This is a genomic window from Stenotrophomonas sp. Steno-C18 (genome assembly GCF_056393195.1).
Window position 1 is genome coordinate 225,720 of sequence record NZ_JBWJOX010000002.1, and the last position, 56,235, is coordinate 281,954.

Consider the following 56,235-nt stretch of genomic DNA (forward strand, 5'->3'; position numbering starts at 1 on the left):
GCCCACCTGGATCTCGGTCGAACGCACCGAGATGCGGCGGATGTCGCCCTCCTGGTCGCCGATCTTCACCCAGTCGCCGATCTTGACCGGGCGCTCGGCCAACAGGATCAGGCCGGACACGAAGTTCTGGGTGATCGCCTGCAGGCCGAAGCCGATGCCCACCGACAGGGCGCTGGCCAGCAGCGCCAGTTTCTCGAAGCCGATGCCCAGCGTCGCCAGTGCCCACAAGGCCGCCAGCACGATGCCGGTGTAATGGGCCACGGTGCTGATCGAGTTGCGCGCGCCGGTGTCCAGGTCGGTCTTGGGCAGGTAGGTCTCGGTCAGCCAGCGCTGCACCACGCGCATCAGCGCCAGCCCGCACAACAGCACCACGATCGCCCAGAACACCGACGACGGCCGCAGCACGCTGCCGCCGATCCGGACCCCGCCGGCCAGCGCCTGCACCCAGTCGTACAGCACGCTGACATTGCCGAACGGCGCCACCACGGCGGTGATGCCGACGATCACCAGCACCACCCGCAGCGTCGCCGACACCAGCACCCCGCCCTGCTCCAGCCGTCCCGGCGGCAGGCCGGTGGACAGCCGCAGCGTGCGCCCGATGGCGCTCTCCGGCGCCAGCAGCCACAGCGCGAAGTCATCGGCGAACTTCATCAGCAACTGCGTGGCCAGCACCACCACGGTCACCCACACCATCTGCTGCGCGGTGAACATGGCGAAGTTCAGGTAACCCAGCAAGGTGGCGATCAACGCGCCGAACACGGCCAGGTGGCCACCCAGCCGCGCCACCACCAGCCAGCCGCTGCGCGACCCGCGCGTGGCGTGCGGCTTGCCCGCCGCCTCGGCCTCCTGCTCGGCCTGCGCGGCCTCGGCCGACCGGCGCCGGTGCAGGGCGGCAAGCGTGGCCAGCATGCTCATGATCAGGCCGACGTAGGTCAGCGCGATCAGCCCGTCCAGGGTGATCGTGCCCACGTTCGAGGTCAGTGCCGCGCGGCTGACCGCGCGCATCAGCATGGTCAACCAGGTCAGCCAGGCCGCGCCCCAGGCGAAGCGGCGCAGGCGCACCGCCGCCAGGTCATCGATGTCCAGCAACCGCCAAGATGGTCGGGTCGGCACCAGCAGGCACGCGGCCAGCGCAGCGATGAAGGCAGCGATGAAGGTGGCCACCACGAAGGTGTCGGCCACCGACACCAGCCGTGGCGCGATCGCCGAGATCGCATCCAGGCTGCCGACCAGCAGCTTGGCCGCCAGTCCCGGCAGCAGCGTGCCGACCAGCAGCAGCCACACCGCCAGACCGGTGCGACGCACCCGCCCTGCCGGCGCACGCTCGGATGCGGCGTAGCGCCGCCCCAGGTGGCGCAGCCACAAGCGCAGCGGGAACACCATCAACAGGGCCATCACCGCACCGGCCAGCGGCACGGTCCAGCCGTGTTTCGCGGTTGCCCTGGACAGGCCGTCGCGCGCCTGCTGGCCCAGCGACTGCAGCCGCGACAGGTCATCGGGCAGGTGCTGGGCGAACTCGCGCCACAGCGTCGGCGACAACGGCGATGCCACCTTGCGGCCCAACTGCTCGCCCAGCAGCTGGGCGCGCATCTTCTCGATCGATTCGCTCTGCTGGCGTGCGTCCTCGGCCAGCAGCTTGCCACGCGCGATGTCGCTGTTGAGGTCGCTGCGCTGCTTGTCCAGCGCCTTACGCTGGCGGGCGATGTCCTGGTCCTCGCCGCCTTCGGGCACCGGCCCGAGCAGCGCGATGCGCGCGTCCAGCGCCTCCAGGTCCGGCTGCAGCGCCTGCACGCTGGCCTCGGCGTCACGCTGGGCCTGGCTGGCCTGGTCGACGAGGGTCTTCAGCGTTTCCTGTGCATCGGCGTCATTGACCGCACGCTTGACCGCATCCAGCGCACGCGAGGCCTTCTCGATGCGGGCCTGCGGCGTCAGCGTGGCGGCGCTGCCCGCATCGGGCGCGGCCCAGGCAATGCCGGCCGGTACGCCGGCGCCGATCAGGACAGTGGCAAGCATGGCCGCACGCAACGGCTGCAACAGGCAGGACAGGAACAAGGGCACGCACCGGAACGCGCGGACCACCGCGCATGGCGCGACTATAGAACAGGCCACGTCCAGATCATGCGAACCATCCGCTGCTTCGCGCCGGCACGCCTCAATACATCGCGCGCAGCTCGGCGATATGCGGCGCGTTGAGCGCGTAGATCTCCTGGAATTCCTCCTCGGTCAACTCGTCCGGCGCGTACACCGCCACCGGGTCGAATTCCGGTCCATCGGACGGGGGTTGGTGCGGCCCGGCGCGCAGCGAGAAGCCGTGCCCTTCGTACTCCACCCGCGCCGGCAGTGATTCCCAGCGCTCGCGCGCGAAACGGTTCTGGCCCTTGAGCAGTATCACTGCGTACATGGATTTCTCCCGCTGACGGATGGCACCAGCCTAAGCCCGCCAGGTTCAAGCCCGGGTTAACGGCGCCACGCACCGGCATGGCCGCTGCGCACGGCACGCCAAGCTTGCCGAAAAGGGGTATGCCGGCCACAACCCCTTCACCGCTGCTGGCCTATAGCTGGACTCCCGAGGCCCGACCGCCGTTGCACCATGCGCAAGCTTCCGCCCCTGCCCACCGTGTCGTCGCTGGAGCTCCAGCGCTACCTGGGCACGTGGTACGAAATCGACCGGTTGCCGCTGCAGCACGAACCCCGGGATGCCACCGACGTCAGCGCCTTCTACTCGCTCAACGACGACGGCAGCCTGCGCGTGCAGAACCGCTGCCTGCACCATGGCGAGCTGGAGGAAGCGATCGGCCAGGCGTGGCCGGTGGATGGCAACAACAGCAGGCTGGAAGTGAGCTTCCCCACCCACGACGCACGCGCGGCGCCCTGGGGCGTGGGCGACTACTGGGTGATCCAGCTGGACCGCAGCTATTCCACCGCGCTGGTCGGCAGCCCCGACCGGCACTCGCTGTGGCTGCTGGCGCGCCAGCCGGAGATGGACGAGACCACCCGCCGCCACTACATCGCCTACGCCCGCCAGAACGGCTTCGACGTGGACGAACTGATCCACACCCCGCACACCGGGCACCGCACGGCATGAACCGGCACCGGCGGCCATGGACCTGAAAAGCGGCTATCCGTTCTGGGCGATCCGCAATGGCCTGATGCAGGCGTTCCCGCGGCTGGAGCGCGACCTGCACTGCGAGGTGGTGGTCATCGGCGGCGGCATCACCGGCGCGCTGATCGGCGAGCGGCTGGGCCGCCACGGCCATGAGGTCGTGGTGGTGGAACAACGCGACATCGGCTGGGGCTCCACCGCGGCCAGCACCGCCCTGCTGCAGTACGAGATCGACACGCCGATGTCCGAACTGGCCCGCCGCTTCGGGCTGGAGGCCGCGCTGCAGGCGTACCGGGCCTGCGCCGAGGCCGTCGGCGAACTGGGCGAACTCGCCGGGCAGGTCCGCAACGTGGATTTCCAGCGCGCCGGCAGCCTGTACTACGCCAGCCGGCGCAGGGACCTGGGCCCCTTGATCGACGAGTTCGAACTGCGCCAACGGCACGGCCTGGCCGTGCACTGGCTGGATGCGGCGGGCGTGCGGGAGCGCTTCGGCTTCACGGCCCCCGGGGCCATCCTCAGCGACGTGGCCGCGCGCATCGACCCCTACCGCATGACCTACCGGCTGCTGCGGCGGCTGCAACGCGCCGGTGGGCGGGTGCATGACCGCACCCGCATCGACGGCATCGAGGTACACCCGCGCAGCGTCCTGCTCCGTACCAGCGACGGCGTCAGCGTACGTTGCCGGCAAGTGGTCGTCGCCGCCGGCTACGCCAGCCAGCACTGGCTGACGCACAAGGTGGCCAGCAACCGCAGCAGCTATGCCTACGTCACCGACCCGTTGCCACGGGACATGCTCGGTCCGCTCGCCTCCACCCTGGTGTGGGAAACCGCGCGCCCGTACCTGTACCTGCGCAGCACCGCGGACCAGCGCCTGCTGGTCGGCGGCGACGACGACGCGGTCGACATCCCGGCCCGGCGCGATGCCCGCGTCGATCGCAAGGCACGCGGCCTGGCCGGCAAGGTCGCCGCGTTGTTCCCGCACCTGCAGGCGCCCCCTGCCTTCGCCTGGGCCGGCACCTTCGCCGAAACCGACGACGGCCTGCCCTTCTTCGGCCCGCACCCGCAATGGGGCCCGCGGGTCCATTTCGCGATGGCCTACGGCGGCAACGGCATCACCTACTCGATGACCGGCGCGGCCATCGTGCAGGCCGCGATCGAGCGCCGGAAGCATCCACTGGCGGCGCTGTACGCGTTCCAGCGGCGCGAACGTGGCCGGGGTGGCTGAACCTGGCAGGGGATGACAGGCATCATTCAAGCCGATTCTGGTAGCGTTCGGATGGCCCGTCATCCGCGGCGCGGCCTGCACCTGGAGTGATTCCCGTGATCCGATCCCCGCTGCTCCTCGCCCTGCTGCTGGCCCCGGTCGTTGCCCTGGCCAACGACCCAACCCCCGAATCACTGGACCTGAGCGTGCCGCAGGCGCCGATGCGCTACCTGGGCGACCCGTCCTACCAGCGCGATGCCCCTGGCACCTACTACGGCGACCACAGCGGGCGCGGCCTGCCGCGCAAGGCGGACCCGGATGCCCCCACCGTGGTGGACGACACGCTGCAGGTGCACGGCGCGGTAAGTACCGGCATCGGCTATTCCAAGGCCTACGGCAACAGCCACTGGAGCGCGGTGGACCTGAACCTGGGCAAGAACTACACCAACGACGACGGCAAGACCCGGCGCATGGATGTGAACATCCACCTCAGCAAGGGCGAGGGCGGCGGTCCGTTCGGTTACTACGGCCCCGGCCCCTGGGGCGGCTGGTAAGCACTCAGCTGCTGCAGCGCATCCACACGCAGTCGATGGCATCCAGCGCGATGTGCACCAGCAACCCTATGCCGAACAGGCGGGTGCGCCGCGGCACCGTCAGGCCCGCGTAGACGGCCACCGCCGGCGCGGTATGCAGCGGGTGGAAGCCCACGCTGCAGCGGTCCGGCGCGTAGATCGGGTCGGCCAGCAGGTGGTCCAGGTCGATCACCCAGCCCAGCAGCAGCAACAGCCACGCCTTGCCGAACTGCGGACGCCAGAACAGCCACGCCAGCAGGGCCGGCACCGCCACGTGCAGGCACAGGTGGATGGTCGCGCGCAGGCTCATCGCAAGCGGACCGGCCTCAGCCGGCCGTCTCCTGCAGGCTGCGCATGTCGATGACGAAGCGGTACTTCACGTCGGCGCGCTCCATGCGTTCGAAGGCCGCGTCGATGTCCTGCATCCGGATCTGCTCGCAGTCGGGGTAGATGCCGTTCTCGGCGCAGAAGGCGAGCAGCTCGGCGGTCTCGGCGATGCCACCGATCAGCGAACCACCCACCTGCTTGCGTCCGCGCACCAGCAAGCCGGCATCCAGGGGCGGCATCTCTTCCAGCGCACCGACGATCACCAGCCGTCCGCCCACGTCCAGCAACTTCACGTAGGGCTTGAGGTCATGCGACACCGGCACCGTGTCCAGGATCAGGTCCATCGACGCGGTGGCGGCCTTCATCGCCTCGGCATCGCGCGATACCAGCACGTGGTGGGCGCCAAGCGCGCGCGCATCCTCGGCCTTGCCAGCGCTGCCGGTGACCAGGGTGACCTCGCAGCCCAGCGCCACGCCCAGCTTGACCGCCATGTGGCCCAACCCGCCCAGGCCGATCACGCCCAGCCGGGTACCCAGGCCGGCGCCATGGCGACGCAGCGGCGACCAGCTGGTGATGCCGGCACACAGCAGCGGCGCGGCGCGGGCCAGGTCCAGCGCCGGCGGCAACGCGATGGCGAAGGCCTCGCGCACCACCATCGCCCGCGAATAGCCGCCCTGGGTGATCTCCCCGCTGACCCGGTCGCGGCCGTTGTAGGTCATGGTCACGCCGTGCCGGCAGAACTGTTCCTCGCCGTGGTGGCACTGGTCGCAATCCTGGCAACTGTCGACCATGCAGCCCACGCCGACCGCGTCGCCGACCTTGAGCCCCTTCACCGCCGGGCCGACCGCGCTGACGCGGCCGATGATCTCGTGCCCGGGCACCATCGGGTAGCGCGCCGAGCCCCAGTCATTGCGGGCCTGGTGCAGGTCGGAGTGGCACACCCCGCAGTACAGGATGTCGATGGCCACGTCGTCGGCGCGCAGCGCGCGGCGGTCGATCGCCAGCGGTTGCAGGGGCGTGCCGGAGGAAAGGGCGGCGTAGGCAAGCGTGCGCATGGGGCGGTATTCCAGCTGAATCGCCGGCAATTGTAGACGGCCCGGCCGGGGGCCGGCGTTACACTATGCAGCCGCCGGACGGTCCCGCGCGGCCGTTCCGGAGTGGCAATGATCAACAACGACGTACTGCGCAGCATCCGCTACATGCTCGACCTGAGCGATGCCATGGTGGTGGACACCATCCTGCTGGCCGACCCCGGTTTCGCGGTGGACCAGGCCCAGGTGCATGACTTCCTGCGCAAGGATGACGAGCCCCTGTTCGAGACCTGCCCGGACGCGGTGCTGGCGCGCTTCCTCGATGGCCTGATCTACCACTACCGTGGCCGCGACGAATCGCAGCCGCAGCGCCCGCCGGAAAAGCGCGTCACCAACAACATCGTGCTGAAGAAGCTGCGCGTGGCCTTCGAGCTGAAGGACGTGGACATGCATGCGATCTTCGAAGCCGCCGGCTTCCCGATGTCCAAGCCGGAACTGTCGGCGCTGTTCCGCCAGCCGGACCACAAGAACTACCGCGAATGCGGCGACCAGGCCCTGCGCAACTTCCTCAAGGGCCTGACCCAGCGGGTACGCCCGTAGGAGCGGCCTTGGCCGCGAAGCACGTGATGCCCCAACGATGCCGGCCTGGCCACTGGAGTCGCGCCTGCCGGCGGTGCCGGGTTCAACGGATGCGGTAGACGCGCGCCTTGGGCAGGTCCTCGTCGACCTGCAGGAACCAGCGGCCGGCGATGCCCGGCACCACCTGGATCTCCGGCGACTGCAGGGTCTGGCGCAGGCGCATCTGGCCCTTGAGCACCCGCCATTGCTGGCCGTTGTCCAGCATGAACACCGTGCCCGGCTCCCAGCCTTCCACCGCGCCCTGCACCCTGGCCTGCACCGGGCCTTCTTCCAGGCCGATCTGCATCGGTGCCGGCACCGGCAGCGCCGTCGTTGCCGCCGGCGCCGCGGCGTCGGCCTCGCCCAGCATGCGGTTGAGCAACTGCAGTTGCTGCGCGCTCAGCCCGACCTCACGCAGCTGCTCGGCACTGAGCCGCTGTTCCAGCGGGACGTAGTCGCGCTGGGCCCAGGCCAGCGGCGTGGTCAGCAACAGCAAGGCGGCAAGCAGCAGGCGGGTCTTCATGGCAGCGATTGTTTGGGATCGCCGTGCACGATGCTGCAGTTTGGTTACCGTTGGATTACAAGGGCGGATTGCCCTCACCCCAACCCCTCTCCCGCCTGCGGGAGAGGGGCTCAGCCCAGCGCGTGTTGAGGCGAGTCTGCGCCGCTGCAGCGTTTGAAGCCCCTCTCCCGCCAGCGGGAGAGGGGTTGGGGTGAGGGCCGCCCTTCAATCAAGCAAAAAAAGAAAGGCCCGGCAATGCCGGGCCTTTCTCTGTGCAACAGGTACGAACGTCTTACCAGCTGAAGCGCGGGCCGACGGTCCATTCCTTGTCGCCGTGGCGGTTCATCTTGATGTCGCCGTTGATGCCCCAGTTCTGGTTCAACTTCACCTGGCCACCCAGGCGGCCGTAGAACTGGCCACCGTCCAGCGGCTCCACGCCGTGCTTCTTGTCGAAGTCTTCGTAGCCAGCCAGAGCATAGACTTCGGCGTGCTGGCCGAACGCGGTGCGGATGCCGGCTTCAGCGCTGTAGCCGTTGAAGTCCAGGTCGGCGTAACGCAGGTCCAGCTTCTGGTAGGCCGCGCGCGCAACGAAGTCGGTGCTGTTGGCGATTTCCTTGTTGAAGCCAACGCCGACGCGCCACTGGTTGAAGCGGGCGTTGGTGTGGTCGATTTCCTGACGGTCGAAATCACCGAACACGTGGAAGTTCTGGTGGAACGCCCAGGAGCCCTTCACGCCCCAACCATCGGCCTTGCCGCCATCGATGTCGGTCTTGGCGTAGTCCGCTTCAGCGTAGTTGTAGGACAGGCCTTCGGCGGCCGAAGCAGCGAACGGGAGAGCGGCTGCCAGGGCCAGAGCGATCAACGAAGTCTTCATGGGTACACCTTATTCGTATGGGGATTACAGACTTGATGGCACGCAGCGATGAGGGCTGCTGCGTACGTCCGGATGTAATTTTTCCGTTAGTCACCCCAACCCATCCTGAAACCATGGGCCACGAAGAACACGTTTTTTAGGCTTCCATTCAGGCGTTTTCTGCCACGCGCGCACCGCGCGCCGCATTTCATTCAGCCATGCATCCGCTGCATGAAGAATCAATGCCCGTGCGCGCCACCGACTTTGCCGAATGTGGTGGGAAGCGGTGTTTCCAGCAATGGCACGCCGGTCTCGATGTCACGCAGGATCGGGCAGTCGGGGCGCTCGTCGCCTGCGCAGCAGTCGGCCAGCGCCTGCACGGTGCGCACCATCTCCTGCAATTCGGTGATGCGCTGCTGCAGTACCTGCACGTGCTCCAGCGCCATGCGCTTGACGTCGGCGCTGTGGCGCGAGCGGTCCTGCCACAGCTGCAGCAGCTCGGCGATGCGTTCGACGCTGAAGCCCATGTCACGCGAACGCTTGATGAAGCCCAGCGTGTGGATGTCGCGCGGGCCGTACATGCGGTAGCCCGACTCGGTGCGGGCCACCGGCCCGATCAGGCCGGTGTCCTCGTAGTAGCGGATCATCTTGGCGGAGATGCCGCTGGCTTTGGCCGCCTGGCCGATGTTAATGCTTGCTTCCATCCTCGTCTCCCTCAACCCTTGGTCGGCTGGAAGCGCTTGAGCCGCAGCGCATTGCCCAGCACGAACACCGAGGACAACGCCATCGCGCCGGCGGCGAACACCGGCGAGAGCAGGACGCCCCAGTGCGGATACAACGCGCCCGCGGCCACCGGGATGAGCGCGATGTTGTAGGCGAACGCCCAGAACAGGTTCTGGCCGATGTTGCCCATTGTCGCCTTGCTCAGCGCGATGGCGTTGGGCACGCCCTGCAGGCTGCCGGACATCAGCACCACGTCGGCGGCCTCGATGGCCACGTCGGTACCGGTGCCGATCGCCATGCCGACGTCGGCCTCGGCCAGCGCCGGCGCGTCGTTGATGCCATCGCCCACGTAGGCCAGGCGGCCATGCGCGGCCTTGAGCCGGCGCACCGCCTCGACCTTGCCGTCCGGCAGCACCTCGGCCACCACTTCGTCGATGCCCAGCTCGCGTGCGATGGCTTCGGCGGTGCGGCGGTTGTCGCCGGTGATCATCGCCACCTTCAGGCCCAGCGCATGCAGGCTGGCGATGGCGGCGCGGGTGTCGTGCTTGATCGGGTCGGAGACGGCGATGATCGCCGCCAGGCGGCCATCGATGGCGGCGTACAGCGGGCTCTTGCCCTCCTCGCCCAGGCGCTTGGCGTCCTGGCCGAATACCGCCACGTCCAGCCCCAGGGTCTGCATGAAGCGGTCCGCGCCCACTTCCACGCGCATGCCGCCGGCCTGGGCGCGCACGCCGTAGCCGGTGACCGATTCGAATGCCTCCACCGCCGGCAACTGCAGCCCTTCCTGCTGGGCCGCACCGACGATGGCACGAGCGATGGGGTGTTCGGAGCGGTCTTCCACCGCGGCGACGCGGGCCAGCACGTCGGCGCGTGCAAAGCCGTCGGCCAGCTGCAGGTCGGTCAGCACCGGACGGCCTTCGGTCAGCGTGCCGGTCTTGTCCACCGCCACCACCTGCGCTTCCTTCAACAGCTGCAGCGCTTCACCCTTGCGGAACAGCACGCCCAGCTCCGCGCCACGGCCGGTGCCGACCATGATCGAGGTCGGCGTGGCCAGGCCCATCGCACACGGGCAGGCGATGATCAGCACCGCCACCGCGTTGACCAGGCCGAAGGTCAGCGCCGGCTGCGGGCCGAACAGCAACCACACCACGAAGGTGAGCAGCGCCAGGCCCATCACCGCCGGCACGAACCACAGGGTGATGCGATCCACCAGCGTCTGGATCGGCAACTTGGCGGTCTGCGCCTGCTCGACCATGCGGATGATCTGCGCCAGCACCGTGGCACCGCCCACCGCCGTGGCACGCACGCCGAGCGTGCCGGTCTGGTTGACGGTGCCGCCGATGACGGTGCCGCCCGGTGCCTTGCGCACCGGCACCGGCTCGCCGCTGATCATCGATTCGTCGATGTAGCTCTCGCCGTCGATCACCTCGCCATCCACCGCGATGCGTTCGCCCGGGCGCACATCGATGACGTCACCGCTGGCGATCTGTTCCAGCGGCAGCTCGACCACGCTGCCGTCGCGGCGTACGCGGGCGGTCTTGGCCTGCAGCGTCAGCAGACGCTTGATGGCCTCGGAGGTACGTCCCTTGGCCTTGGCCTCGAGCATGCGGCCGAGCAGGATCAGGGTGACGATCACCGCCGCTGCTTCGTAGTAGACGTTGACCGTGCCGGCCGGCAACAGGCGCGGCGCGAACGTGGCCACCAGCGAGAACCCGTAGGCTGCCAGCGTGCCCACCGCGACCAGCGAGTTCATGTCCGGGGCGGCGCGCAGCAGCGCCGGGATGCCCTTCTGGTAGAAGCGACGGCCCGGCAGCACCAGCACCAGCGTGGTCAGCACGAACTGCAGCAACCAGCTGTTCTGCGTGCCCAGCGTGCCGGCGATGAAGTGGTGGAAGGCCGGCACCAGGTGCCCGCCCATTTCCAACGCGAACACCGGCAGGGTCAACACCGCGGCCAGCAGCAGGTCGCGCTTGAGCACGCGCAGTTCATCGGCATGCCGCTGTGCCTGGGCATCCTCGCTGGCACCGGCCGGGTCGACGCGGCTGGCGGTGTAGCCGGCCCTGGCGACGGCGGCGATCAGCGCACCGGCGTCCAGCGCCGCATCACCCTGAACGCTGGCGCGTTCGGTGGCCAGGTTGACGCTGGCCGACTGCACGCCCGGCACCGCCTTCAGCGCGCGCTCCACGCGGCCCACGCACGAGGCGCAGGTCATGCCTTCGATCACCAGTTCCACCGGCGCCGGCGCGCTCACCTCGTAGCCCACCTTGCGCACCGCCTGCACCAGCACCTGGCGCTCGACGCTGCCATCGGTCTGCACGCTGGCGCGTTCGGTGGCCAGGTTGACGCTGGCCTGTCGCACGCCGGGCACCGCCTTGAGCGCGCGCTCTACCCGGCCCACGCAGGAAGCGCAGGTCATGCCTTCGATCATCAGGTCCTGGTGGCCGGGCTGGCCGGCGTTTGCCGTGGTCATCGGCGTGTCTCCATGGGTGGTCGGCTGCACCTTAAAGGTTCCCATGATGGGAAGGTCAAGCAGCCTGAAGGCCGGGCCAACCGCCGCCATTCATGGGCCGATGGCGCTTGACCTTGCCACCGTGGCAAGGCGCATCCTTGCCGCCCATCCACAGGAGCTCCCCATGAAACTGCATATCGAAAGCATGACCTGCGGCGGCTGCGCGCGCAGCGTGACCGCCACGGTGAAGGACATCGATCCGGCCGCGACGGTGGACATCGACCTGCCCACCAAGACCGTGCAGATCCAGTCGGCGCAGCCGCTGGCGCGTTTCACCCAGGCCCTGGATGAAGCAGGTTTCCCGCCGCAGGTAGAGGGCTGACCCCCGAACGCACCGCCCTGCCCCCTCCCTTTGCGCAGCAAGGGGAGGGTTGGGGAGGGGTGCTGTTTTGCGTTTGCTTCGGGCGCTGCCGGTTTCCCGCCGAGGCCGCGCCTACGGCTGTGCGGGGGCGCGCTTCCAGACTTCGCGCTCGACCCGGCGCTGCCCTTCCCAGCGTTCCAGCGTCCACACATCGCCTTCCAGCGTGTAGCGGAAGGTGTAGGTACCTCCATTTTCCAGCGGGTAGGACGCCATCAGCGGGGTTTCCACGTACTGGCCCGCCTCGGCCTGCCAACGGCCCGAGCCGCCCGCCCAGAACGTGCCGGCGCGGGTCGTGGTGAAGGCGAAGCGGCCATCGGCCAGCAGCTTGGTGCCGGCCAGCTTCAGGCTGGCGTAGTCGACCACCGCGCCTTCGGCATTGATGGACTCACCGGACTGCAACTCCCACGCGCCATCCAGGCGGGCGTCGTTGGCCGAAGCCGCCCACGCCACCAGCAGCAGTGGCACTGCAAGACAGGAACGCAACGGCATCGGTCACTCCGGTGGATGAACAGGCCCGAATTGTGCGCAACCCGATGCGCTCCAGGCCAACATCGGTGCATCGGTAACCGTTGTCCCCGGGCGGTATCATGGGCACATCCCTGAAAATGGCGAATGTCCACGTGCAGACCCTGCTGACCCCGGTATCGATTGGCGAACTGATCGACAAGATCACCATCCTGGAGATCAAGGCCGAGCGCATCACCGAGGCCGGCAAGCTGGCCAACGTGCGCACCGAACTGGATGGCCTGTGGCCGCTGTGGCTGGAACAGCAGGCCGCGCGCCCGGCGCTGGCGGCATTGAAGGACCAGCTCAAGGCCATCAACGAGCGCATGTGGGACATCCAGGACGCCCTGCGCGCCAAGGAATCGCAGCAGGATTTCGGTGCCGAGTTCATCACCCTGGCGCGTGGCGTCTACGGCACCAACGGCGAGCGCATCGTGGTCAAGAACGAGATCAACCGCGTCGCCGGCTCGGCGCTGGTGGAAGAAAAGCAGTACCAGGGCGAATAAGCCCCCGCCACGCGGGCATGCCCTTCCCCGCCCCTGCGCCGACGGCACAGGGGCGCGGTTCGGCTAGAACGCCAGCTGCGCCCACAGGCCGGCTTCGTGGCTTTCCAGCGTGCGGCCGGTGGTGCGCTGCTCCACGCGCTTGCCGACCATCGCCAGGCGCAGGTGGCCGTTGGGCTTCCACTCCACGCCCAACTGGTCATAGCGCTCGCGCGTGCGCGGGTCGATGTCCAGGCTCATGCGGGTTTGCTCGTGGCGGGCGAACAGCGCGTAGGCGGGCGTCAACCGGTAGCTCGCCCAGGCCGACCAGCCACGCTGGTCGTCGCTGCCGGGCCGGGTGATTCGGTTCCAGTCCTGTGCGTGGAAATACTGCGCGCCAACGCGGCCGCGCTCGCCCACCCAACTGGCCATCGCGTTCCAGCGCTGCGCAGTATGTTCGCGCGGGCGGTTGCCGGCATCCTGCGCACGGGTGCCACGGTACCCGCCTGCCGCCAGCTCGACGCCCTTGGCCGGCATCCATCCGACCCGCGCCTCGACATCCGCGCGCCGGCCCAGGCGCGGCTTCTGGTAACCGCCGCCGGTCACCACCGAGGCGGCGTACACCAGGTCCCCGCGGCTGTACTGGCCGTGCACGCCGTAATCGGCCGTGCTCCCCATCCGGGTCCGCGCGATCAGGCCGGCGTCGACGTAGCGAAACCCCTCGCGCGCCGACTCCTGCTGGATCCACGGCAACGGCGCATTGCCCAGCCGCAGCCAGCTGCCCTTGCCGAAACTGCGCTGCAGGTAGGCGTGGCGCAGCCACAGGTCGCTGGCCTGGCTGTTGCGCAGCCACTGCAGGTCGGTGGTGACCTGCATGGACCAACGCTCGTTGAAACGGTGGTCCACGTTGATGAAGGTGCGCTTGAGGTCGACGGCCAGGCCTTCGTCGTCACGGGTGACACCATCACGGTCGAGCTGGCTGGCGTTGACGAAGATCTGGGTGGAAACGCGGGTGGCCGGGGCGGTGTCCTGTGCCAGCGCGGCCATCGGCATGCACAGGGCGGCCAGGGCCAGCGCGGCGCGGTGGGGGAGGTGCATCGTCGTTCCTTGCAGGAGCGCGCGCCATGCGGGCCGGGCGCCGGGTCGGGTTGGGGGCATCCGGCGGCAGTGGGCGACCGGGCCGGACAGGGCATCCCCCCATAGCGGCAGGCGTGGACGTTCATTGAGCGGACCCGCCCGCCCCGGGGGGGGACGGGGGAATTGTCCGCAGCCGCTGCGCCGGCCAGGCTGACAAAGATCAACCCCGTGCCGATCCGGCCGCGGCAGGCCCGCCCCGTTTGCGCGGGCGCAACATCCGCCGGCGCATACTCGGGCCACCGTCCGATGTCCCCCGCAGGAGGTGCCCCATGTCCTACGTCGATGGTTTCCTGGCCGCCGTGCCGCAGGCCAACAAGGACCGCTTCATCGCCCATGCCAAGCTCGCCGATGCGCTGTTCATCGAGTACGGTGCGCTGCGCGTGACCGAGTGCTGGGCCGACGACGTGCCGCATGGCCAGCTCACCGATTTCCACCGCGCCGTGCAGGCCGGCGCGGATGAGGCCGTGGTGTTCTCGTGGATCGAATGGCCGGACAAGGAGACCCGCGATGCCGGCATGCGCAGGATGATGGAGGACCCGCGCATGGATCCGGCCAACAACCCGATGCCGTTCGATGGCAAGCGCGTGGTGTACGGCGGGTTCCTGCCGGTGCTGCACATGGGCCAGTGACGGCCACCAGGCAGCGCCCATGAAAAAGGCCAGGCGTCAGCCTGGCCTTGGACCTCGTGGCGGGCGGGTCAGGCCCCGGCGTTGGCGCGGGACTGCTGGCTGGCCTGCAGTGCTACGGTCTTGATCGAAAGGCACTCCGGGCAGACCCGTTCCAGCACCTTGATCACCGGCGCGTACACCGCCTTGCACTTCATGCACTGGACCCTTCCAGTCGTGTTGGCTTCCATGAGCCTCCCTCTTTCTCGTTTCAACTGACCCGATATGGGGGATGCCGCACGGGATTTCAAGCCCCCGCGCCGTCGCTGGCCGTCATTGCTGCATGCCGAGCACGTAGACCACCACCAGCAACACCGCCAGCGCCGCCACCACCGCGAAGAAGATCTTCCATGCGCTGTAGGGGCGTTCACCGGCGATCTGCCCGGTATAGCCATTGCCCAGCACCTGGAAGCTGCGCGAGCCGTAGGTGTAGCTGACCAGCCACACCGGCACCAGGATGTGCTTGAAGGTGCGGTTGCTGTAGTCGGCGCGCACCTGCAGGTTGCGGTGGGTATCGCCGGGCACCTGTTCGGCGCACAACGCGCGGGTCTGCTCCTGCATCTGTGCCTGCCCGCGCTGCGCGGCCTGGCGCAGGTCCACCTGGTAACGCTCCACCGTCCAGCCGCGCACGAACTCCGGCGTGTACGGCTTCAGGTCGGTAGTCGTCGGGAACTGGCCGATCTTCTGCAGCAACGCCGGGTGCACGCCCACGGTGCCGGGCACCAGTTCGTCGTCGAAGAAATGCTGCAGCGAACCGGCGGCCGGCTCCCAGCGGGTGCGCTGCTCCTGGCGGGTCTGGGTGTTGCCCTGCGAGTCGCGGTAGCTGACGGTCACGTAGTAGTGGTAGCCGGCCTCGGCCGTCCACTGCGCGGCCACGTGTGCGTCGAAGGTCCAGTACGGCAGGTACATGCCCTTGAGCGTATCGGTCAGCGCGGCGGTCTTGAGCCGGTTGGGCGCGAACCAGCGCGTGCCGTACCACGCGCGGATCGCATCACGCACCTGGCCGTCGCTGATGCGGAACGGCAGCACGCTCTGCGGGGTGATCGCATCGCCGAGCGTTTCGTGGGCGATGATCTGCGGCGAGCCGCAGAACTCGCAGCGGTCGGCGACCTTGCCATCGACGAACACCGAGATCGCATGGCAGCTCTGGCATTGCACCTCGCGCGGCTGCGTACCGTAACCACGCTGCGCCGGTGGCGTGGCGGCCATGCTCTGCAGCATGCCGAGCACGCCCCCAGGGCCCTTGCCGTCCTGCGGCAGCGGTGGCGGCTGCGTGGCGGCATCGGCCTGCATCCGCGCCAGGGCCTGGAGCAGGTCCAGCTCGACCACGCCGGCGCTGCCATCGCCATCACCCTGCGCGGCCTCGGACAGCGGCACGACGGTGCCGCAGTACGGGCAGACCAGCGCCTGCTTGGCGGCATTCCATTGCAGATCCCCGCCGCATTCCGGGCAGGGATGTTTGCCCACCGTTGCGTTGTTCATCAGCCGCGCAGGAACTCTTCCAGTGCCGAACGCGCGATGCGGGTGGCGTTGCCGATCCTGCGCGCCTTCAGGTCACCGGCGGCGATGGCGGCCATCACGTCCTCCACCGACACCGACAACGCCTGCGCGGCCTGTTCCGGGGTCAGCACGTCCAGCGCCGGGGCGCCGGCATCGGCCGCCGGCAACGGCGGTGGTACCGCGGCGCCCGCCGCGGGCGCGGCCGGCGACTGCATGCCGCGCATCATTTCCTGCGCGATGCCGAAACCCACCGCCATCTGCGCCGGCACCGCGGCCGAGGCGTCGCCGCCGGACCCCATCGCGCTGCCCATCTGGAACTTGACGTAATCGTTGAGGTTGCCGACCACGCCCATGCTCGAGCGCGCATCGATGGCCTTCTCCACCTCCGGCGGCACCGACACGTTCTCCAGCACGAAGCTGGTGATCTCGATGCCGTACTTGCCGGTCATGGCCGGGTTGATGATCGGCAGCAGCGCGTCGCCCAGCTCGCTGTAGCGCGAGGCCACGTCCAGCGCCGGCACCTTGGCCGTGGCCAGTGCCTCGGTGAACACGCTGACGATGCGCGAACGCATGGTGTCGGCGAACTCGTCCAGGCGGAAATTCTGGTCGGTGCCGGCCACTTCCTTGAGGAATTTTGGCGGGTCGACGATACGGAAGTCGTAGGTGCCGAACGCGCGCAGGCGCACCACGCCGAAGTCGGCGTCGCGCATCATCACCGGGTTGGCGGTGCCCCACTTGTTGCCGGTGAACAGGCGTGTGTTGAGGTAGTAGACGTCGCACTTGAACGGCGACTCGAAGCCGTACTTCCAGCCCAGGATGGTGGACAGCACCGGGATGTTCTGGGTGCTCAGGGTGTGCTTGCCGGGGCCGAACAGATCGGCGTACTGGCCGGCGGCCACGAACTGCACCATCTGCGATTCGCGCACGATCAGCTGCGCGCCGTTCTTGATCTGGCGGTCGTCATCGGGCCAGCGGTAGGACAGCGTGTCACGCGAGTCATCGGTCCATTCGATGATCTCGATCAGTTCCTTCTTGATGAAGTCCAGAATGCTCATGGCGGTTCCCCGGTCGACGAAGGCTCGATTCTACGGCCAGCACGGACAAACCAACATGACGCCATGCAGACATCCCGCGGCGCACCATGGCACCACTCTCCCGGCCGCCGGAACCTGCCATGCGGATCCTCACGCTGTTGCTGACCACCCTGTTCGGACTGGCACTGGCCATCGGCGGTGCCTGGCTGCTGTCCCTGCGCGGCAGCCCGTTCTACCTGTTCAGTGGCTTGGTGCTGCTAGGCGTGGCCTGGGGCCTGTGGCGGCACCGCCGCTGGGCGAGCTGGCTGTACGCCGGTTGGCTGCTGGTGCTGCTGGCCTGGTCGCTGTGGGAGGCCGGGCTGTACTGGTGGCCGTTGGCCACCCGGCTCGGCGTGCCGGCCCTGCTCGGGCTGCTGATCGCGCTGCCGGCGGCCCGCCGGTCCAGCCCGCACGGCTATACCGGGCCGTCCGGCGCGCCGGTGCTACTGGCGGCGTTGCTGGTGGCCGCGGTCGCCTTCGCCGGCATCCCCCGTCACCTGCACGAGACACGCGGCACGCTGCCGATGGCCATCGTCAACGCGGACGCCGCGCTCGGCGATGCCCCGCAACCGGACGGTGAGTGGCAGGCCTACGGGCGCAGCGGCTACGGCCAGCGGTTCTCGCCGCTGACGCAGATCACCCCGGCAAACGTCGGCCAGCTGCAGCTGGCCTGGCAGATGCGCACCGGCGACCTCCGCGGCCCCGACGACGTGGGTGAAACCACGTATGAAGTCACGCCGCTGAAGATCGGCGACACGCTGTACCTGTGCACGCCGCACAGCCTGGCCATCGCACTGGACGCCGATACCGGCAAGGAACGCTGGCGCTTCGATCCGGGGGCGGGCATGGAACCACAGCGCCAGCACCAGACCTGCCGCGGCCTGTCCTATTTCGTCGACCCGCCCGCGCCCGGCGCCACCGCGGCCACCGCCTGCGCCGCGCGCGTGTTCCTGCCCAGCGCCGATGCCAAGCTGCATGCCCTCGATGCCCGCACCGGCCAGCACTGCAGCGACTTCGCCGACAACGGCGTGCTCGACCTTACCCACAACATGCCGTTCAAGCAGGCCGGCTATTACTACTCGACCTCGCCACCGCTGATTGCCGGCGGCAAGGTGATCGTCGCCGGCGCGGTCAACGACGACTATGCGGTGAACTCGCCTTCCGGCGTGATCCGCGCCTACGACGTGCACAGCGGCCAGCTGCAGTGGAACTGGGACTCCGGCAACCCGGAGCAGACCGCCCCGCTCGACCCCAACGATCCCGCACAGGTCTACCATCCCAGCTCGCCGAACAGCTGGGCGGTGGCCAGCGCCGACGAGGCGCTGGGGCTGGCCTATTTCCCGATGGGCAACCGCACGCCCGACCAGTTGGGCATGTACCGCACCCCGGCCGAGGAAAAGTACGCCTCCTCGGTGGTGGCGCTGGACATCGCCACCGGCCAGGCGCGCTGGGTGCACCAGTTCGTGCACCACGACCTGTGGGACATGGATACCCCGGCACAACCGGTGCTGCTGGACCTGGACCTGCCACAGGGGCGCACGCCGGCGCTGGTGCAGCCGACCAAGCAGGGTGACGTATACGTGCTGGACCGCCGCGACGGCAGCGCGCTGCTGCCGGTCGGACAGCGCCCGGCATCGCGCCATGTGGACATCCCCGGGCAGACCACCGCGCCGACCCAGCCCTACTCCAGCCTGAGCTTCGAGCCGCCGGCGCTGCGCGAAGCGGACATGTGGGGCGCCAGCCTGATCGACCAGATGCTGTGCCGCATCCAGTTCCGCTCGTTGCGCTACGACGGCCGCTACACCCCGCCGACGCTGCAGGGCAGCCTGATCTACCCGGGCAACTTCGGCACCTTCAACTGGGGCAGCGTGGCGGTGGACCCGCGCCGCCAGGTGATGTTCGGCATGCCGACCTACCTGGCCTTCGTCTCGCGGCTGGTGCCCAAGCATGAAACCAGCGGCCGCCAGATGAACAAGGGCGAGCACGGGCTCAACGAGAACAAGGGCGCCGACTACGCGGTGGAGATGACGCCCTTCATGTCGCCGATCGGCGTGCCCTGCCAGGTGCCGCCGTGGGGCACGGTGGCCGCGGCCGACCTGCGCACCGGCACGATCGCCTACCAGTACCGCAACGGCACCATCCAGGACCTGTCACCGGTCCCGCTGCCGGTCCGTATCGGCGTGCCCGGCATCGGCGGGCCGATGCTGACCGCCACCGGCGTGGCCTTTCTCAGCGCGGCCACGGACGACAACTTCCGTGCCTATGACCTGGCCACCGGCAAGGTGCTGTGGAACGTGCGCATTCCCGCCGGCGGGCAGGCGACCCCGATGACCTACCTGGACAGCCAGGGCGAACAGGTGGTGCTGCTGGTGGCCGGCGGACACGGTTCCACTGGCACCAAGGCCGGTGACTACGTGCTGGCCTACAAGCTGAAGAAATAGCCCCGGGCGCATGCCCTCTCCCGGCTACGGGAGAGGGACCGGGCAGCGTCAGCCCAGGTCGATCCGCGGCACGTCATACCAGGCCGCGTCCGGGAAGCGCGCCTGCACCCACTGACGGATGAAGTTGCGGCTGTCGGCCGCGATCACCTCGTCGGTGCTGTCATCACGGCTGTTCCAGGCCACGCCGTGCAGCGCGATGCCGCGTGCGGCCAGCGCTTCCAGCGACAACAGGGTGTGGTTGATGCTGCCCAGCCGGCCCGAGGTCACCAGCAACACCGGCCAGCCCTTCTCCGCCACGTAGTCGATGGTCAGCAACTGCTCGGTGAGCGGCACCATCAGCCCCCCGGCACCCTCCAGCAACACCGTGCCATAGCGCGTGGCCAACGTCGCGGTGGCGCGCTCGATGGCGTCCAGGTCCAGCGTCCGCTGCTCCAGCCGCGCGGCCAGGTGCGGTGAGGCCGGGTAGGCGAACAGCACCGGCATGGTGGTGCCGTCGCGGTCCTCCTCGAACAACCCGGTGCCCATGATGCGCCGGTGCAGCAGGATGTCATCGGAGGCGCCCACGCAGCCGGTCTGCACCAGCTTCTGGGTGATCACGTCCTCGCCCTGCTCGGCCCATTGCCGGGCCAGCCAGCCGGTGACCACGGTCTTGCCGATCTCGGTGTCGATGCCGCTGACGAATACCACCTTGCCGCTCATGCGCGCAGGTCCTCCGCTTCCAGTCCCGCCACCAGCGCGACCATGCCGTCGCACAGCTGTTGCAGCTGCGCGTCGCTGATCACGTACGGCGGCATCACGTACACCAGCCGCCCGAACGGACGGATCCAGATGCCCTGTTCCAGCATGCGCTGCTGGATGCGCTCCAGCCGCACCGCGGCCTTCAGTTCGATCACGCCGATCGCGCCCAGCACGCGCACGTCGGCCACCTGCGGCAGCGCGCGCGCCGGTGCCAGCCGCTCGCGCAGGGTGGCCTCGATCGCGCCCACCCGGCCCTGCCAGTCCTGCGACAGCAGCAACTGCGTGGAGGCCAGCGCCACCGCGCAGGCCAGCGGGTTGGCCATGAACGTCGGGCCGTGCATGAACACGCCGGGATCACCGGCGGCGATCACGTCGGCGATCTCGCGCCGGGTCAGCGTGGCGGCCATCGTCATGTAGCCACCGGTCAATGCCTTGCCGATGCACAGGATGTCCGGGGTGATGCCGGCATGCTCGCAGCCGAACAGGCGGCCGCTGCGACCGAAGCCGGTGGCGATCTCGTCGCAGATCAACAGTACGTCGTATTCACGGCACAGCCGCGCCAGCTCACGCAGGTACTGCGGGTGATAGAAGCGCATGCCGCCGGCGCCCTGCACCACCGGCTCGATGATGAAGGCGGCCAACTCGTCGGCACGTTCGGCGAACAGCGCCGCGACCGGCGCGATGTCGGCCGGGTCCCAGGTGCCGTCGAACGGCGTGCGCGGCGCTGGCACGAAGCAGCGCGACGGCAACGAACTGCCGAACAGGCCATGCATGCCGGTGACCGGGTCGCATACCGACATCGCGTTCCAGGTGTCGCCGTGATAGCCCGAGCGCGTGGTGGCGATGTTGCTCTTGCCCGGACGCCCGCGCGCGGCCTGGTACTGGATGGCCATCTTCAACGCCACTTCCACCGACACCGAGCCGGAATCGGCGTAGAAGATCGCATCCAGCGGCTGCGGCACGATCTGCAGCAGCAGCTTGCCCAGCGCGATCGCCGGCGCGTGGGTGAGCCCGCCGAACATCACGTGCGACATCTGCCCCAGCTGCTCGACCGCGGCCACGTTCAGCACCGGATGGTTGTAGCCGTGGATGGCGCACCACCACGAGGCCATGCCGTCGATCAGCTGCGGGCCGTCTTCCAGCTGCAGCAGCACGCCGTCGGCGCGCGCCACCTTGAGCACCGGCACCGGGCTCCCCAGCGAACTGTAGGGGTGCCACAGGTGGTCCCGGTCGAATTGGTCAATCACCATCGTTGCGACTCATGCCGCGCGGGGGGCGGCTTGCAGGGGGCGTACCTTACCGCTTGGCGGGGTTGGCTGCATGCATCAACGGCAGCGGATCCAGCGCGCCGTCCGGCCCGTAGATGCCGTAATGCAGGTGCGGCGGCGTGCCCTTGGCGTTGCCGGTGTCGCCGACGATGCCCAGCACCTGGCCGGTCCGGATCACGTCACCGGCCGCCAGCCCCGGTGCCCAGCCGTCCAGGTGTGCGTAGTAATGGCGCTGCCCGGCCGGGCCGAGCAACCAGACCTGTTTGCCGCCCAGGCCGCGGTCGCGCACGCTGAGCACCACGCCTTCGGTGGCGGCCCGCACCGGGGTTCCACGCGCGGCGAAGATGTCCACGCCCTGGTGCGTGCGGTCACGCCCGCGCGGCGCGCCGAACGTGGCCGCGATCTGCCGCGCACCGATACCCTGCACCGGGACGGCGATGGCGTGCGGTGCCGGCAGTCGTGACAACCGCCAGCCTTCGCGCGCGATGATCGCGAACGGCTGCCTCCACAGCCACGCGCCGCCGCCGAGTAGCAGCGCGCACGCCAGCAATCCCCACCCCCACGAACGCTTCATGCCCATCCCTGCGATTGATCGAAGGCCACAACGCTAGCAGCGTGCAGGCAGCCACGGCCAACGTTTCGCGCAGGGTTTGAAGTGGTTTCGTGACGCAGTGGCGCCACTTCTCTTCCGCTTCACCTTCGCCCCATGCAGCGCTCACGCAACGACCGGATTCTGGGTGCGCGGCATCACGCCGCGTCACTGCCATCGGCCATGCCCGCACCGTACGAACTGCTGTCCAGCACATGGGTATTGTCGGGCGCCGGCTACTTCCTGGTACTGGTGGTGGCCGGCGCAGTGTCCCGGCTGGCGTTCGATTTCATCGCCGTGATGTGCTTCATGGCGTTGTTGGGGGCATGGCTGGCCAGCAGCGGGCTGGATGCCGTCAAGGTGCTGGTGATGTTGGCCGTGCATGGCATGGCAACGGCGGGCGCGGACCGCCAGGTCAAACGCCTGGCGCGTGCCCGCCGCCCCCGGCCCGGCGTGGAGGGAGGCGTTCAATGACGCCCCCGCTGCGATCTCAGCGTCCGGTCACGCGCTGCAACTGCTGTGGATAGCGCTCGCCGACCACGGTGATCGCGTCCAGCGCGCGGGTGATGTCGGCCATCTCGGCAGCGTCCAGCGCCACCGTCGTGGCGGCGATGTTCTCTTCCAGGCGGTGCAGCTTGGTCGTACCCGGGATCGGCACGATCCACGGCCTGCGCGCCAGCAGCCAGGCCAACGCGATCTGCGCCGGGGTGATGCCCTTTGCCGCGGCCAGGCGGGCGATCACCTCCAGCAGGCCGGCGTTGGCGCGCCGGCTTTCCTCCGAGAAGCGTGGCAGGCGGCTGCGGAAGTCGCTCGCCTCGAAGGGGGTGCTCGCATCCATCGCGCCCGTCAAGAAGCCCCGGCCCAACGGACTGAACGGCACGAAGCCGATGCCCAGTTCCTCCAGCAGCGGCAGGATCTCCTGCTCCGGCTCGCGCCACCACAACGAGTACTCGCTCTGCAGCGCGGCCACCGGTTGCACCGCATGCGCGCGGCGAATCGAATCCGCGCCGGCTTCGGACAGCCCGAAGTGCTTCACCTTGCCCTCGGCGATCAACGCGCGCACGGTGCCGGCCACGTCCTCCATCGGCACCGCCGGGTCGACGCGGTGCTGGTAGAACAGGTCGATGCGGTCGGTGCGCAGGCGCTTGAGCGAGGCCTCGGCGACGGCACGGATGGTCTGCGGTCGGCTGTCCACGCCCTTGTTGCCGTCGGCATCGCGGAAGCCGAACTTGGTGGCGATCACCACCTGTTCGCGGATCGGCGCCAGGGCCTGCCCGAGCAGGTCCTCGTTGGTATACGGGCCGTAGACCTCGGCGGTATCGAAGAAGGTCACGCCACGCTCGAAGGCCGCGCGGATCAAGGCGATGCCGTCGGCGGTGCGCACCGGCTGGCCGTAGGCATGGGTCAGCCCCATGCAGCCCAGGCCCAGCGCGGAGACTTCCAGCCCGCTGTTTCCAAGTACACGCGTGCGCATGCGGTTCTCCCTGCGATCAGGCGGCCAGCGAGGCCATGTCGATCACGAAGCGGTAGCGGACGTCGGACTTCTCCATGCGCTCGAAGGCATGGTTGATCTCGTCCATACGGATCATCTCGCAGTCCGGCAGGATGTTCTTCTTCGCGCAGAAATCCAGCAGTTCCTGGGTCTCGCGGATGCCACCGATCGGCGAGCCGGCGATGCGACGGCGGCCCAGCAGCAGCGGCACCGTGCTGGTTTCATCCATCGGCCCGATCTGGCCGACGATCACCAGCGTGCCGTCCACGTCCAGCAGCGGCAGGTACGGGTCCAGCGCATGCTTGACCGGCACGGTATCGATGATCAGGTCGAACGCGGACGCCGCCTGCGCCATGGCCTCGGCGTCCTCGGACACCAGCAGGCGGTCGGCGCCCAGCGCCAGCGCGTCGGCACGCTTGCCTGGGCTGCGGCTGAGCACGGTGACGTCCGCACCCAGGCCGACGGCCAGCTTCACCGCCATGTGGCCCAGGCCACCCAGGCCGATCACGCCGACGCGGCTGCCGGGACCGATGTTCCAGTGGCGCAGCGGCGACCAGGTGGTGATGCCGGCGCACAGCAGCGGCGCGGCGCGCGACAGGTCCAGCCCGTCGGGCATGCGCAGACAGAACTCCTCGCGCACCACCAGATTCTTGGCGTAGCCGCCCTGGGTCGGTTCCCCACTGATGCGGTCGGCCCCGGCATAGGTGCCCACCATGCCCTGGCGGCACAGCTGCTCCTCGCCACGGTGGCACTGGTCGCATTCCATGCAGCTGTCGACCATGCAGCCCACCGCCACGTGGTCGCCGACCTTGTAGCGGCTGACATCGGGGCCGACCTCGATCACCCGGCCGACGATCTCGTGGCCCGGCACGATCGGGTAGTAGCTCCAGCCCCAGTCGTTGCGCGCGGTGTGCAGATCCGAGTGGCAGACGCCGCAGTAGATGATTTCCATCGCCACGTCATTGCCGCGCAGCGTGCGGCGCTCGAAGGCGTAGGGGGCCAACGGCGAGGTGGTGTCGTAGGCGGCGTAGCCGAAGGTCTTCATGCGGGCATCCTGTAGCGGGGAACGAAGCAAGGCCGACAGTCTAGGCAGCCGACCGTGACGGATTAAGTCACGACGGCGGGATGCGGTAATGAGCCCCGCTCATCAATCCCGGCGGGAGCGGCCTTGGCCGCGAAGCCGGGTACGACCCGTGGCGGGGTTCATGCGATCACGGATGGGGTGAGGGGCTGCGTGCGTGCGTTGATTGGCGATGCAGCGTGCTGCGCGGCCACGGCGCGCCTACCCGGCGGGGTGGCGCAGGGCCTCGATCACGACCTGCAGGGCCCGCGAGGCCTGGCGGCGGCTGGGGTAGTACGCGTAGTAGCCGTCGTAGGGCTCGCACCACTCCTCCAGCACCCGTTGCAGGCGACCGGTGGCCAGGTGCTCGTGCATCAGGTCTTCGGGCAGGTAGGCCAGGCCCACTCCGGCCAGCGCCGCGCGCAGTGCCGGGGCACTGCCGTTGAAGATCCACTGCCCTTCCACGCGTGACTTGTACTGCACGCCATCGCGGTCGAACTCCCAGGGCAGCAGGCCGCCATGGGTGGGCAGGCGCATGCCGATGCAGTTGTGCGTGACCAGCTCCTGCGGTGTACGCGGGATGCCATGCGTGGCGAAGTACGCCGGCGTGGCCACCACCGCGATGCGCTGTGGCGGGCTGACCGGCACCGCGATCATGTCGCGCGCCAGGTGTTCACCGAGGCGGATGCCGATGTCGAAGCGCTGCGCGACGATGTCGGTGAGGCCATAGTCCACCGCCACTTCCACCTTCAGCTGCGGGTACTGCGGCAGCATCGACGACAACCGCGGCCAGACGTACAGGTCGGCGGCATGGCCGGTGGTATTGATGCGCACCGTGCCGACCGGCGTATCGCGGAACTGGCCCATCATCGCCAGTTCGGCCTGGATGTCCTCCAGCCGCGGTGCCACCGATTCGTACAGATGCTCGCCGGCCTCGGTCATCGACACGCTGCGGGTGGTGCGGGTCAGCAGGCGGATGCCCAGCCGTGCCTCCAGCTCGCGCATGGTGTGGCTGAGCGCCGACTGCGACACGCCGAGCTGTGCCGCCGCACGGGTGAAGCTGCCTTCCCGGGCAATGGTGACGAAGGCCAGCAGGTCGTTGAGGTTGTCGCGGGACATGGGGGCACCGGAAACGTGGTGCCCCATCTTGGGCGCGGTACGCGGTGCCTGCAATGCGGAGCACGGGCAGGGAGCAGAAACGAAGCAACAGTAAAGCACCCCTCCCCAGCCCTCCCCTTGCTGTCGCAAAGGGAGGGGGTGGTTGTGCATGGTCTGAGAGCATGCAGCGCAGCCCCGCTGTTGCCCCTTCCCTTGCACCGGAGGTGCAGGGGAGGGTTGGGGAGGGGTCGCTCCACCGCGCCTCGATCAGAACGCTCCCTGCAACGCCATTTCCCAACGCGTGCCGGCGAGATCATCCCCGAACAGCGCACGTGCATGGCGATCGGTGCCATGCACGCTCAGCCGCACCTCCAGCGGCGTCACCACGCTCCAGATCGCGTTGAGCTGCCCATGCGCATAACCACCGCCGCGTGCGTCCTGCAAGATGTAGTAGCCGGCCATGGCTTCAAGCCGCAGCCGCTCGTTCACCGGCCAGCGCGCGCCCAGCTGGCTGTACAGGCCATCCTGCCGGGTCCCCAACGCCTGCGGTGACCAGCCCAGTGAGAGCCAGTAGTCGCGCCGCCAGGTCACCGTCGTGTTGAGCTCGGTCCAGTTCAGGTCCACGGTCGTGGCCGGATAGCGGTAATGCAGCAGGTTGGCATCGATGCTCCACTCCGGGGACAGTGCGCCCGCCCAGCCCACGCTGACATCCAGCTCGCTGCTGGCGTGCACCTGCGGGGCAAACTCGACGTTGGAGCCGGACACCGCGGCGTACAGCCCCTCCGCTGCGGCAACACGGAAGCCCGCCTGTACGGCCGCATCGCCCTGGGTCTGGGAGGAACCGCGCCACACGTAATCGCTGGTCAGCGTCGCATTGCCGCTGATGGTGGCAGCGAAGGCATCCGGGTTGCAGCCGAAGGTGACTGCCACGAGGATCGGCAGCGGGAGGATCGAAGGTTTCATGGGGGTTTCCGGGAAGGACCGCGCACCCTGCGCGGCGACCCGGAAAGTGTGGTTTTCCCTCGCGTAAACCCGCGATGGCGATGACCGTCCGCTGCCATCAAATCCGCATAAAACCTCAGCGCGCCGCACCCGCTTCAAGGAACACCGGATCCTGCGCGCCCCTCGGCCCCGGTGCCTGGAAGGCAGGCAGCATCCGGATCGGATCCTCCGGCGGCCCACAGCGCAGCAACTGCCACTGGCTGGGCTTGAAACGCGCCTGTGCGCCGTCCGGCTCGCCGACGGCGAACTCGGCCACGATGTCGTAGTCGATCAAGGGCACGTTGAACCACGCATCGTCACCGGCCTTGCAGTCCAGGTGCGGTACATCGGGGTCAAGCACGTAATCACCGCTGTCGCCGTCGAAGCGGTACACCGGGCCGATGCGCTGGTCACCGGCCAGGGTCACGCGGGTGGCCGAGGTTTCCAGTTGGGTGGCCCACGCGCCTGCCACCTGCACGGGCTGCGGAAAGCGCAGCCGGTCCAGCCCGCGCAGCTCCACCGGCCGTTGCGGCTCACCGTTGTCGAACGGGTCATAGCGATTGACCAGGGTGCCGCGTGGCACCTGCAACTCGCCGTACTGGAAGTCCCGGTCAAGCAGGAAGCTGCGGCGGCGCTGCTTGTACCAGTCCTGGAGCGCGATCTGCCGGTCGATCTGGTGCAGCTTCACCACCACGACGACCGCCCAGCCGCACAGAACCACCGCCAGCACGCTCCACAGCCGCACCTTCCAACTGAAGAACGCCGCGATGCTGCCCCTCCTGGCCAGGAAGTACCACCCCGCATAACCCGCCAAGGCCACCGCCAACCCGAGCCCCAGCGTCGGCAGCACGAACATCAACAGCAGCATCTGCCACGAAATCAGGGGTCCGGGAATCATCGCCCACCACGATCCAGCATCATTTCCATGCCCCATCGTAGCCGCTACGCGCCGGCTTATCCGCTGGACGCATATCGCTACAACCAATCCACATCAGCGCGATGTCGATCCGGCCCGGTTCGGCATCACCCTGCGGGGCGGCTTCGGTGCAGAATTGCGCGCCCGCCCCCTGCCCCGCCGTGATGAAATCCTTCCCCGTGCCCCTGCATTCCCTGCGCAGCTGGTTGAGCATCGAGCGCAACCAGACCGGGCATGGCGAGAAGTGGATCTCCGCGCTGGGCGCACTGCTCGGCATCCTGGTGGTCTACCAGCTCACCCATTGGTGTTTCCCGCACGGTTTCCGCGGCAATGCCGGCGGTGCCATCCTGCTCGCCTCGATGGGTGCCTCGGCGGTGCTGGTGTTCGCGGTCCCGCACGGTGCCCTGTCGCAACCGTGGCCGGTATTGGCCGGACATCTGTTCTCGGCCTTCATCGGCGTCACCTGCCAGATGCTGGCACCGGACCATGCCTGGACCGGTGCGGTGGCCGTGGGCCTAGCGGTCGGCGCGATGCATTACCTGCGCTGCATCCATCCCCCCGGGGGTGCCACCGCGTTGGCCGCGGTGATCGGTGGCAGCGACGTGCACGCGCTGGGCTACCAGTACCTGCTCACGCCCGTGGCGATCAACGTGGCGGCCATCCTGCTCGCCGCGGTGGCGTTCAATGCCTGCTTCGCCTGGCGGCGCTACCCGGTGCACCTGCATCGCCGGCAGCCGCGCGCGGCGGCGGTCGCCCCACTGCAACGCCGGGTGGACCTGACCCAGGAAGATTTCCACGCAGCGATCGGCCAACTCAACTCCTTCGTCGACATCACCGACGAGAACCTCACCGAGCTGCTGGAGCTGGCCAAGCAGCACGCCGAGCGCGACACCTTGCATCCGGCCGCGATCACGCCGGGCCGCTACTACAGCAATGGCCGGCTGGGCCGCGCCTGGAGCGTGCGCCGCATCGCGGTGACGCCGGCGCTGGACGGCCCGTCCTCCGACCGGCTGGTGTACGCGGTGGTGGCCGGTGACGGCATCGGCAGCATCGGCCACGCCAGTGCCGCGGAACTGCGCCAATGGGCGCGCTTCGAGGTGGCGCCCGACGATGGCGGGCGCTGGAGCAAGGCGCGGGAAGACTGAGCGCCCGCGCGTAACCGGTCAGCCGGTGCCGCAGGGACGCCACGCCCGTCGTGCCGTCCCTGTTTCAACACCGCAGGTGACCACGGCGGGGTCCCTGCCGGCAGGCGTCAACCGCCGGACCACCGGCCGCCGCCCTGGGCGCAGCTGTCCGGCAGCACCGCCAGGTCTTCGGCGGAGCGCTCGTAGTAGTAGCCATCGAATGGGTGGCCGAACAGCTGCTTGCAGCTGCCCTGCGACGGCGACGGGCAGGCGTCCATGTAGGTGATCTGGCCGGCCTTGCCTCCCATCTGCGCCGAGGTCTGCGCCAATCCCTCGCACATGCGCTTGAGTTCGGCTTCGCTGGACGCACCGGTGGTCTGCACGCAGTCGCGCGAGCGGATGGTTTTCCCCAGCACGTTGAACTCGCCGGCGATCATGCAGGCGTGGCCCGGCGGCGCCTGGCCCGGCGCCTCATGGACCACCGTTGCATTGGGCGCGGGCTCGGTGCCGGCTTCCGGCGCTTCCGGTGCCGGCGCAGGTGCTTCAGGCGTGGCCGGCGCGGCAGGTGCTGCCGGTTGCGTGCACGCGGCCAGGCCGATCACGCAGACCAGCCCAAGTGCATATCGGTGGATCGTCATTGCCATGCGGTGCTCCTTGCGATTGATTGCAGGGACCGATCCTGCCGCATGCGTGGCCGATACACCACCCGTCCGGTCGGCCGGTGTCGCCTCCAGCGTGTCGCCGGCGTGGGTGACACCGCGCATCGTCGGCAGCCACCGCCGTCGCCGGATCAGTCGCGGTCCGGCGCACCCAACGGGAACAGATGCCGGTACATCCGTGCTTCCTCCACCGCACGCGCGAACGCGGGGCGCACCAGCAGGCGGGCGCGGTAAGCCTGCAACGCGGGATAGCGGTCGGCGATGCGCGTGGTCCAGTCGGCGTAGAACAGCGCGGGCGCCGCGGCGCAGTCGGCCAGGCTGAACGCGCTGCCGCAGGCCCATGCGCCGTCCTGCAGCCGGCCCTCGACCCAGCCGTAGGCCCGTTCCAGCTTCTGCGCGGCATCGGCATGCGCCTGCGCGCGCCGCGTCGGGTCACCGCTCAGTGCACCGGCCACCGCCTGCTGTACCGGGCTCATCACGTGCAAGTCGAAGAAGCGGTCCATGAACCGCACCGCCAGCGCCTGCATCGGGTCGTCCGGGATCAGCCGTACCGCGCCGGCATGCCGCAGCTGCAGGTACTCGATGATGATGCTGGTTTCCACCACGTCACGATCGCCATCGAGCAGCAACGGGAACTTGGCCAGCGGCCAGTGCTGCAACCACTGGCTGACGTGCTCCGGCGTCTCCGGCCCCAGGCTGCGGAAGGTGAACGGCGTGGCGTTCTCGTACAGCGCGATCAGCACCTTCTGCGTGTACGAGGAGAACGGGTGACCATAGAGCACCAGCGACATCGGCCCATCTCCCGGCATCCAGTGATTGCGCGTTGTAAGCCCGCACGCACCGCCGCACAAGTGCCGGCCAGGCGCCTATCCGCGCGCGGGGGCGCATGCGCATCCGTCAGGATGCCTCGGTCGTGGATGCGGGGAGTGTGTCGCGGGTAAGCCACCAGAACAGCCACGCGGCGCAGCTGATGGCCGCGCCCAGCGTGCAGACGCCGTTCCAGCCAAAGCGTGCGTAGGTGGCGGTGGTGGCGATGGCGCCCAGGCCGCTCCCCACCGCGTAGAACAGCATGTACAGGCTCACCAGGCGCCCGGCGGCCTGTGCCTGCCCGCGCAGGATCAGGCTCTGGTTGGTCACGTGCAGTGCCTGCCCGCCCATGTCCAGCAACACGATGCCGGCCACCAGCGCCCACAGCGAGGCCGGCATCCACGACAACGGCCACCACGCCAGCACGAGCAGCAGCAACGCCAGCGCCGTGGTGGCCTGTGCCCGGCCGCAGTCGGCCCAACGGCCCGCGCGCGCGCCGGCCAGCGCGCCCACCGCGCCCACCAGCCCGAACGCACCGATCTGCGTATGCGAGTACCCGTAAGGGGCTGCACTCAAGGGCAGCACCAGCGCCGTCCAGAACACGTTGAACGCGGCAAACATCAGCAACGCCAGCACACCGCGCACCTGCAGGGTGCGGTCACGCCGCAGCCGCTGCCCCATCGAGCCCAGCAGGCGCGCGTACGCCATTCCCTGCGCGGCGGGCGCTTGTCCCGGCAACCGCCGGTACAGCAGCAATGCCATCACCAGCATCAGGGCCGCCGCGCTGGCATAAACCCCGCGCCAGCCCCAGGCATCGCTGACCGCCCCGGCGAACACCCGTGCCAGCAGCAGGCCCACGAACACACCGCCCTGCGCCGCCCCGACCACCCGCCCCTGCTCGCCGGGCGTCGCCGCACTGGCGGCATAGGCGATCAGCCCCTGCGTCATCGCCGTGCCCAGCATGCCCACCGCCAGCATGCCCGACAGCAGGGCGGCCGGGCCGCGGGCCAACGCCACCCAGCCCAGCGCCATCACCAGCAGTGCGGCCTGCACCAGCATCAGGCGGCGCCGCTCCATGCGGTCACCCAGCGGCACCAGTACCACCAGCGCCAGCGCGCAGCCCAGCTGCGTCGCGGTGACCACCCCGCCCACGGCCGCATGGGAGATCGAGAACGTGGCCGCCAGTGCATCCAGCAACGGCTGCGCGTAATAGACGTTGGCCACGCTCATGCCACTGGCGACCGCCAGCAGCCCAACCAGGGCCGGCGACATCACGGCGGCGGGCGAATGGCACCCGTCCGGGCAGGGGGTCGGCAGGGCAGGCATGCGCCGCATCCATCCAGTTGCATATTGCAACCAGATGGATGCTAGCCACCATGGTTTCGAAATGCAACTACAATCCCGTGCAGTCCCCCGTGGAATCCATCGATGAGCACCCCCACGCCCCAGCCCTGTCCGGTCGCACGCGGCGTCGACCTCATCGGCGACCGCTGGTCGCTGCTGATCGTGCGCGATGCCTTCGACGGCATGCGCCGCTTCGGCGACTTCCAGCGCAGCCTCGGCGTGGCCCGCAACATCCTCAGTGACCGGCTGCGCAAGCTGGTTGAGGCCGGCATCCTGGCCACCCGGGCCGCCTCCGATGGCAGCGCGTACCAGGAATACGTCCTTACCGCGAAGGGCGAGCAGCTGTTCCCGGTGGTGGTCGCCCTGCGCCAATGGGGCGAGCGCCACCTGTTCATGCGGGGCGAGCGTCATTCGCAGCTGCTCGACAACCACACCGGCAAGCCGGTGCCCTACATGGCACCGCGGGCTGCTGACGGCAACGCGCTGCCGGCGTCCGGCACGCGGGTGAAGAAGATCGGCTGAAGGCCGGGTGCCGGCTCAGCGGGCCAGGTACTGGTCCAGCACGGGTCCGGCCGTCTCGGCGATCGTGCGGATGCTGGCCTGCGACAACGCCGGCAACTGCGTGAAGTAGCGGCTCAGGCCGATCCCCCACAGGTGCGACATCAACAACTCCATCTGCAGCGGCGAGCGCGCATGGCCGGCCTTGAGGATGCCGGTGGTCAGGGTCTGGCGGAACACCGCCATCCCCGTCGGTGACGCCAGCGCGGTACGCATCACCGCGCGCAGCGCATCGGCGCCCTCCGGGTTCTCCCACATCTGCAGGTAATGCGTGACCAGGCTGCGCCCGTCGGCGCCGGACGCCAATGCCGCGACGAAGTCCGCGGTCAGCGGCGCGATGCCCGCCACCACTTCGGCGTACAGGCCTTCCTTGGAGCCGAAGTAATGGATCAGCGTGGAGGCATTGACCTCGCCGGCCGCGGCGATCGCGCGCAGGCTGGTGGCCTCGTAGCCCCGGCTGGCGAAAGCGTCGCGCGCCAGTTCAAGCAACCGCTCGCGGGAGTTGTCGGTGCCGGGCGGACGCCCGGCGGCCCGGCGGCGGGTGGTGCGTTTGGTCGGGGTATTCAACGGCAGCTCGCGGTGCGGTGATCGGCGCGCGCACATGCTGGCGCGCCACTGCTCAGCCGTTGAGCACCGCCTGCACCAGCAGGCCGCCGGCCACGCAGAACGCCATGATCCAGGCCGCCGCCTTGAGCGTGCCGCTGATCATGTTGCCGCCGAACAACAGCTGCAGGAAGGAAGACATGGCGCCGGCTCCGGAAAGGGTGCCGGCAATATACAACACATGTTGCATTCAACGCATGCCCGGCAGGAGCGGGGCTCAGAACTGACCGCGCTCGGTGCCTTCCCGCCAGGCGTCCGGCCGTGGCTCCCAGTCGCCCTCCCCCAGCACCGCCTGTACCAGGTTGCCGACCGGATAGCCCAGCTGGGCCTCGGCCGCCAGACCGGCATCGTCCCGCTGCGCCGCCGCCACGAACGCGCGGAATGCCGGCTCGTCGTTGGCTGCCAGCGCGGTGATCTTGCGTGCCAGGTCGTAGGACAGCCGGTTGCCCTCGTCGACGGCGAGGAACGACTTGCCGGACCAGAACGTCTGGATGCTCACCGCGTCCCAGTACGCCGCGTGCTGGGCGGCAATCTCGTGCGGGAAGTACATCTGCGCACCCGGCGCGGCCAGGTGCGGGAACAGGGTGTACTCGGTGTTCACCGCCAGCCCTTCGTTCAACCAGGCGGGAATCGGCAGGTGCTGCAGCAGGCAATGGGTCAGCTCGTGCGCGATCACCGGTTCCATCGCATCGATGTTCTCCAGCGGCATCACGAAGTGGCCGTAGCCGGCCTGGATGAACATGCCCGAGGACATCGCGTACTCGCCCTCGTCGGGGTAGTAGTGGCCGATGTAGGTGTAATAGTCGTCCGGGTCATCGAACACCATCACCACGTACTTGCCGTGGCCGCCCTCCACCGCAAGCGCGCCCAGGCTGCGGTTGATCCGCGCCAGCGTGCGTTGGCAGGTCGCCAGGAACACCTCGGCCGGCCGCGCCTGCAGGTTCGACAGCAGCAGGAAGTCCTGCGACTCATGGATGCCGTAATGCTCGCCAAGCGCTGCGTTGAGCGCCTGCAGCCAGGCATGCGCGGCGGACGTCCAGAACACGTGGGCGTCGGCATCGTCGATGTCCTGCGCCACTTCCTGCTGCACGCGCTGCCAGTCCGGGATTGGCAGCGTGGTCCCGTCGAACCAGTGCATGTGTACCGGCACGCGCGCCATCCGTGCAGCGGGCCGCGCGGCCTCGGGCCTGGCGAACAAGCGCTTCAGTCGTCCAATCACAGCCATCCTCCCTGTCCACGCCCGATGATAAGCGGCGGCCGTCGCCCGCGTGTCCGGGCACTGCCGGCATAATCGGCCCATGACCACGCTCGCCGACCTCGGCCCGCGCATCTGCGTCCTGGGCCCTTCCAACAGCGGCAAGTCCACGCTGGCCGTGGCCATCGCGCGCCACCGGCAGCTGCAGGCGGTCCACCTGGACCAGCTCTTCCACCTGCCACACACCGACTGGCAGCCGCGGCCGGAGGCCGACTTCCTGCAGCTGCATGCCGACGCCATCGCGCAGGAGCGCTGGGTCATGGACGGCAACTACAGCCGTTGCCTGCCGGCGCGGCTGGCGCGCGCCACCGGGTTCATTCTGCTCGACCTGCCCACCCGCACCAGCCTGCTGCGCTACTTCCGCCGCAGCTGGTTCGAACGCAATCGCCATGGTGCGCTGGCCGGCAACCAGGACACGGTGAAGTGGGCGATGCTGCACCACATCGCCATCGTCACCCCGCCCCACCGGCGCCGCTACGACCAGTTGTTCGAAGGCATCGCCCTGCCCAAGCTGAAACTGGCCAACACGCGGCAACTGCAGCGCTTCTATGAAACCGAGGGGCTGGCCCGCGAACCGGCACCCTGACGGCCGTGCCTTGCGCGGAAGACACAAAGGCCGGGCATCTGCCCGGCCGCTGCGTTGTGCCTGCTACGCCGGTGCGCGCGGCTACTCGCAGGGCTCGCCGTCCACCTGCAACGACGCCTCGTCCAGCGGACGGTTGCCTTCGATCGACGCCCGCTGCTCGGCGCTCGGTGCGCCCAGCCACCACACCTTGCACTTGGCGACCAGCCTCCCGACCATCTTCGCCTGCGTCGGTGCGTACAGCATGTCCAACGCGGTGGTGCTGCACTGGTGCGCCTGGCAGGCCGAGTAGTACCACCAGACATCGCCGTCCAGCATCCGCGGCTGGCCCGGTGCGCTGGGGCCACTGAGCAGGCGCTCGCGCAGCGGCAGGATCTGCGGGTCGGTCGATTCGGCCGGCGTGGCTTCCTTCATCAGCGCATCAAACGCGGCGAGCACCTTGGCATCCTTGCGCCCGCAGTTGTCCACCGAGTTGCCACCCACCAGGGTGAAGAAATAGGTCGCCAGCGGCTGCTGCTCGCAGGTGATCTCCGCCCCGGGGGTTTCCCCTTCCGGTTCGCCTTCGTTGTCCCAGACCGACGGGTCCACGCCATCCTCGACGGACGGTTCGGCGCTCGCGGCGGCAGCGGGCGTGTCCGCAACAGGCGTCGTCGCCGGCGCAGCGGCCGCCTTGCCGCCGTCATCCGGCGCCGTTCCACAGCCTGCCAACATGGCCAGCAACAGCGCGGCCAATACAGTTCGACGTTTCATTCCTTGTCCTATCAGCAAGTGGTGTTCCCGCCCGGCGCCATGGGTAGCACCGGCCAGCCGTGCAATTGTACGGGGCCGTGTCCGCGGGCCGTGCGACCGCTACCGCCCCCATCATCTTCACCCCGGCCTGCATCCGCTTTGCTAGCGTGCCCCTACCGCCACGGCGCCGTGGCACCGGCACCCCATACCAAGGAAGGCCCCGATGATGAACCGCACCGCATTGCTCGTCCTGGCAGGCAGCCTGCTCGCTGACCCCTTCGCCGCGCAGGCCGCACCGCCTGCCGCGACCGCCGCGCCTGCGGGCACCGTGCAGCAGGGCACCTTCGCCAGCGAGCAGTTGCAGAAGGACGTGCTGCAACACATGTACGTACTGCTGCGCAACGACGGCTGCCAGGAACTGCTGAACGTCGTGCCTTTCCTGCGCGCGCAGCCGGAAGGGGAGATGGGGTCACGCAACTGGTCGGAGACCTGGGTCTTTGAATGCAGCAACGGCCGCGACGAGATCGACGCCCGTTTCCAGGAAACCCCGCACGACGGCGGTGCCGACTATTCGGTCAGCAGCGCCACGCGGCATACCTTCGGCACACCCGCTGCGACGAAGTAGCGAGGAACGCTCCTGCCCGCCGCGCACCACTGGCGCGGCGGGGTCAGTACTTGCCGACCATGCTCAGGTACCAGCCGCGATGGTCGTAGTCGAAGCGGGTCAGGTCATCGCTGAAGTCGGTGAAGTTGTAGCCCACGCCCACGCGCAGGTTGCGCCCGATATCGCGGTCCAGGCCCACCAGCCAGCCCTGCCGGCGGCCGCCATCACGGACATCGAGCAAGCGGTACTCGAGCAGGCCATGCCACTGGTAGTACAGGTCGTAGCGCAGCTGCGCGGCACCGAAGCTGGTGGCCGAATCGAACCATGGGCCAGTGCCCCGCCCGTACCGCACCTCGCCCTCCCGCCGTGCCAGCTTCGCGGCCACTTCCCAGCGTGGGTCGATCCGGTACACGCCCTCCAGCGACAGCACCTGGGTGCGCTGGTCGTAGTCCACGCCATCCACCTGTCCCATCGTGGACAGGTCGTACAGGTAGGTGTAACGCCCGAACACGCCCCAGCGGTCGTTGTCCCAGGGGCGGTAGGCGAAGCCCATGTTGCCCTCGATGAAGCGCGCCCCGGCCACCGGGTTCAGCGCATCGTCGGTGTCGGCGTAGTTCAAGCGCGCCGCGATCCGCCAGCTGTCGTTGAGGCGATGGCTGAGCCGGTTGGTGCTGACCCACTGCGTGCGCCGCTCGGCACCGGTATCACGCCGCCACTCCAGCTTGCTCTGCCAGTCGGTATCCGGTGAGGTACGTCCACCGGACAGGCTGACCGCCTTGCGGTCCACTTCCCCGCTGCTGGCGTCGAGCTTGCCGTCGCTGAGGGTGAAGCCCGCGTTCCAGCCCACGGCGGGATAGAAGTCCATGCCGAAGGTATGCGCGAGCCCGGACTCCTGGCCGGACTTCAGGAACTGGCTTTCGTTGAAGACATTGACCTGGTCGGACAGGCGCCAGCGCTGGCCCAGCGTCCACCCATCCTGCGCGTTCGGGCTGAACAACGGGTCGTACTCGCTGCGGTCGGTGGAAAGGGTGTAGCTGCCGTAGAAGCTGTGCTGCGGGCTCAGCTTGTACTCGGCGTTGACCTGCGCGGCGCTGCCGCGATCACCGTCGCTGAACTCGGCGCCCACGCTGGACTGGTTGGCGAAGGTATACGCGCCACCGGCGAGTACCGCGTCGTTGTCGCGGTAGCGGCCATGGTCGTCGTCCACGGTCAGCTGGCCGCCGCCGTACAGGTCCAGCGCGGTGCCGATGCGATGGGTGTAACGCGCTGCGGCCAGCACGCCCGCGGCATCGCCGGCCTGGCGTGTTTCCTGGACGCGCCGCAGCTCGGCCGACAGGCGGTCGTTCTCGCCGATGCGCCATTCGACGGTGGCCTGCGCCTGGGTCAGGGATTCGCTGCCACGTCGCGCTTCGCTGTAGCGGGCGTACAGGTTGAAGTCGTCGGTGACGTAGCCGAGCAGCTCCACGCCCTGCTCGCGCACGCGCTGGCCGGTATCGAAACGTCCCACCGAGTACCCGCCATCGACCTGCCGCCACCAGGCGCCGGCGCTCCAGTCGCGCCGGGTCCAGCCCAGCTCGCGCAGGTTGATACGCCCTTCCACCGCGGTCGCCTCGCCTTCGCGCGGCCCGCCGGGATTGAGCTGGCGGAAGCTCAGGCCGCCATTGTCGGAGAAGAAGACCGGTGTGCTGGTGGCCTCGCTGCGGCTGTGCTCGATCTTCAGGTAGGTACCGCGCCCGGCCTGCAACGTCAGGTCGGCACCGCGCAGGGTGTAATCCTGGCCCGAACGTTGCTCGTCGACATAAGTGGCCCCCAGTGCGACGTGGTCGCCGAACCAATGCTTGCCACGCACGCCAGCGGTGACGTCATCGGCATCGAAACCGGAAGGCACCCATTCGTAGTCGACGATCAAGCGCTGTTCGTAGCCATCCAGCGGCACGTCGCGACTGAGGCGGCGCAGGTTCTCGCGCGTCACCTGGGCCAGTGGCCGGGTCAGCAGGATGCGTCCCTGCAGGGCGTCGATCTCGTAGTCGGCACCACGCACCAGCGACACGCGCTGCTCCACGCGCCCGGTGGTCGGGTCACGGATCTCCAGCACCACCTGGTCGGAGCCGGCCAGGATGCTGGCATGGCGCAGGTAGTAGAGGCTGCCACCGGTACCGATGAACTCGCTATGGCCCGGGGCCGTTTCCGCCTGCGCACCGAACAGGCGCAGTTCGCTGCGCGCATCGCCCCAGGCATTGGCGCGGCGTGAGCGCCACGACAACGCCGCGCCATACAGCGAGCGCACGTACTGCGCGTACTCGGTGCCGCTCAGCCCGGTGTTGTAGTTGCCCCACAACGCCTGGTTCTTGTCCCAGTCCAGGCGCAGGTAGAAGCGACCCATCGTGTCCACGTCACGCTGGGTCAGCGAGTCGTCGCCGTAGGTGGGGTAATACAGATCCGGGTCCAGGCTGCGGAACAGGTCCCGCGGGTCGGCATTGGTGAAGCCGGTGAACAGGTCCTTCAGTGGCCTGTTCTGGGTATCCGCCTGGGCGGTCAGCAGGTAGCGGCCCCGGGTCTTGGACTTCAGGTAGAACGCCAGCCGCCCGTCACTGAGCACGCTGTCGTCGCGGTCACCGCGGGCCAGGTCGCGGCCGGCACCGGATGCCTTGTTCTGGTAGACGGTGATGTCGGCCAGGCCGACCCCGAACAGGTAGCTGCCGCTGACGTCCACCTCCAGCGTGCGCGCGATGGCCGGCGCGTCCTGCCGCTCCACGCGCACGTCGAAGGCATGGTGGCCGATCGGCATCAGGTATTCGGCGGCGAACTTGCGGTCCTGGTCCAGCGGGTAGCTCTCGCCGTTGATCTTCAGCGACGCACCCAGCGGGAGGTCGCGCCCGCGCAGGCGCACGCGCGCGCCGTACACGGGAATGTTCTGCTGGCGAAGCCCGTTGCCGTCGAACACCTGCTCCAGCAGGGACAGCGAGGCCGCCTGGTCCGCATCCACCGCGCTGCCACGGCGGTCCTCCAGTGCGTCCCGCAGTTGCTGGTTGCCACGCTCCACTTCGGCCGGCGTCACCAGCTGTATGGACTGCGCCGAGGTTTCATCCACGTTTCCCTCGGCGTCATACGCGCGCAGCACGTACACCAGCCGGTCACCACGACGCAGCGGCACGTCCTCCGGCAAGGCGCCGTCCCAGCTGTGTTGCCCCACCGCGGCCACCGGCAGGTCGAACTGCGCCAGCGGTGCCACGCGGTCGCTGTCACTGCCGCGGTAGAGGCTGACTTGAAAGCGGTTGATGAAGGCGGTGTAGTTGCCACGGACGAAGAAGTCCACCGGGCGCGTGATGCGCCCGTTTTCGAAGGCCACCATCGAAGGGGCCGAGACCGAGAGTTCCGGCAGGCCCATCGCCGGGTCTTCGGTGGCCCAGATCGCCCCGCCCTCGGGCAGGCGGATCAGGAAGTTGCCGGTGACCGTGGCCTTGCCCGGCGCATCCAGCGCGAGGCTGACGCGGCGGTCCGGCTGCAGCACCTGCGACGAGGACCGGGCCGAGGTGCCCTCGGTGACCGGCTCGTCATAGCTGCGCGAGCGCAGGGTGAACAGCAGCGCGCCGTCGGCGCTGCATTGGCTGGCATCGCAATCCATGCGCGTGGCTGCGCCGGAGGCCTCCGTCGGCGGTGCGGCCTGGGCGGTGCCGGCAAGGCACAGCAGCAGCGCCTGGCACAGAACGATGCGGCGGGGGCGACGGGAGGCAACGTGACGTGTGCTCATTGGCGTGCCTCCTGTTGGCGCGCCGCTTCCCGGATGGCGGCGCTCTCCTCGTTGCGGACGCGGATGCGCTGCTGCACCGCCGGGCTGAGCAGGCCGCGCAGGGCCTCGAACACCGCCGCGGCGCGGCGCAATCCCAGTGCCTGGTTGTAGGCATGGCTGCCGCGCACGTCGGTATGGCCAACCAGGCTCACCTGGCCGCCCCCCATCGCTTCCAGCCGTGCCGCGATGCTCGCCAGCAGCGGCTTGAACTCGTCACGGATGCGCGACTTGTCGGTATCGAACAGCACGTTGCCAAGCAGCGCGCCCTGGGCATCGACGCCGGCGACCAGCGAATGCGGGTCGCTGACATCGGTGCGCAGCTGCACCGTCAGGCCCGCGCGCGCGGCCTCGGCCACCTCGGCCTGCAGGGCATCGCGCACCACCGTGGCGCGACGGAAGGCCAGGTCCTGGTTCTCGCCATTGGCCAGGATCACCACGTCGCCGCCCAGGTAGCGATCCACGGTCGCGGCGATCTTCGCCAGCACCGGCCGGTAGGCGTCACGCAGTTCGCTGCTGCCCGGTGCGAACAACACCTCGCCCAGCACCAGCTCGGCCCGCTCGTCCGGTGCCTGCGGCGACGGCGGCAGGCGCACGCCGAAGCTGAAGCGCGTCGGCACGCCCTGCGTCACCCGGCGCAGCAACGGGTTCTCGGTGGTCAGCACCGCCCCGCTGGGCACCGTGGCCGGGTCCAGCTTGATGATGAAGTTGCGGCCAAGGCGCGCGTCGCCACCGTGCACGTCGGCCAGGTGATAGCGACCGAAGGGGTCGGTCTCGACCAGCAGGCCCTCGACCGTCGCCAGCCGCACGCCCGGGATGCCCTGCTCCTGGATGCCGGTGTTGCCGATCACGTAGGCCACCTCATACCCCTCGGCGACGGCGGACACTTCGCGCCGCACCGCCGGCTCGGCGGCGGTCAATCCCTTGGCGGCGTCGCCGCTGCGCAGCAGGGTCGGCTTGCCCGCCGCATCAAGCTGCAGGCGCTGGCCCTGCCTGCTGTCGAGCACGAAGTCATCGGTGAAGGCGAGTTCGCGCAGGCGCTGCCGCACGACCACCTGGTTGACCTCGGCCGGCTCGGCGGTGGAACCGCGTCCGTGGACCGTGCCGATCTCCAACCCATGCAGCAGCGGCGCACTGGCATCGGCCACCGCCTGCGGGCCCTGCCCGCGATCGATGGTGGTCGAGCCCGGCACGTAGGCCGAGGCGGCGAAACCGCCCTGCACCGTCACCCCGGTCAGCTCGGCACTGTCCTGCCAGCCATCACCGTCGCGGTCGTCGAACACGGTGCCGAACACCAGGCTGTCCTCCAGCAGCGGATCGGTATCCAGCTGCACTTCGGCCGTGGCGATGTTGGATACCGCAGTGCCGTCGGGGGTGGTCGCCACCGCGTGGTTGACGTGGCTGCCGGGGCGCACGCCCGCGCCCACCCGCAGCAGGTAGGTGATGGTCGCGTTGCGTCCCACCGCGATGTCCACCGCGGCGATGCGCAGCGGGTTCTGGCTGCTGGCCAGCGCGAAGGCGCCATCATCGTCGGCCACGCGCATCGAGCCATCGACATAGCTGAAGCCGGTCGGTGGGGTGTCCACCACCACGCCATCGCGCCAGTCGCTGCCGCCCACGTTCTCCACCACCAGCTGGTAGCGCACCAGGTCACCGACCTTCACCCGGCGCGGGTTGGCGCTCTTGGTGATGCGCAAGGCGAAGTCGGACACCACCTTGTGTTCGGTTTCGCAGCTGCCGCATTCCGGCGGCTGGCCACCGTCGGGGTACTCGCCCCGCAGGCGGTTGCGCACCGTGGCAAATGCCTTCTCGTTGACCGTGGCGGTGTAGGTGAACACATGCTGCCCGGGCGTGGTGCCCGCCGGCAGCGTGCAGACCACGTCCGCGCCCTGCTGCACGCAACCGCTGGGCAATGCGTCCAGGGTCAGGCCCGGGTCGGGTGTGTCCAGCAGCTGCAGTGGCTGCCGCAGCGCGGCGTTCTCGATCGTCGCCGACAGGGTGTAGCGCAGGCGGTCACCGGGGCGTACCTCGCTGCCGCTGGCCGGGTCCGCCTGCTTGGCCAGCACCACGCGGGGCTCGGCCAGCGGATGCTCGGTGCTGCAGGTGGTGCAGGTCGGCGGGGTGCCACCACCGCCCTGCCCGACCACCACGTTGCCGATGGTGCCACGCGCATCGGCGGCGACATGCGCCTGGTAGGTGATGCTGTAGCTGCCCGGGGCGGTGCCGGCGGGCAGCGTGCAGACCAGGCTGGCACTGCAGCTGAACGCGCCGGCGGCGGTGACCGCGTCGAACACCAGCCCGGCGCCGAGCGTGTCGTCCAGGCGCACCGGCTGGCTGGTCGAGGCGTTGAGCACGTCCACCGTCAGGGTGTAGCTGATGCTGTCACCGGCCTTCACTTCGGTACCCGCGGCCGGCACCGAACGCTTGCCCACCTGCACCTCGGTGGCGCGCAGGGTGTGCCCGGTGCTGCAGTCGGCGCTGCAGCTCGGGTTGTCGTTGCCGGTCGCCAGCACCGTGTTGCGTACGCTGCCACTGGCCTGGGCATTGACCCTGGCCTGGTAGGCGACCGGATAGGTCCCCGGCACGGTCCCGGCCGGCAGGGTGCAGACCAGCGGGTTGGCTGCGTTGCAGGTGAACGCGCCGGGCTGGGTCACCGCGACCAGGTCCAGGCCGACGCCCAGGGTGTCGGTCAGGGTGACCACGTCACTCGTCCGCGAATCGCTGACGACCACCTCGACGCGGTAGTCGACCGTGTCCCCCACGCGCACCGGCGAGGCCGTGCCCGTGGTCTTGTGGTAGCTCACCGATGCCGCACGCACCGGCGTGGTGGTGCTGCAGTTTGCGGTGCACGGCAAGGTGCCCGTGCCGGTGCCGGTCACCGCGTTGGTGACCGCTCCCTGCGCCTGCGCGTTGACCAGGGTGGTGTACTCCAGCGCGTAGGTTCCCGGCACCGTGCCGGCGGGCAAGGTGCACACCAGCGGATTGGCGGCATTGCAACTGAAGCTGCCTGCGGAGCTGACCGCTTCGAAATCCAGCCCCGTGCCCAGGGTGTCGGTCAGGGTGAACACCGCCGTGGTGCGCGAGTTGCGGATGATCGCCGTCAGCGTATAGGTGATGCGGTCGCCTACCGACACCGGGCCGGCCGGCATGGATGCCTTGTGGTACTCGATCTCGGCAGCGTTCACCGGCGTGGTGGTATCGCAGTTCGCGGTGCAGGACGGGTTGTCGCCACCGCTGCCGAGCACCGCGTTGGTCACCTGCCCGCTCGCCTGCCCGTTGACGGCGGCGGTGTAGCTCAGGCTGTAGCTTCCCGGCGCGGTGCCGGCCGGCAGGGTACATACCAGCGGGTTGCCGGGCGTGCAGGCGTAAGCACCGGCACTGGTGACGCTGCCGAAGTCCAGCCCGGCCCCGAGCGTATCGGTCAGGGTTACCACGTCGCTCGTCTGCGAGTTGGTCACCACGGTGGTCAGGGTGTAGGTCAGCACGTCCCCCACCGATACCGGGCCGGCGGTGTTGACCGACTTGGCGTAGCTCACGCCCGGCGTCGCCACCGGCGTGGTGGTGTCGCAGCTGCCCGCGCAGGAGGGCGTGTCCGGCCCGGTGCCGGTCACCGCATTGCGTACCTGACCGCTGGCCTGGGCATTGACGACGGTGGTGTAGGTCAGGCTGTAGGTGCCCGGTACGGTGCCCGCAGGCAATGTGCATATCAGCGGGTTGCCCGTATTGCAGGTGAAGATGCCCGGGCTGGTGACCGCCACGAAGTCCAGGCCGGTGCCCAGCGTGTCGGTCAGGATCTCCAGGCCGGTGGTGCGCGCATTGAGCACCGTGACCTGCAGCGTGTAGGCGATGCTGTCGCCCACCACCACCGGCCCGCCGGTGGATGCCTGCTTGTTGTAGCGCACCCGCGGATTGGCCACCGGCGTGACCACCTCGCAGTTGCCACAGGCAGGATTGTCCGGGCCCGTGGGCACCACGCCGTTCTTCACCGAACCACTGGCCTGGTCGTTGACGACCGCGGTGTAGGTGAGCGGGTAGCTGCCGGCCGGGCTGCCGGCGGGCAGCGTGCACACCAACGGGTTGGAAGCACCGCAACTGAAGGCGCCCGCGCTGGTGACGCTGCCGAAGTCCAGGCCGGTGCCCAGCGTGTCGGTCAGGGTGACCACGCCGGTGGTACTGGCATCGGCCACCACCAGCGCCACGGTGTAGGTGATGGTGTCACCCACCACCACAGGCCCGCCGGTAGCGCTGGACTTGGACACGGTGATGCGCGGCGCGCCCACCGGCGTGGTGGTGTCGCAATTGCCGGCGCAGGTGGGGGTGTCGGGCCCCGTGGGCACCACGGCGTTGCGCACCTGGCCGCTGGCCTGGGCATTGACGGTGGCGGTGTAGGACACGCTGTAGCTGCCCGGCACGGTGCCCGCCGGCAGCGTGCATGCCAGCGGGTTGCCGGCCGTGCAGTTGAACGCACCAGCGTTGGTGATGCTGCCGAAATCCAGGCCGGTGCCGAGGGTGTCGGTCAACGTGACGATGCCGGTGGTGCGGGCGTTGGCCACCACGACGGTCAGCGTGTAACCAACGCTGTCCCCCATCACCACCGGCCCGGTAGTGGTGCTGGCCTTGGATACGGTGACCTGCGGCGGTGACACCGGCGTGGTGGTGGTGCAGGTGCCGGAGCAGGTAGGCGTCTCGTTGCCGCTGCCGACAACGGTATTGACCACCTGACCGCTGGCCTGCGCGTTGACCACCGCGCTGTAGGTCAGGTTGTAGGTGCCGATTGCCGTGCCGGCCGGCAGCTCGCACGCCAACGGATTACCCGCGGTGCAGTTGAACACGCCAGCGCTGGTGACGCTGCCGAAATCCAGGCCGGTGCCCAAGGTATCGGTAAAGGTCACGGTGTCGCGGGTGGCACTGTCCTCGACAATCACCGTCAGCGTGTAGCTGATGGTGTCGCCGACGTTCACCGGCCCGGACGTGTTGGCCTGCTTGCCGTACCGCACGCGCGCGGCCGGCACGGTCACCGGGTTCTGGGTGCAGTGGTCGGTATCGGTACAGCTCGTGCCGGGCTCGGGGGTCACGCCCGTATTGAAGGGGTCATGCCCGCCCCCCACGCTGGCATGGTTGACCAGCGTGCCGACGGCGGTGGGCAGCACCGTGACCGGCAGTTCGATGGAACTGCTTGAACCCGGGCTTCCCGCGGCGGCCAGCACCTGGTTCGAAATACAGGTCACGCGCTGCCCGCTGGCCGTGCAGCTCCAGCCGTTGTTTGTGTACGTGCCGCTCCATCCGGGCGCGATGCCCGCTGGCAGCTCGTCCAGCACGGTGATGGTGCCGGGCTGCACGGTCGGCGGATTGCCGGTGGCCACATCGGACGTATTGCTGACCGTCAGCGTGTACGTGGTGCCGGGCTCGCCGTAGTTCCAGCTGCCGTCGCCGCTGTTGTTGCTCTTGGTGATGCGCAACGCCGGTGCGGTGATGGTGATCCGGTGATCCTCCACTTCGCCATCATCGGCCACCCCGGTCGGTTGCTGGATCTCCGCGGGGTCGGTGGCATAGCGCAGGCGCACGTAGCTGGCCCCGGCCACCACCGTCGCCGGCACGGTCCAGCTCAGCGCGGCGCTGCCGCCGCTGCAGGCTGCGGTATTGCTGCGCTCGCCGGGGTCGAACTGGCCATTGCGGTTGAAGTCGATCCAGCCTGCCACGCTGCCGTTGCCCACGCACGCGACGAGCTGGCTCACCACCGTGCCGGCCTGCATGACGGTCAGCCGGTAGTTGGCCGGCCAGGCATTCTCCTCGTTCGGGTTGCCGGCCGGGAAGTCATCATCACCACGTGCATCATCACTGTAGCTGCTGCGCTGTTCGGTATCCGGGCCCATGCTGCCGAGGTAGTCCACGACCGGGGGCGCCAGGCCACCGGGCGTATAGCCGGCCGTGTTGATGTCCAGGTTGGTGGCGTTGGCGGGGATGTTGTCGTTGCGGAACTGCAGGTCATCCACCACATGCATGGCATCGCCATAGGTGACCGGTGCATCGCCAAAATCCGCGTAAGGCACCAGCAGGCCGATGGCGATGGCGGTGGTGCCGCCGCCGCGGAACTCGAAGTCCATGCCCACTGCCAGGTTGCCCGGCGCGTAGGCGGCATTGTCGAAGCTGAGGAACGTCACCGCCGCCGTGTTGTTATCGTTGCCCGGCCCGAAGCGGATCACCTCCTCGGCACCGTTGAGCGACTTGGTGACGCGATACGGGCCTGCGCCGACGTTCTTGCGCATCTCCACCACGTTCCAGGTGCCGTCGGCCGTGGCCTGGACGTACTCGACGCCGGTATTGATCGATTCCGCATCTGCCATCACCACGCCACGCAGGCGATAGGGCGCGCCGCCCAAGGTCGACACGCAATTGATGCGGAAATTGGCCACGCCGCCGGTGCCGGCAATGCCCGCGATCAGCTGGTTGGCGTTGCCGGTTCCCCCGATGTTGTACAGGTCGTCCAGGCTGTCACCGCCGAACGCACCGGGGCGATAGCTGCTGAGCGGGACGCCCGTGGCATTGGCCAATGTACAGGTCACCTCCAGATTGAAGCCGGACGCTACCGGCATCGAGATCGACGAGGCACTGCCATTGCCCAGCAGTACGCCCGGCGTGCCGCGATCGGTACCGCCGCCCCAGGTCAACCACAGCACCGTATTGCGATACGGACTTGTGCCTCCGGTGGCGTATGCTGCGGCCCAGGCGGTGGACGGCATCGCGAAACACAGCGCCAGCACCAGCAGCCCCGCTACACGCCAGGCCAACGCCAGGCACGGACTCACACGGGTGGATCGAACGTTGAAGCCGCGCGACCGGGCGCGCGGTGCCATCGACTGCCACATGCTGTCATCCCCTTCTGCACCCCTCTCGAGGCGCATTCGCCAACTCGATTGAGACAGACCCCGTTTGAGACAGACTGCTTTGACGCATCAATGCTGCCGCGCGTGGCACTCCCCTTGCGCCCGCACTTGAATGAACAACGCCGTTCCGTCCGATGCCGAACCCGCACGACACCCGGCGCCATGAAGCGCCACGCTCATGCATGGCCTTGCAGAACTCCCCGATCACCCGCCGCGGTGATTTCAGTCGGCCACGGCGGCGATTTATCCATACCGCCGTGGCACATGGATACACACTTTCGGCAAGGGCGTCGTGAAGAACCAACTTCACCGCCGATACGGGATACATGCCGCAAAACCGGCTGAAACAGGCATCGCCGGCGTTGATGCGAATTCATGAATTGCAGAACGCCGGCCATGCCGAACGGCATCACGCCGTCATCACATCACCCAACGCGACAGCCACGTTGGTCGAAGGCTTGCCGCTGCTTCATTCGCAGAGGCAGCGCCCCATCGAGCAGTGCAATCCGAAAAGCCGAAGTGGAGTCCTGCTCCAAATGGGACGCGGACTATGTCCCAGCGCTGTTCGGGACTGCCTTGCTTCCGAAGGCACGCGCTACAACGAATAGAAAAAGCACGACAGTTTGGAAGCACCCGAGATGCTCCGGCTGCGGGAGCATGCGCAAGGGACCGCAAGCAAGCTATCGGCTGCAGAGTTGCGCCGGGACAAAGTGATGCTGCAGAACGTCCTCCAGAATGGCTTGGACACCGGAGCTTCGTGGCCCGGATCAGTATCGATGCAACCTGCAGGAGACGCACATGGAAACCCGGCAGTACCGCGTCATTCGAGGCCATACCAGCGAGTACCCCAATCCGATCTCTTTCACCAAGGGCGCACTGCTCGTAGTAGGCGAAAGGTACGAAGGTCCTGAAGGCTGGGACGACTGGCTGTTCTGCGACATGCCTGGGCAGGAAGGGGGTTGGGTTCCCGCACAGATCGTGGAACTCATCGATGGCACAACCGGCCGTGCGCTGGAGGACTACACCGCCAGGGAGCTGGACGTGCAGGAAGGCGAACTGCTCCTCAGCGCCAAAGCCCTCAACGGTTGGGCCTGGTGCGAGAATCCTCGCACCCTGGAAGCCGGGTGGGTTCCGCTCGCGAACCTCAGTGAGGGGAGCCAGTAAGCCTCCCCCGCCCAGCATCCGCTGCTTTCCCTAAACTCGGGTCAGCATGCAGCATTTCTGTTGCTTGCCAATGCTGGAGGCATTGAATGGGGCGGCGCACATACAAGATCCTGGCAGCGCTGCTGCTTCTGGCCGGCGGCAGTACATACCTGTGGGTTCGGCAAGAGGACAGATCGAATCGGCCCGCGCCATCGCAGGCTACGTCGGTCGGGTCGGGGCAATCGAGCGACGCCAGCGGCATCGCCGAGCAACCCGGCGGACTGGCGCATCATTGGGAGGCAACGCGCGCCAGCGGCGATGTGGACGCCATCGTTCTTGCGTTCAAGCAAGCCAATGACTGCCTTCTCTACCATGCCGCGGTGAATGGCATGCGTTCCATGCTGGAGGATGAAAGGCGGGGAGACCTGTCGAACGAAACCGTGGAAACCCTGCGCATGATGGACGCGGAGAGCGCCAGATATGCCTTCGTGGTCGAGCGGCTGGAAGGGTTCTGCAAGGGGTCCGACAAGAGGCAGTTGGCCCGGGTGCTATCCAATGCCCTCTTCGAAGCGGCCGTCAGGGGTAACCCGGACGCACAGACCTGCTTCCTCCTGATGGGACCTACGCCCTGGCTGGGGAGCAGGCTGGTCACGGAAGAAGCCGCAGAGATCGAACGTCATATCCGGCACACTTCCAGATTTACACAACAGGCCTTGCAGCGGGCGGACCCGCGCGTATCCGTGCAAGCCCTCCACAGATACGTGAATACACCCAACGGACATGCCTCATGGACGGACACGGTGCCAATGCCCGATCCGGTACTGACGTGGCGCGGCGCCCGTCTGGCAGCGCTGCGGGCAATGCCCGACCAACGCGCCGACGTGGAATCCCTGCTTGCATTGTTCGTCAAGGCAGGCGCGCTCTCACCTGCCGACATTCAAAGCGCCGACCGCTGGGCGCAGGACACGTTCGAAAGGCAGTTTCGTGGGGAGGGTGCCATCAACGTGTACTCCGCTGTGCCGTGCTACTCGTCGCCGGAGCTGGCGCCCTAGCTTTCACTGCGAAAGAGCAAACCGCCAGTTAGGGCGCTGCAGTACGGGCCAAGATTGCCTCCCCTCCTCCTCTCCTGGCCAGACCAGGCCGTCGAAGTGTCCGCAAAAGAACGTTCGACCAAGAAGAGGATTTCGGTCAGGATTCGAATCGCTGAATGGCGCCAGCGCAGTCCAACAAGAAAGGCGCATTGCCGAAAGCCGGCCGTGACCCCAGTTTCTCCGACGTCCCTTTCGATGATGGAACGTCACCGCTGCGTCGCGCCGAGCCGCCCTGCGCAGGGTGCTACTTCAGCGCCGGCGCCTGGAACGTGCCGCCGTAAACGATCCCGACGATGGTTTCGAGGAAGGCATTGGTCGGAATCCGCTCCCCATTCGTGGAGTAGGCAATGGCGGTACCGTCCTGCGGGTTGTAAATGACCCGGGAATGCGCACCGATGACGTCACCGCCGTGCCCGAGGAACGTGTTCTCCCCGTACGCGAACTCCGCCAGCCCCATCCCCCAGCCCTTGCCCGGCGCCGGCAACATCAGTGCCAGCGTCTCCTTCCGCACGAGCTCACCGTTGAACAGGGCGACGATCAGCCGGTTGAGGTCGCTGGGGGTGCTGGCGATGTCGCCAACCCCGACGACATTGCTGAAGTCCACTTCCTTGATTTCGCCCCACGCGCCATCGGCGAACGCATAGGACCTGAAGGTATCGGCGTGATTGGCCTTCACCGAGGCGAAATGCGCAAGGTGCAACGGCCGGGCGATCTCCTGCTCGACGATCTCGTGGTACGGCCGCCCGTAGGTGTCCTCCACGATCATCCGCAACAGGTAGTAGGCGGAGTTGGAGTAGGCCACGCGCGTGCCAGGGGCGAAGGCCACGCCCTGCCGCCTGATCTCCGCCAGGATCGCCGGCGGCTCCAGCGCATCCACGATCCAGACCGTACCGTCCTTGATCGCGAAATTACCCAGGCCGCTGGAATGCGCCAGCATCTGCCGGACGCTGATCTGCGCCGCTGCGGGCATCTCCGGATGAAAATCGGACAGCGTGTCATCCAGTCCCAGCCGCCCCTGTTCAATCAGCTTGAATGCAAGAATGGCCGTGACCATTTTGGTGACCGAGGCGACCTGGTAACGGGTGTCCGCATCCGCCTGCACGCCGGGCAGGTATTTCTGGCCGAAGCGCCGCTGATAGACCTCGCGCCCGCCACGGAAGATGGACACGCTGCCCAGCCCGCCTTTGCCGTCCTCCACCTGGTCGAGGTACTCGTCCAGCACGGCCGCGTGTATCCCCTGCGGCGACGCCTCCGCCGAGCGTCCCACCGAGGGGAGCATCAAGACAGGAAGGAGCAACAACCCAACCACCCACTTCTTCATGGCGCTCGCCGCTATATTCGGGAGGCGAAAGTCTAGATCAACTTTCTGGGCCGCAGGCATCGTCTTCGCACTGTGACTCAAGGTATCGACTCATCACGCTCTGGCTTCTGGCTGCAGGAAAGGGCTGGAACGAAAATTCGACTCTGACTCCTGATATCCCTTCTGTTTTCGCTTCAGCTCACAGCCCCAGCCAATCGAGCAGCGTCCCGAACAGCGACATCGGCATCTTGCAGAGGATGTAGTCGTTCCCGCCGAACCAGTTACAAGCGAACCATCCGAACGGTGTCATCAACAAGGCGATCAGTAGAACATCGACCAGCCAATTGAACGTCCGTCGGCGCCAGAGCTGCACCACGAAATCAACGATGAAACCCAGCAACATCACCAGCGTCATTGCACCCAGCAACACAGCAATTCCAAGCGCACTGTCCCCGCGATGTGTCTGACCGGCCATTTGCACCGCCGACCAACGCGAAAACAGATACAACGCCAGCAATGGCAGAAAGAACACGAGAACCCTGACGATCACCGACCAGGGATAGCGGCTCATGGCCGGGGTTCCGTTGGCATCCATCATGCTTCAGTTCTCCCAAGTGAGGCTGGACGAAACAGCGTTGTCCCGATCGTTGCAGACATCAGGCGCCCTGCTGAACTCAGAACTGACCGCGTTCTGCCCCTGCATCCAGGAATCCGGCCGCAGCATCCACTCACCTTCGCCGAGCACCGCTTCAAGTAGGTTGTGGAAGCGGAAACTCGACTCTGACCCCTACTTTCGGCTAACGCGCCTCGCTCCGACGATATCTAATGGCGACTTCCGGCCAAAAACGGCCCTTCCCTGACCTCGATAAACAACCACCTTCGCCTAATCAATAGTTTATGGCTACGAGGTATCTACGAAAACCTTGGCAATTCATACCAACATCCACCCAAACTCCATCTGGATGACACAAACAAAAAAGCCTCGATAGTCGTCGAGGCGCTTTTACTTCCTGCTAACTCGCCCTGACGAGCTTAGTCTAAAAGCCAGCCCCGCATTGACATCCAATATGCAGCGATCGACCTCTTGAACACCGCACCACCAAGTGCTCCAGCACAACCGCCAATATTCCCGTGAATATTTCCAACCAGCTTGTTACTTGCCTGGAGATACGCCTCCGACTGCAATGACAAGGGAGAATCAGCCCATTGGTAAAGGCTGTCTAGATCGAACGGCGGCGCAGGAAAAAATGAAAAATCTATGTCGGCGAGTTCGGCTATTCGCTTTTTCACCGATTCCAATGCCAGCGTGGCAATCGAACTGGACTGAATGGCCAGCCGGTGCCTCCGCTCCACATCCAGAACGGAAAATACAACTGAATACATCCCTAATTCTTTCTCCATTAACGCTGGCAATCTTGCTTGCACCGATCGCAGGAGTTTATCTGCGGCATCCCGATCCGAACATTGAAGCTTGGCAATTGGATGAGCCAAAGCAAATTCCCTAAACTCCTTCAGGGATTCGGCAGCCATCTCCCGCTTAGTTGCTATCTGACCGAACTCCTTCGAAAGCTCCTGAACGGCATCTGCAGCCGCAATCCGCATATCCAGTCGTTTGGAATCCAGAAACCCTTGCACCGCAAAAAAAGCTACCAGCAACCCAATAAGCGTCAACCAATGATCCGGATTCAATGCCACGGCAACAACTAGTTGACCCAGACTCAATGGTTGCACACCGAAGACTGGTGCTAAGGCATAGGCGACTATGGACAAAATGAGTAGCCCTGAGAGGGTTGTGATCAGCTCGCTGAGCCAAAGAGCACCGAACAGGAAGGACAGAACCGCCATTCGAACCGACTTTGACTTCATCACAATCCACACCCCCCCCATAGATCTTCAAGTTAGATGATGCTAACGCGAGACCGGACTGATCACCACCGCTGCCTAGTGCCAAACCAGCAATGGCGGAACTGGCGCGCTCGCGCGCAGCACCGGCTCAAAACGCTTCACAGCGCGCGGCGGGCTTTGCGGTGCGGCGGTGATCGGGTTGACACGAAAAAGCCCGGCTTGTGCCGGGCTTTCGTCGCGTGATGTTAGGACTGTAGCGCCGAAACTGCGCAGGCTTCAGCTGCGCACTTTCAAGGCGCCGGAATCGCCACTAATCCCGAGGATCACCACCACAACAGGGGCGCAATCGGCTAGGAGCGAACGTTCAACTCTGGAATTGGGCCGACCCGCGAAGCGGGTTCGGCTTGAATGAATTGTTAGCCATCTCTCTTGGTCCAGTCCCAGCTGGACTCTTGAACAACCCGCTTGCGCCGTGAGTGCCCAATATACTTACCCTCCATGGTTTTTCCGTCCACGATCAAGAGCTGGAAGGTGCCAAAGTAGGCGTTCTTGTCCTTCTTGTCGTACCAATCCCCAAGTAAGTAACCGCCCTTGATTTTTCCGAACATGCAGTAGAGTGCGTCCTTGGAGCGAAACTCCCCATAGCAGTAACGTCCAAATTGCTTGATCACTGTGTGGCTATGTCGATCCTTATCTTGGGCGAAATCGGCACTTCCAGCTGCCCCCCAGAGCTGCTCCCAGTTGCCCGAGAGCTTCGGAGGGTTGTCCCGGAAGAGCCCTCTGACGGGAAGCCACCAGAACCACTTCACAAAAGCATGGGCAAGGCTAAAATCTAACAACATTTTCACAATCAGAACCGCCACCGGGGCTGCAAGACCTGTTGCGATGACGTTGAGGTCGATTGTCATAGATGGCTAATTACCTAATAGACGGACTCGCGGGTCTGGTTATACGACATATCCACAAAGCACCGCATGGCGGGCTTTCCCTTGATACAGCTCGATCTTAGGGCGGCGGGGTCCGGCTAACAAGCCAGCGCATAACCGGACCCAACGGCAACTCGGCGGCCGCACCAATGGCCGCGATCGGCCGCATGACGCCCTGCGGCCAGAAGCGGACACCCTCACCGGATGGCAAGTGGAAAGGAGCCTGCGAACGCCACGGCTCCTCCCTACCTCAGTTCGCCGGGCCCAAAGTACTGGGCATGCCCTTACGCAACACTGAAAGGCGCCGGAAGTACTTGCCGAAGAAGATGCCGGTGAATCCCCCAGACAGCACATGGAAAACGTCTCGCTTCTGATGCCCAACGCGTGAACTAAGTCGTGCTGCGGTGTCGGCTTGAATGAATGGTTAGGTGTTAACCTGACGAACGACACGCAAGACCCCTTGGAACAGGATTTCGCACTGGCCGCTCCCTCGACCTGACCAGTACTCGTGCGCCCTCACCTCAAGTTCCTTAATATTTTCTAGTTTACTGGTTAGGTGCTGCTCGTATGATTTGTGAGGCTCGCCTTCCAAAATCTCTATTTCCAAAACCCTCCTGTTGCCAGCATGGGGAATTCGTTTAATCCAATATTTAGCAGATTCTTCTGAGTCACATAGCCATATGCAGCTTGTCCTTGAGGGGAGCACTGAATACATTCTCGCTCTCAGGTTCTCGAAGGCAAGCTCGCGCAGCATTACGGCAGCTGATCGCGTAACATCCGACTCCGTAATTTTCGCCCCAACTCTAGTAGCTGAGTTCATCCAGTTGGTATAGATAGGATTTATCCTATCCCCAACAGTGATTGCCTCTCCGATGGGAAATGGACTCCATCGGATGCGATGTTGAGATTCCGTGTCAATATGAAAGTACTTCATGCACACCTAGCTTCTTAATAGCCGGATCCTTGTGTCCGGCTATACGACTTATCTGCAGCACACCGTCTGATGGGCTACCCCTTGATACCGCTCGATCTTAGGGTGACTGGGTCCGACTAACAAGCCAGCGTATAACCGCACTCAGCGGTAGGCTCCGCGACTGCATCGATGTCCGCCTGGGGTCGGCCGGGGACGTAAGGGCCCTCAGGGTTTCGGGCATTTTGATATCGCCCCCGTGCCCCACAGCACAAAGGGCCACCCTTACGGGTGGCCCTTTGTTGTACGGCATCCAATTAGCGGTTTCTTTGAACCCCACTAGGGACTACTGTGGATCCAACTAGCGACTTATAGGAGTCCCCACATCTGTCTTTATCAACGAATAATCAAACTATTTCAACCGCACTTGCTATACCCACAATTCAAGCAAGTCTGGCAGCCATCCATGATCACCAGCGCCTTGGTATTGCACTTGTGGCACATGCTGGCGCTGGCCGGGAAACTGCCGTTGTCGGCGCTTTCGGCGCTGTCGAGGATTACCAGCTCCTCCCCTTCGCTTTGCGGAAGGGACGGAGCATGCGCGGCGCTCTGCGCCGGCGCTGGGCTTACTTCACTGTTTTTTTTTGAGCGCTCTTCGAACTGCTTGCGCTTCTCGGCGATCAGGGCGCGCTGGTGGGCGCTCATTTCCGGGTCGTGCAGCAGGCCGATGGCCTTCATGTGGTCTTCGACGATCGAGCCCAGCTCGGCCACCAGCGACGGCATGTACACGCCGCCGGCCTTGAAGTAACCGCCCTTCGGGTCGAACACGGCCTTCATCTCGTCGACGATGAAGGTCACGTCACCGCCCTTGCGGAACACGGCCGACATGATGCGGGTCAGCGCCACGATCCACTGGAAATGCTCCATCGACTTGGAGTTGATGAAGATCTCGAACGGACGGCGCAGTTCGTGCTCGGTGCCCTGGTTGAGCACGATGTCGTTGATGGTCACGTAGAAGGCGTGCTCCACCAGCGGCGATTTGATCTTGTAGGTGCTGCCGATCAGCACTTCCGGGCGCTCGATGCGCTCGTGCATGTGCACGATGTTGTCGGCCGGGGACTCGTCCTGGGGCGCCGCGACCGGGACCGCCTTGGCCGCGGCTTCGCGCGCCTTGTCGTCCGGGGTGATGACGGAATAGCCCTTGATTTTCTTGTCGATCTTGACGGCCATGGTGCGAGTCCTGGTTATGCGTTGCGTACGGATTACGGCGCCTTCCCCGTCCCGGCTGGGACGGGGGGCGCGGTGCGGCGATTACTTGCGGGTGGCCTTCTTGACCGCCTTCTTCACGGCGGTGGCCTTCCTGGCCACGGTCTTCTTGGCCGAAGCAGCCTTCTTGGCCACAGCCTTCTTGGCAGCGGCGGCCTTCTTGACGACCTTCTTCTCGGTGGCCTTGACCGACTTCTTGACCGAAGCGACCTTCTTGGCGGCCTTCTTCTCGACCTTCTTCACTGCCTTCCTGGCGGCGGCGGTCTTGCCGGTGACGGCCTTGGCAACCTTCTTCTCGGTGGCCTTGACCGACTTCTTCACCGCGGCAGCCTTCTTGCCCACGGCCTTGGCGACCTTCTTCTCGGCAGTCTTGACCGTCTTCTTGGCCGAGGCCACCTTGGTGGCGGCCTTCTTCTCGACCTTGGCGATGGCCTTCTTGGTCGCGGCGCGCTTGCCGGCGCCCTTCTTCTTCAGCTCGGCGGCTTCGGCCTGGGCATTGGCCTTGGCGGTCTCCAGCTTCTTGCGCACCGAGCCGACGGTCTTCTTCACTTCCTTCCTGGCGGCGACGGCCTTCTTGGCGACGACCTTCTCGGCCTTCTTCACGGCCTTCTTGACCTTGGCCACCTGCTTCTTGGCACCGGCCTCGGCCTTCTGCGCGCCGGCCTTGACCGCGGCGACGGCGTCGCTGGCGGTGGCGGCGATCGAGTCGCCCACGTGGACGGCGGTTTCCTTCACGTTCTCGGCCACCTGCGAAACGGTCGCCGTCACACCATTACCATTGCTCATAGAGCCCTCCTCAGGGCATCGGGTCTGTCATGCGGGCGATGCTATATCCAAGCGAATGCAACGGGGAACAAACGCGCAACAACCCGGTGGCGGCGACCACCGTCTGCCGCCCCGCGCCGGAACACGGGGCGACGGCGAAGGCTCTTAGAACTTGCCGTAATAGCCTTCCTTGAGGGCATCGAACAGGTTGGCGGCGGTGTGCATCTCGCCGTCGTACTCGATCTGCTCGTTGCCCTTGACCTCCACCACCTGGCCGTCTTCCAGCTCGAAGCGGTAGGTGGTGT

The 56,235-nt window shown here is 67.2% G+C and carries 53 protein-coding genes (2 of these 53 running past the window's edge); 15 read left to right on the forward strand and 38 right to left on the reverse strand.

The window, feature by feature from the left end:
- Positions 1-2,013 carry the 5' portion of a DUF3772 domain-containing protein gene (locus AC06FE_RS05625; RefSeq protein ID WP_478072667.1) on the reverse strand. Its footprint begins 381 nt before the window's first position, so only the first 2,013 of its 2,394 coding nucleotides appear in the window; its start codon is at positions 2,011-2,013; its stop codon lies beyond the left edge, outside the window.
- Between the two features lie 139 nt (positions 2,014-2,152).
- Positions 2,153-2,401: a hypothetical protein gene (locus AC06FE_RS05630; RefSeq protein WP_192286864.1), complete on the reverse strand. Its 249-nt coding sequence runs from the start codon at positions 2,399-2,401 to the stop codon at positions 2,153-2,155.
- 189 nt (positions 2,402-2,590) lie between these two features.
- Here AC06FE_RS05630 and AC06FE_RS05635 point away from each other — a divergent pair, with 189 nt between their 5' ends.
- The 3 genes from AC06FE_RS05635 to AC06FE_RS05645 all read left to right on the forward strand — a co-directional run bounded on the left by AC06FE_RS05635 (position 2,591) and on the right by AC06FE_RS05645 (position 4,861).
- The gene (locus tag AC06FE_RS05635; RefSeq protein WP_313253013.1) at positions 2,591-3,085 is read left to right on the forward strand and encodes a lipocalin family protein; all 495 of its coding nucleotides are present in this window, start codon (positions 2,591-2,593) and stop codon (positions 3,083-3,085) included.
- Positions 3,086-3,101: 16 nt separating this feature from the next.
- Entirely contained in the window at positions 3,102-4,328 is a 1,227-nt protein-coding gene (locus AC06FE_RS05640) for an NAD(P)/FAD-dependent oxidoreductase (protein ID WP_478072461.1), read from the forward strand.
- Between the two features lie 95 nt (positions 4,329-4,423).
- Complete coding sequence (locus tag AC06FE_RS05645; RefSeq protein WP_132863222.1) at positions 4,424-4,861, forward strand: hypothetical protein; 438 nt, start codon at positions 4,424-4,426, stop codon at positions 4,859-4,861.
- Positions 4,862-4,865: 4 nt separating this feature from the next.
- Here the strand turns inward: AC06FE_RS05645 and AC06FE_RS05650 are convergent, their stop codons facing one another.
- The gene (locus AC06FE_RS05650) at positions 4,866-5,189 is read right to left on the reverse strand and encodes a DUF6122 family protein (protein WP_446540738.1); all 324 of its coding nucleotides are present in this window, start codon (positions 5,187-5,189) and stop codon (positions 4,866-4,868) included.
- A 16-nt stretch (positions 5,190-5,205) separates the two neighbouring features.
- Complete coding sequence (locus tag AC06FE_RS05655; protein ID WP_478072462.1) at positions 5,206-6,261, reverse strand: NAD(P)-dependent alcohol dehydrogenase; 1,056 nt, start codon at positions 6,259-6,261, stop codon at positions 5,206-5,208.
- A gap of 108 nt (positions 6,262-6,369) precedes the next feature.
- On the opposite strand from AC06FE_RS05655, the gene AC06FE_RS05660 reads away from it, so the two are divergent.
- Entirely contained in the window at positions 6,370-6,837 is a 468-nt protein-coding gene (locus AC06FE_RS05660; RefSeq protein ID WP_132863219.1) for a YehS family protein, read from the forward strand.
- An 82-nt stretch (positions 6,838-6,919) separates the two neighbouring features.
- On the opposite strand, the gene AC06FE_RS05665 is transcribed toward AC06FE_RS05660, so the two are convergent.
- The 4 genes from AC06FE_RS05665 to AC06FE_RS05680 form a co-directional block, all read right to left on the reverse strand.
- Positions 6,920-7,378 carry a hypothetical protein gene (locus AC06FE_RS05665; protein WP_478072463.1) on the reverse strand — a complete coding sequence of 153 codons (459 nt, stop codon included), beginning with the start codon at positions 7,376-7,378 and terminating at the stop codon, positions 6,920-6,922.
- A 271-nt stretch (positions 7,379-7,649) separates the two neighbouring features.
- Entirely contained in the window at positions 7,650-8,231 is a 582-nt protein-coding gene (locus AC06FE_RS05670; RefSeq protein ID WP_132863217.1) for an OmpO family porin, read from the reverse strand.
- 218 nt (positions 8,232-8,449) lie between these two features.
- A complete protein-coding gene (cueR, locus tag AC06FE_RS05675) occupies positions 8,450-8,902 on the reverse strand; it encodes a Cu(I)-responsive transcriptional regulator (protein WP_132863216.1) in 453 nt (150 codons plus the stop codon).
- 23 nt (positions 8,903-8,925) lie between these two features.
- Entirely contained in the window at positions 8,926-11,403 is a 2,478-nt protein-coding gene (locus AC06FE_RS05680; RefSeq protein WP_478072464.1) for a heavy metal translocating P-type ATPase, read from the reverse strand.
- A gap of 163 nt (positions 11,404-11,566) precedes the next feature.
- On the opposite strand from AC06FE_RS05680, the gene AC06FE_RS05685 reads away from it, so the two are divergent.
- Positions 11,567-11,764: a heavy-metal-associated domain-containing protein gene (locus AC06FE_RS05685; RefSeq protein ID WP_478072465.1), complete on the forward strand. Its 198-nt coding sequence runs from the start codon at positions 11,567-11,569 to the stop codon at positions 11,762-11,764.
- Positions 11,765-11,875: 111 nt separating this feature from the next.
- Here the strand turns inward: AC06FE_RS05685 and AC06FE_RS05690 are convergent, their stop codons facing one another.
- On the reverse strand, positions 11,876-12,292 hold the full coding sequence (locus AC06FE_RS05690; RefSeq protein WP_132863213.1) for a hypothetical protein: 417 nt from the start codon (positions 12,290-12,292) through the stop codon (positions 11,876-11,878).
- Positions 12,293-12,423: 131 nt separating this feature from the next.
- Between AC06FE_RS05690 and AC06FE_RS05695 the strand changes: the two genes are divergently transcribed.
- A complete protein-coding gene (locus AC06FE_RS05695) occupies positions 12,424-12,813 on the forward strand; it encodes a DUF6165 family protein (RefSeq protein WP_313253720.1) in 390 nt (129 codons plus the stop codon).
- Positions 12,814-12,876: 63 nt separating this feature from the next.
- On the opposite strand, the gene AC06FE_RS05700 is transcribed toward AC06FE_RS05695, so the two are convergent.
- On the reverse strand, positions 12,877-13,887 hold the full coding sequence (locus AC06FE_RS05700; RefSeq protein ID WP_446540741.1) for a porin family protein: 1,011 nt from the start codon (positions 13,885-13,887) through the stop codon (positions 12,877-12,879).
- A gap of 308 nt (positions 13,888-14,195) precedes the next feature.
- On the opposite strand from AC06FE_RS05700, the gene AC06FE_RS05705 reads away from it, so the two are divergent.
- Positions 14,196-14,555, forward strand: coding sequence for a DUF1428 domain-containing protein (locus tag AC06FE_RS05705; RefSeq protein ID WP_132863211.1), 360 nt, complete (start codon positions 14,196-14,198; stop codon positions 14,553-14,555).
- Between the two features lie 68 nt (positions 14,556-14,623).
- On the opposite strand, the gene AC06FE_RS05710 is transcribed toward AC06FE_RS05705, so the two are convergent.
- From AC06FE_RS05710 to AC06FE_RS05720, 3 genes are all read right to left on the reverse strand, one after another.
- Positions 14,624-14,749 carry a hypothetical protein gene (locus AC06FE_RS05710; protein WP_263863694.1) on the reverse strand — a complete coding sequence of 42 codons (126 nt, stop codon included), beginning with the start codon at positions 14,747-14,749 and terminating at the stop codon, positions 14,624-14,626.
- A 115-nt stretch (positions 14,750-14,864) separates the two neighbouring features.
- Positions 14,865-16,073, reverse strand: coding sequence for a zinc ribbon domain-containing protein (locus AC06FE_RS05715; protein ID WP_192286871.1), 1,209 nt, complete (start codon positions 16,071-16,073; stop codon positions 14,865-14,867).
- Positions 16,073-17,146: an SPFH and helix-turn-helix domain-containing protein gene (locus AC06FE_RS05720; protein WP_192286872.1), complete on the reverse strand. Its 1,074-nt coding sequence runs from the start codon at positions 17,144-17,146 to the stop codon at positions 16,073-16,075. The genes AC06FE_RS05715 and AC06FE_RS05720 overlap by 1 nt, the downstream gene beginning before the upstream one ends.
- A gap of 119 nt (positions 17,147-17,265) precedes the next feature.
- On the opposite strand from AC06FE_RS05720, the gene AC06FE_RS05725 reads away from it, so the two are divergent.
- Complete coding sequence (locus AC06FE_RS05725; RefSeq protein WP_478072466.1) at positions 17,266-19,605, forward strand: membrane-bound PQQ-dependent dehydrogenase, glucose/quinate/shikimate family; 2,340 nt, start codon at positions 17,266-17,268, stop codon at positions 19,603-19,605.
- Positions 19,606-19,653: 48 nt separating this feature from the next.
- On the opposite strand, the gene bioD is transcribed toward AC06FE_RS05725, so the two are convergent.
- The 3 genes from bioD to AC06FE_RS05740 are packed head-to-tail and all read right to left on the reverse strand — an operon-like array spanning position 19,654 to position 22,185.
- Positions 19,654-20,304 (reverse strand): dethiobiotin synthase, encoded by a 651-nt coding sequence (gene bioD, locus AC06FE_RS05730; RefSeq protein ID WP_192286874.1) that lies wholly within the window; start codon positions 20,302-20,304, stop codon positions 19,654-19,656.
- On the reverse strand, positions 20,301-21,593 hold the full coding sequence (gene bioA / locus AC06FE_RS05735; protein WP_478072467.1) for an adenosylmethionine--8-amino-7-oxononanoate transaminase: 1,293 nt from the start codon (positions 21,591-21,593) through the stop codon (positions 20,301-20,303). The genes bioD and bioA overlap by 4 nt, the downstream gene beginning before the upstream one ends.
- A gap of 46 nt (positions 21,594-21,639) precedes the next feature.
- Complete coding sequence (locus tag AC06FE_RS05740) at positions 21,640-22,185, reverse strand: M23 family metallopeptidase (protein ID WP_478072468.1); 546 nt, start codon at positions 22,183-22,185, stop codon at positions 21,640-21,642.
- Between the two features lie 198 nt (positions 22,186-22,383).
- On the opposite strand from AC06FE_RS05740, the gene AC06FE_RS05745 reads away from it, so the two are divergent.
- The gene (locus tag AC06FE_RS05745) at positions 22,384-22,674 is read left to right on the forward strand and encodes a hypothetical protein (protein ID WP_478072469.1); all 291 of its coding nucleotides are present in this window, start codon (positions 22,384-22,386) and stop codon (positions 22,672-22,674) included.
- 16 nt (positions 22,675-22,690) lie between these two features.
- On the opposite strand, the gene AC06FE_RS05750 is transcribed toward AC06FE_RS05745, so the two are convergent.
- The 5 genes from AC06FE_RS05750 to AC06FE_RS05770 all read right to left on the reverse strand — a co-directional run bounded on the left by AC06FE_RS05750 (position 22,691) and on the right by AC06FE_RS05770 (position 27,729).
- Positions 22,691-23,674, reverse strand: a complete 984-nt coding sequence (locus AC06FE_RS05750) for an aldo/keto reductase (protein ID WP_478072470.1) — start codon at positions 23,672-23,674, stop codon at positions 22,691-22,693.
- 16 nt (positions 23,675-23,690) lie between these two features.
- Entirely contained in the window at positions 23,691-24,737 is a 1,047-nt protein-coding gene (locus AC06FE_RS05755) for an NAD(P)-dependent alcohol dehydrogenase (RefSeq protein WP_478072471.1), read from the reverse strand.
- Between the two features lie 237 nt (positions 24,738-24,974).
- The gene (locus AC06FE_RS05760; protein WP_478072472.1) at positions 24,975-25,871 is read right to left on the reverse strand and encodes a LysR family transcriptional regulator; all 897 of its coding nucleotides are present in this window, start codon (positions 25,869-25,871) and stop codon (positions 24,975-24,977) included.
- A 246-nt stretch (positions 25,872-26,117) separates the two neighbouring features.
- Positions 26,118-26,813, reverse strand: coding sequence for a TorF family putative porin (locus tag AC06FE_RS05765; protein WP_478072473.1), 696 nt, complete (start codon positions 26,811-26,813; stop codon positions 26,118-26,120).
- 115 nt (positions 26,814-26,928) lie between these two features.
- Positions 26,929-27,729: a hypothetical protein gene (locus AC06FE_RS05770; protein ID WP_192286882.1), complete on the reverse strand. Its 801-nt coding sequence runs from the start codon at positions 27,727-27,729 to the stop codon at positions 26,929-26,931.
- Between the two features lie 197 nt (positions 27,730-27,926).
- On the opposite strand from AC06FE_RS05770, the gene AC06FE_RS05775 reads away from it, so the two are divergent.
- Positions 27,927-28,892 (forward strand): HPP family protein, encoded by a 966-nt coding sequence (locus AC06FE_RS05775; RefSeq protein ID WP_478072474.1) that lies wholly within the window; start codon positions 27,927-27,929, stop codon positions 28,890-28,892.
- 107 nt (positions 28,893-28,999) lie between these two features.
- Here AC06FE_RS05775 and AC06FE_RS05780 read toward each other — a convergent pair whose 3' ends face one another.
- The 3 genes from AC06FE_RS05780 to AC06FE_RS05790 form a co-directional block, all read right to left on the reverse strand.
- The gene (locus AC06FE_RS05780; RefSeq protein WP_478072475.1) at positions 29,000-29,515 is read right to left on the reverse strand and encodes a hypothetical protein; all 516 of its coding nucleotides are present in this window, start codon (positions 29,513-29,515) and stop codon (positions 29,000-29,002) included.
- Between the two features lie 146 nt (positions 29,516-29,661).
- Positions 29,662-30,321 carry a glutathione S-transferase family protein gene (locus AC06FE_RS05785; protein ID WP_478072476.1) on the reverse strand — a complete coding sequence of 220 codons (660 nt, stop codon included), beginning with the start codon at positions 30,319-30,321 and terminating at the stop codon, positions 29,662-29,664.
- A gap of 106 nt (positions 30,322-30,427) precedes the next feature.
- Positions 30,428-31,663: an MFS transporter gene (locus AC06FE_RS05790; protein ID WP_478072477.1), complete on the reverse strand. Its 1,236-nt coding sequence runs from the start codon at positions 31,661-31,663 to the stop codon at positions 30,428-30,430.
- Between the two features lie 102 nt (positions 31,664-31,765).
- Here AC06FE_RS05790 and AC06FE_RS05795 point away from each other — a divergent pair, with 102 nt between their 5' ends.
- Entirely contained in the window at positions 31,766-32,203 is a 438-nt protein-coding gene (locus tag AC06FE_RS05795) for a winged helix-turn-helix transcriptional regulator (RefSeq protein ID WP_478072478.1), read from the forward strand.
- 15 nt (positions 32,204-32,218) lie between these two features.
- On the opposite strand, the gene AC06FE_RS05800 is transcribed toward AC06FE_RS05795, so the two are convergent.
- From AC06FE_RS05800 to AC06FE_RS05810, 3 genes are all read right to left on the reverse strand, one after another.
- The gene (locus AC06FE_RS05800) at positions 32,219-32,806 is read right to left on the reverse strand and encodes a TetR/AcrR family transcriptional regulator (protein WP_478072480.1); all 588 of its coding nucleotides are present in this window, start codon (positions 32,804-32,806) and stop codon (positions 32,219-32,221) included.
- A 52-nt stretch (positions 32,807-32,858) separates the two neighbouring features.
- Positions 32,859-32,984: a hypothetical protein gene (locus AC06FE_RS05805; protein ID WP_313253072.1), complete on the reverse strand. Its 126-nt coding sequence runs from the start codon at positions 32,982-32,984 to the stop codon at positions 32,859-32,861.
- A gap of 75 nt (positions 32,985-33,059) precedes the next feature.
- Positions 33,060-34,061 carry a hypothetical protein gene (locus AC06FE_RS05810; protein ID WP_478072481.1) on the reverse strand — a complete coding sequence of 334 codons (1,002 nt, stop codon included), beginning with the start codon at positions 34,059-34,061 and terminating at the stop codon, positions 33,060-33,062.
- Between the two features lie 79 nt (positions 34,062-34,140).
- Here AC06FE_RS05810 and AC06FE_RS05815 point away from each other — a divergent pair, with 79 nt between their 5' ends.
- The gene (locus AC06FE_RS05815) at positions 34,141-34,683 is read left to right on the forward strand and encodes a P-loop NTPase family protein (RefSeq protein ID WP_192286889.1); all 543 of its coding nucleotides are present in this window, start codon (positions 34,141-34,143) and stop codon (positions 34,681-34,683) included.
- A gap of 81 nt (positions 34,684-34,764) precedes the next feature.
- Here the strand turns inward: AC06FE_RS05815 and AC06FE_RS05820 are convergent, their stop codons facing one another.
- On the reverse strand, positions 34,765-35,430 hold the full coding sequence (locus AC06FE_RS05820; protein WP_478072482.1) for a hypothetical protein: 666 nt from the start codon (positions 35,428-35,430) through the stop codon (positions 34,765-34,767).
- 202 nt (positions 35,431-35,632) lie between these two features.
- Here AC06FE_RS05820 and AC06FE_RS05825 point away from each other — a divergent pair, with 202 nt between their 5' ends.
- The gene (locus AC06FE_RS05825; RefSeq protein ID WP_478072483.1) at positions 35,633-36,034 is read left to right on the forward strand and encodes a hypothetical protein; all 402 of its coding nucleotides are present in this window, start codon (positions 35,633-35,635) and stop codon (positions 36,032-36,034) included.
- Between the two features lie 43 nt (positions 36,035-36,077).
- Here AC06FE_RS05825 and AC06FE_RS05830 read toward each other — a convergent pair whose 3' ends face one another.
- Together AC06FE_RS05830 and AC06FE_RS05835 are read right to left on the reverse strand one after the other, a co-directional pair.
- Complete coding sequence (locus AC06FE_RS05830) at positions 36,078-39,764, reverse strand: TonB-dependent receptor (protein WP_478072484.1); 3,687 nt, start codon at positions 39,762-39,764, stop codon at positions 36,078-36,080.
- Positions 39,761-46,606 (reverse strand): CshA/CshB family fibrillar adhesin-related protein, encoded by a 6,846-nt coding sequence (locus AC06FE_RS05835; protein WP_478072485.1) that lies wholly within the window; start codon positions 46,604-46,606, stop codon positions 39,761-39,763. The genes AC06FE_RS05830 and AC06FE_RS05835 overlap by 4 nt, the downstream gene beginning before the upstream one ends.
- A gap of 876 nt (positions 46,607-47,482) precedes the next feature.
- On the opposite strand from AC06FE_RS05835, the gene AC06FE_RS05840 reads away from it, so the two are divergent.
- The gene (locus tag AC06FE_RS05840) at positions 47,483-47,848 is read left to right on the forward strand and encodes an SH3 domain-containing protein (protein ID WP_478072486.1); all 366 of its coding nucleotides are present in this window, start codon (positions 47,483-47,485) and stop codon (positions 47,846-47,848) included.
- An 86-nt stretch (positions 47,849-47,934) separates the two neighbouring features.
- Positions 47,935-48,879, forward strand: coding sequence for a hypothetical protein (locus tag AC06FE_RS05845; RefSeq protein WP_478072487.1), 945 nt, complete (start codon positions 47,935-47,937; stop codon positions 48,877-48,879).
- Positions 48,880-49,162: 283 nt separating this feature from the next.
- Here AC06FE_RS05845 and AC06FE_RS05850 read toward each other — a convergent pair whose 3' ends face one another.
- The 8 genes from AC06FE_RS05850 to AC06FE_RS05885 form a co-directional block, all read right to left on the reverse strand.
- Positions 49,163-50,239 carry a serine hydrolase domain-containing protein gene (locus AC06FE_RS05850; RefSeq protein WP_478072488.1) on the reverse strand — a complete coding sequence of 359 codons (1,077 nt, stop codon included), beginning with the start codon at positions 50,237-50,239 and terminating at the stop codon, positions 49,163-49,165.
- A gap of 178 nt (positions 50,240-50,417) precedes the next feature.
- Positions 50,418-50,789, reverse strand: coding sequence for a hypothetical protein (locus AC06FE_RS05855; RefSeq protein ID WP_478072489.1), 372 nt, complete (start codon positions 50,787-50,789; stop codon positions 50,418-50,420).
- A 461-nt stretch (positions 50,790-51,250) separates the two neighbouring features.
- Positions 51,251-52,084, reverse strand: a complete 834-nt coding sequence (locus AC06FE_RS05860) for a hypothetical protein (protein WP_478072490.1) — start codon at positions 52,082-52,084, stop codon at positions 51,251-51,253.
- Between the two features lie 395 nt (positions 52,085-52,479).
- Positions 52,480-52,971 carry a hypothetical protein gene (locus tag AC06FE_RS05865; RefSeq protein ID WP_478072491.1) on the reverse strand — a complete coding sequence of 164 codons (492 nt, stop codon included), beginning with the start codon at positions 52,969-52,971 and terminating at the stop codon, positions 52,480-52,482.
- Positions 52,972-53,413: 442 nt separating this feature from the next.
- Entirely contained in the window at positions 53,414-53,923 is a 510-nt protein-coding gene (locus AC06FE_RS05870; RefSeq protein WP_478072492.1) for a DUF2441 domain-containing protein, read from the reverse strand.
- A 393-nt stretch (positions 53,924-54,316) separates the two neighbouring features.
- Entirely contained in the window at positions 54,317-55,129 is an 813-nt protein-coding gene (locus AC06FE_RS05875; RefSeq protein ID WP_478072493.1) for a TSCPD domain-containing protein, read from the reverse strand.
- A gap of 81 nt (positions 55,130-55,210) precedes the next feature.
- The gene (locus AC06FE_RS05880; protein WP_478072494.1) at positions 55,211-55,951 is read right to left on the reverse strand and encodes a hypothetical protein; all 741 of its coding nucleotides are present in this window, start codon (positions 55,949-55,951) and stop codon (positions 55,211-55,213) included.
- 144 nt (positions 55,952-56,095) lie between these two features.
- Positions 56,096-56,235: the final stretch of an adenosylcobalamin-dependent ribonucleoside-diphosphate reductase gene (locus AC06FE_RS05885; RefSeq protein ID WP_478072495.1), read on the reverse strand. 2,011 nt of this gene lie beyond the right edge of the window; only the last 140 of its 2,151 coding nucleotides appear in the window; its start codon lies off the right edge, out of view; it ends in the stop codon at positions 56,096-56,098.

Bases quoted from the DNA above. Each gene is read 5' to 3' on its own strand.
- AC06FE_RS05630 (WP_192286864.1), bottom strand. From the start codon at position 2,401: ATGTACGCAGTGATACTGCTCAAGGGCCAGAACCGTTTCGCGCGCGAG.
- AC06FE_RS05635 (WP_313253013.1), top strand. From the start codon at position 2,591: ATGCGCAAGCTTCCGCCCCTGCCCACCGTGTCGTCGCTGGAGCTCCAG.
- AC06FE_RS05640 (WP_478072461.1), top strand. From the start codon at position 3,102: ATGGACCTGAAAAGCGGCTATCCGTTCTGGGCGATCCGCAATGGCCTG.
- AC06FE_RS05650 (WP_446540738.1), bottom strand. From the start codon at position 5,189: ATGAGCCTGCGCGCGACCATCCACCTGTGCCTGCACGTGGCGGTGCCG.
- AC06FE_RS05655 (WP_478072462.1), bottom strand. From the start codon at position 6,261: ATGCGCACGCTTGCCTACGCCGCCCTTTCCTCCGGCACGCCCCTGCAA.
- AC06FE_RS05660 (WP_132863219.1), top strand. From the start codon at position 6,370: ATGATCAACAACGACGTACTGCGCAGCATCCGCTACATGCTCGACCTG.
- AC06FE_RS05665 (WP_478072463.1), bottom strand. From the start codon at position 7,378: ATGAAGACCCGCCTGCTGCTTGCCGCCTTGCTGTTGCTGACCACGCCG.
- AC06FE_RS05670 (WP_132863217.1), bottom strand. From the start codon at position 8,231: ATGAAGACTTCGTTGATCGCTCTGGCCCTGGCAGCCGCTCTCCCGTTC.
- AC06FE_RS05680 (WP_478072464.1), bottom strand. From the start codon at position 11,403: ATGACCACGGCAAACGCCGGCCAGCCCGGCCACCAGGACCTGATGATC.
- AC06FE_RS05685 (WP_478072465.1), top strand. From the start codon at position 11,567: ATGAAACTGCATATCGAAAGCATGACCTGCGGCGGCTGCGCGCGCAGC.
- AC06FE_RS05690 (WP_132863213.1), bottom strand. From the start codon at position 12,292: ATGCCGTTGCGTTCCTGTCTTGCAGTGCCACTGCTGCTGGTGGCGTGG.
- AC06FE_RS05700 (WP_446540741.1), bottom strand. From the start codon at position 13,887: ATGCACCTCCCCCACCGCGCCGCGCTGGCCCTGGCCGCCCTGTGCATG.
- AC06FE_RS05705 (WP_132863211.1), top strand. From the start codon at position 14,196: ATGTCCTACGTCGATGGTTTCCTGGCCGCCGTGCCGCAGGCCAACAAG.
- AC06FE_RS05710 (WP_263863694.1), bottom strand. From the start codon at position 14,749: ATGAAGTGCAAGGCGGTGTACGCGCCGGTGATCAAGGTGCTGGAACGG.
- AC06FE_RS05715 (WP_192286871.1), bottom strand. From the start codon at position 16,073: ATGAACAACGCAACGGTGGGCAAACATCCCTGCCCGGAATGCGGCGGG.
- AC06FE_RS05720 (WP_192286872.1), bottom strand. From the start codon at position 17,146: ATGAGCATTCTGGACTTCATCAAGAAGGAACTGATCGAGATCATCGAA.
- AC06FE_RS05725 (WP_478072466.1), top strand. From the start codon at position 17,266: ATGCGGATCCTCACGCTGTTGCTGACCACCCTGTTCGGACTGGCACTG.
- bioD (WP_192286874.1), bottom strand. From the start codon at position 20,304: ATGAGCGGCAAGGTGGTATTCGTCAGCGGCATCGACACCGAGATCGGC.
- bioA (WP_478072467.1), bottom strand. From the start codon at position 21,593: ATGGTGATTGACCAATTCGACCGGGACCACCTGTGGCACCCCTACAGT.
- AC06FE_RS05740 (WP_478072468.1), bottom strand. From the start codon at position 22,185: ATGAAGCGTTCGTGGGGGTGGGGATTGCTGGCGTGCGCGCTGCTACTC.
- AC06FE_RS05745 (WP_478072469.1), top strand. From the start codon at position 22,384: ATGCCCGCACCGTACGAACTGCTGTCCAGCACATGGGTATTGTCGGGC.
- AC06FE_RS05750 (WP_478072470.1), bottom strand. From the start codon at position 23,674: ATGCGCACGCGTGTACTTGGAAACAGCGGGCTGGAAGTCTCCGCGCTG.
- AC06FE_RS05755 (WP_478072471.1), bottom strand. From the start codon at position 24,737: ATGAAGACCTTCGGCTACGCCGCCTACGACACCACCTCGCCGTTGGCC.
- AC06FE_RS05760 (WP_478072472.1), bottom strand. From the start codon at position 25,871: ATGTCCCGCGACAACCTCAACGACCTGCTGGCCTTCGTCACCATTGCC.
- AC06FE_RS05765 (WP_478072473.1), bottom strand. From the start codon at position 26,813: ATGAAACCTTCGATCCTCCCGCTGCCGATCCTCGTGGCAGTCACCTTC.
- AC06FE_RS05770 (WP_192286882.1), bottom strand. From the start codon at position 27,729: ATGATTCCCGGACCCCTGATTTCGTGGCAGATGCTGCTGTTGATGTTC.
- AC06FE_RS05780 (WP_478072475.1), bottom strand. From the start codon at position 29,515: ATGGCAATGACGATCCACCGATATGCACTTGGGCTGGTCTGCGTGATC.
- AC06FE_RS05785 (WP_478072476.1), bottom strand. From the start codon at position 30,321: ATGTCGCTGGTGCTCTATGGTCACCCGTTCTCCTCGTACACGCAGAAG.
- AC06FE_RS05790 (WP_478072477.1), bottom strand. From the start codon at position 31,663: ATGCCTGCCCTGCCGACCCCCTGCCCGGACGGGTGCCATTCGCCCGCC.
- AC06FE_RS05795 (WP_478072478.1), top strand. From the start codon at position 31,766: ATGAGCACCCCCACGCCCCAGCCCTGTCCGGTCGCACGCGGCGTCGAC.
- AC06FE_RS05805 (WP_313253072.1), bottom strand. From the start codon at position 32,984: ATGTCTTCCTTCCTGCAGCTGTTGTTCGGCGGCAACATGATCAGCGGC.
- AC06FE_RS05815 (WP_192286889.1), top strand. From the start codon at position 34,141: ATGACCACGCTCGCCGACCTCGGCCCGCGCATCTGCGTCCTGGGCCCT.
- AC06FE_RS05820 (WP_478072482.1), bottom strand. From the start codon at position 35,430: ATGAAACGTCGAACTGTATTGGCCGCGCTGTTGCTGGCCATGTTGGCA.
- AC06FE_RS05825 (WP_478072483.1), top strand. From the start codon at position 35,633: ATGATGAACCGCACCGCATTGCTCGTCCTGGCAGGCAGCCTGCTCGCT.
- AC06FE_RS05830 (WP_478072484.1), bottom strand. From the start codon at position 39,764: ATGAGCACACGTCACGTTGCCTCCCGTCGCCCCCGCCGCATCGTTCTG.
- AC06FE_RS05840 (WP_478072486.1), top strand. From the start codon at position 47,483: ATGGAAACCCGGCAGTACCGCGTCATTCGAGGCCATACCAGCGAGTAC.
- AC06FE_RS05845 (WP_478072487.1), top strand. From the start codon at position 47,935: ATGGGGCGGCGCACATACAAGATCCTGGCAGCGCTGCTGCTTCTGGCC.
- AC06FE_RS05850 (WP_478072488.1), bottom strand. From the start codon at position 50,239: ATGAAGAAGTGGGTGGTTGGGTTGTTGCTCCTTCCTGTCTTGATGCTC.
- AC06FE_RS05855 (WP_478072489.1), bottom strand. From the start codon at position 50,789: ATGAGCCGCTATCCCTGGTCGGTGATCGTCAGGGTTCTCGTGTTCTTT.
- AC06FE_RS05860 (WP_478072490.1), bottom strand. From the start codon at position 52,084: ATGAAGTCAAAGTCGGTTCGAATGGCGGTTCTGTCCTTCCTGTTCGGT.
- AC06FE_RS05865 (WP_478072491.1), bottom strand. From the start codon at position 52,971: ATGACAATCGACCTCAACGTCATCGCAACAGGTCTTGCAGCCCCGGTG.
- AC06FE_RS05870 (WP_478072492.1), bottom strand. From the start codon at position 53,923: ATGAAGTACTTTCATATTGACACGGAATCTCAACATCGCATCCGATGG.
- AC06FE_RS05875 (WP_478072493.1), bottom strand. From the start codon at position 55,129: ATGGCCGTCAAGATCGACAAGAAAATCAAGGGCTATTCCGTCATCACC.
- AC06FE_RS05880 (WP_478072494.1), bottom strand. From the start codon at position 55,951: ATGAGCAATGGTAATGGTGTGACGGCGACCGTTTCGCAGGTGGCCGAG.